49 protein-coding genes and 1 pseudogene (1 of these 50 running past the window's edge) are annotated in these 57,671 nt (G+C 72.1%); 43 read left to right on the top strand and 7 right to left on the bottom strand.

Features of this window, described 5'->3' with window-relative positions:
• From ABZ495_RS20040 to ftsH, 7 genes are all read left to right on the top strand, one after another.
• On the top strand, nt 1–155 hold the end of the coding sequence (locus ABZ495_RS20040) for a hypothetical protein (protein ID WP_359837200.1). 1,300 nt of this gene lie to the left of the window's left edge; only the last 155 of its 1,455 coding nucleotides appear in the window; the start codon falls outside the window, past its left edge; the stop codon is at nt 153–155.
• Between the two features lie 337 nt (nt 156–492).
• On the top strand, nt 493–1,848 hold the full coding sequence (locus ABZ495_RS20035) for an ammonium transporter (protein ID WP_359807860.1): 1,356 nt from the start codon (nt 493–495) through the stop codon (nt 1,846–1,848).
• Nucleotides 1,848–2,186, top strand: coding sequence for a P-II family nitrogen regulator (locus ABZ495_RS20030; RefSeq protein ID WP_329489763.1), 339 nt, complete (start codon nt 1,848–1,850; stop codon nt 2,184–2,186). The genes ABZ495_RS20035 and ABZ495_RS20030 overlap by 1 nt, the downstream gene beginning before the upstream one ends.
• A gap of 196 nt (nt 2,187–2,382) precedes the next feature.
• Nucleotides 2,383–4,899: a [protein-PII] uridylyltransferase gene (locus ABZ495_RS20025; protein WP_359837198.1), complete on the top strand. Its 2,517-nt coding sequence runs from the start codon at nt 2,383–2,385 to the stop codon at nt 4,897–4,899.
• 198 nt (nt 4,900–5,097) lie between these two features.
• Nucleotides 5,098–6,663, top strand: coding sequence for a signal recognition particle protein (ffh, locus tag ABZ495_RS20020; RefSeq protein ID WP_329492257.1), 1,566 nt, complete (start codon nt 5,098–5,100; stop codon nt 6,661–6,663).
• A gap of 118 nt (nt 6,664–6,781) precedes the next feature.
• Nucleotides 6,782–7,324: a GNAT family protein gene (locus tag ABZ495_RS20015; protein ID WP_329489765.1), complete on the top strand. Its 543-nt coding sequence runs from the start codon at nt 6,782–6,784 to the stop codon at nt 7,322–7,324.
• Nucleotides 7,325–7,441: 117 nt separating this feature from the next.
• Nucleotides 7,442–9,385 carry an ATP-dependent zinc metalloprotease FtsH gene (gene ftsH, locus ABZ495_RS20010; protein ID WP_329489766.1) on the top strand — a complete coding sequence of 648 codons (1,944 nt, stop codon included), beginning with the start codon at nt 7,442–7,444 and terminating at the stop codon, nt 9,383–9,385.
• A gap of 218 nt (nt 9,386–9,603) precedes the next feature.
• Here ftsH and ABZ495_RS20005 read toward each other — a convergent pair whose 3' ends face one another.
• Nucleotides 9,604–10,308, bottom strand: coding sequence for a methyltransferase domain-containing protein (locus ABZ495_RS20005; protein WP_359807854.1), 705 nt, complete (start codon nt 10,306–10,308; stop codon nt 9,604–9,606).
• A 396-nt stretch (nt 10,309–10,704) separates the two neighbouring features.
• Between ABZ495_RS20005 and proS the strand changes: the two genes are divergently transcribed.
• The 18 genes and pseudogenes from proS (at nt 10,705) to ABZ495_RS19915 (ending at nt 27,999) form a co-directional block, all read left to right on the top strand.
• Nucleotides 10,705–12,117 (top strand): proline--tRNA ligase, encoded by a 1,413-nt coding sequence (proS, locus tag ABZ495_RS20000; RefSeq protein ID WP_329489768.1) that lies wholly within the window; start codon nt 10,705–10,707, stop codon nt 12,115–12,117.
• 773 nt (nt 12,118–12,890) lie between these two features.
• Complete coding sequence (locus tag ABZ495_RS19995; RefSeq protein ID WP_329489769.1) at nt 12,891–13,469, top strand: hypothetical protein; 579 nt, start codon at nt 12,891–12,893, stop codon at nt 13,467–13,469.
• A gap of 574 nt (nt 13,470–14,043) precedes the next feature.
• On the top strand, nt 14,044–14,472 hold the full coding sequence (rpsP, locus tag ABZ495_RS19990) for a 30S ribosomal protein S16 (protein ID WP_329489770.1): 429 nt from the start codon (nt 14,044–14,046) through the stop codon (nt 14,470–14,472).
• A 2-nt stretch (nt 14,473–14,474) separates the two neighbouring features.
• Nucleotides 14,475–14,714: an RNA-binding protein gene (locus ABZ495_RS19985; protein ID WP_030306741.1), complete on the top strand. Its 240-nt coding sequence runs from the start codon at nt 14,475–14,477 to the stop codon at nt 14,712–14,714.
• Between the two features lie 227 nt (nt 14,715–14,941).
• Nucleotides 14,942–15,574 (top strand): ribosome maturation factor RimM, encoded by a 633-nt coding sequence (gene rimM, locus ABZ495_RS19980; RefSeq protein WP_359807851.1) that lies wholly within the window; start codon nt 14,942–14,944, stop codon nt 15,572–15,574.
• A 56-nt stretch (nt 15,575–15,630) separates the two neighbouring features.
• Nucleotides 15,631–16,449: a tRNA (guanosine(37)-N1)-methyltransferase TrmD gene (gene trmD / locus ABZ495_RS19975; protein ID WP_352291691.1), complete on the top strand. Its 819-nt coding sequence runs from the start codon at nt 15,631–15,633 to the stop codon at nt 16,447–16,449.
• 154 nt (nt 16,450–16,603) lie between these two features.
• Complete coding sequence (gene rplS / locus ABZ495_RS19970; RefSeq protein WP_063347674.1) at nt 16,604–16,954, top strand: 50S ribosomal protein L19; 351 nt, start codon at nt 16,604–16,606, stop codon at nt 16,952–16,954.
• A gap of 206 nt (nt 16,955–17,160) precedes the next feature.
• Complete coding sequence (gene lepB / locus ABZ495_RS19965) at nt 17,161–18,009, top strand: signal peptidase I (protein ID WP_359837194.1); 849 nt, start codon at nt 17,161–17,163, stop codon at nt 18,007–18,009.
• Nucleotides 17,993–18,949 carry a signal peptidase I gene (lepB, locus tag ABZ495_RS19960; RefSeq protein WP_359837192.1) on the top strand — a complete coding sequence of 319 codons (957 nt, stop codon included), beginning with the start codon at nt 17,993–17,995 and terminating at the stop codon, nt 18,947–18,949. The genes lepB (ABZ495_RS19965) and lepB (ABZ495_RS19960) overlap by 17 nt, the downstream gene beginning before the upstream one ends.
• 246 nt (nt 18,950–19,195) lie before the next feature.
• On the top strand, nt 19,196–20,197 hold the full coding sequence (gene lepB / locus ABZ495_RS19955) for a signal peptidase I (protein ID WP_359807849.1): 1,002 nt from the start codon (nt 19,196–19,198) through the stop codon (nt 20,195–20,197).
• 145 nt (nt 20,198–20,342) lie between these two features.
• Nucleotides 20,343–21,098: a signal peptidase I gene (gene lepB, locus ABZ495_RS19950; protein ID WP_359807847.1), complete on the top strand. Its 756-nt coding sequence runs from the start codon at nt 20,343–20,345 to the stop codon at nt 21,096–21,098.
• A 199-nt stretch (nt 21,099–21,297) separates the two neighbouring features.
• The gene (locus ABZ495_RS19945; protein ID WP_359807845.1) at nt 21,298–21,771 is read left to right on the top strand and encodes an NUDIX domain-containing protein; all 474 of its coding nucleotides are present in this window, start codon (nt 21,298–21,300) and stop codon (nt 21,769–21,771) included.
• Between the two features lie 55 nt (nt 21,772–21,826).
• Nucleotides 21,827–22,153 carry a DUF2469 domain-containing protein gene (locus tag ABZ495_RS19940; protein ID WP_030056781.1) on the top strand — a complete coding sequence of 109 codons (327 nt, stop codon included), beginning with the start codon at nt 21,827–21,829 and terminating at the stop codon, nt 22,151–22,153.
• Nucleotides 22,154–22,555: 402 nt separating this feature from the next.
• Nucleotides 22,556–22,990 carry a YraN family protein gene (locus tag ABZ495_RS19935; RefSeq protein WP_359807895.1) on the top strand — a complete coding sequence of 145 codons (435 nt, stop codon included), beginning with the start codon at nt 22,556–22,558 and terminating at the stop codon, nt 22,988–22,990.
• A gap of 1 nt (nt 22,991) precedes the next feature.
• Nucleotides 22,992–24,713: a YifB family Mg chelatase-like AAA ATPase gene (locus tag ABZ495_RS19930; RefSeq protein ID WP_359837191.1), complete on the top strand. Its 1,722-nt coding sequence runs from the start codon at nt 22,992–22,994 to the stop codon at nt 24,711–24,713.
• A 2-nt stretch (nt 24,714–24,715) separates the two neighbouring features.
• A complete protein-coding gene (gene dprA / locus ABZ495_RS19925; RefSeq protein ID WP_359807842.1) occupies nt 24,716–25,885 on the top strand; it encodes a DNA-processing protein DprA in 1,170 nt (389 codons plus the stop codon).
• 619 nt (nt 25,886–26,504) lie between these two features.
• Nucleotides 26,505–27,254 (top strand): annotated as a pseudogene (gene whiG, locus ABZ495_RS19920) (RNA polymerase sigma factor WhiG); the annotation flags it as partial.
• A gap of 172 nt (nt 27,255–27,426) precedes the next feature.
• Nucleotides 27,427–27,999: a helix-turn-helix domain-containing protein gene (locus tag ABZ495_RS19915; protein ID WP_359837216.1), complete on the top strand. Its 573-nt coding sequence runs from the start codon at nt 27,427–27,429 to the stop codon at nt 27,997–27,999.
• A 37-nt stretch (nt 28,000–28,036) separates the two neighbouring features.
• Here ABZ495_RS19915 and ABZ495_RS19910 read toward each other — a convergent pair whose 3' ends face one another.
• On the bottom strand, nt 28,037–28,450 hold the full coding sequence (locus ABZ495_RS19910) for a M23 family metallopeptidase (protein WP_359837189.1): 414 nt from the start codon (nt 28,448–28,450) through the stop codon (nt 28,037–28,039).
• A gap of 1,043 nt (nt 28,451–29,493) precedes the next feature.
• Here ABZ495_RS19910 and rpsB point away from each other — a divergent pair.
• The 6 genes from rpsB (at nt 29,494) to rlmN (ending at nt 35,648) form a co-directional block, all read left to right on the top strand.
• Complete coding sequence (rpsB, locus tag ABZ495_RS19905; protein WP_329489779.1) at nt 29,494–30,417, top strand: 30S ribosomal protein S2; 924 nt, start codon at nt 29,494–29,496, stop codon at nt 30,415–30,417.
• 129 nt (nt 30,418–30,546) lie between these two features.
• Nucleotides 30,547–31,386: a translation elongation factor Ts gene (gene tsf / locus ABZ495_RS19900; RefSeq protein WP_329489780.1), complete on the top strand. Its 840-nt coding sequence runs from the start codon at nt 30,547–30,549 to the stop codon at nt 31,384–31,386.
• A gap of 262 nt (nt 31,387–31,648) precedes the next feature.
• Nucleotides 31,649–32,413 carry a UMP kinase gene (gene pyrH, locus ABZ495_RS19895; protein ID WP_329489781.1) on the top strand — a complete coding sequence of 255 codons (765 nt, stop codon included), beginning with the start codon at nt 31,649–31,651 and terminating at the stop codon, nt 32,411–32,413.
• A 127-nt stretch (nt 32,414–32,540) separates the two neighbouring features.
• Complete coding sequence (gene frr / locus ABZ495_RS19890; RefSeq protein ID WP_329489782.1) at nt 32,541–33,098, top strand: ribosome recycling factor; 558 nt, start codon at nt 32,541–32,543, stop codon at nt 33,096–33,098.
• On the top strand, nt 33,098–34,435 hold the full coding sequence (locus tag ABZ495_RS19885; protein WP_359837187.1) for a phosphatidate cytidylyltransferase: 1,338 nt from the start codon (nt 33,098–33,100) through the stop codon (nt 34,433–34,435). Before frr ends, ABZ495_RS19885 begins: the two co-directional genes overlap by 1 nt.
• A gap of 112 nt (nt 34,436–34,547) precedes the next feature.
• On the top strand, nt 34,548–35,648 hold the full coding sequence (gene rlmN, locus ABZ495_RS19880) for a 23S rRNA (adenine(2503)-C(2))-methyltransferase RlmN (protein WP_329489784.1): 1,101 nt from the start codon (nt 34,548–34,550) through the stop codon (nt 35,646–35,648).
• 49 nt (nt 35,649–35,697) lie between these two features.
• Here the strand turns inward: rlmN and ABZ495_RS19875 are convergent, their stop codons facing one another.
• The 4 genes from ABZ495_RS19875 to ABZ495_RS19860 form a co-directional block, all read right to left on the bottom strand.
• Complete coding sequence (locus ABZ495_RS19875) at nt 35,698–36,849, bottom strand: hypothetical protein (protein WP_352291669.1); 1,152 nt, start codon at nt 36,847–36,849, stop codon at nt 35,698–35,700.
• A 27-nt stretch (nt 36,850–36,876) separates the two neighbouring features.
• On the bottom strand, nt 36,877–37,671 hold the full coding sequence (locus ABZ495_RS19870; protein WP_359807836.1) for an ABC transporter ATP-binding protein: 795 nt from the start codon (nt 37,669–37,671) through the stop codon (nt 36,877–36,879).
• A gap of 212 nt (nt 37,672–37,883) precedes the next feature.
• Nucleotides 37,884–39,278 carry an aspartate aminotransferase family protein gene (locus ABZ495_RS19865; RefSeq protein ID WP_329489787.1) on the bottom strand — a complete coding sequence of 465 codons (1,395 nt, stop codon included), beginning with the start codon at nt 39,276–39,278 and terminating at the stop codon, nt 37,884–37,886.
• Complete coding sequence (locus ABZ495_RS19860) at nt 39,275–39,748, bottom strand: Lrp/AsnC family transcriptional regulator (RefSeq protein WP_030306695.1); 474 nt, start codon at nt 39,746–39,748, stop codon at nt 39,275–39,277. Before ABZ495_RS19860 ends, ABZ495_RS19865 begins: the two co-directional genes overlap by 4 nt.
• Before the next feature lie 268 nt (nt 39,749–40,016).
• On the opposite strand from ABZ495_RS19860, the gene ABZ495_RS19855 reads away from it, so the two are divergent.
• The 3 genes from ABZ495_RS19855 (at nt 40,017) to ABZ495_RS19845 (ending at nt 44,434) form a co-directional block, all read left to right on the top strand.
• Nucleotides 40,017–41,492 (top strand): gamma-aminobutyraldehyde dehydrogenase, encoded by a 1,476-nt coding sequence (locus tag ABZ495_RS19855; protein ID WP_352291673.1) that lies wholly within the window; start codon nt 40,017–40,019, stop codon nt 41,490–41,492.
• A 273-nt stretch (nt 41,493–41,765) separates the two neighbouring features.
• Nucleotides 41,766–43,124, top strand: coding sequence for an aspartate aminotransferase family protein (locus ABZ495_RS19850; RefSeq protein WP_359837186.1), 1,359 nt, complete (start codon nt 41,766–41,768; stop codon nt 43,122–43,124).
• Nucleotides 43,125–43,264: 140 nt separating this feature from the next.
• Complete coding sequence (locus tag ABZ495_RS19845; RefSeq protein ID WP_329489790.1) at nt 43,265–44,434, top strand: spermidine/putrescine ABC transporter substrate-binding protein; 1,170 nt, start codon at nt 43,265–43,267, stop codon at nt 44,432–44,434.
• Between the two features lie 30 nt (nt 44,435–44,464).
• Here the strand turns inward: ABZ495_RS19845 and ABZ495_RS19840 are convergent, their stop codons facing one another.
• Nucleotides 44,465–46,117 (bottom strand): PucR family transcriptional regulator, encoded by a 1,653-nt coding sequence (locus ABZ495_RS19840; RefSeq protein WP_329489791.1) that lies wholly within the window; start codon nt 46,115–46,117, stop codon nt 44,465–44,467.
• A 422-nt stretch (nt 46,118–46,539) separates the two neighbouring features.
• Between ABZ495_RS19840 and ABZ495_RS19835 the strand changes: the two genes are divergently transcribed.
• From ABZ495_RS19835 to ABZ495_RS19795, 9 genes are all read left to right on the top strand, one after another.
• Nucleotides 46,540–48,054: a gamma-aminobutyraldehyde dehydrogenase gene (locus ABZ495_RS19835; protein ID WP_359807832.1), complete on the top strand. Its 1,515-nt coding sequence runs from the start codon at nt 46,540–46,542 to the stop codon at nt 48,052–48,054.
• Nucleotides 48,055–48,116: 62 nt separating this feature from the next.
• Nucleotides 48,117–49,370: a spermidine/putrescine ABC transporter substrate-binding protein gene (locus tag ABZ495_RS19830; RefSeq protein WP_359807831.1), complete on the top strand. Its 1,254-nt coding sequence runs from the start codon at nt 48,117–48,119 to the stop codon at nt 49,368–49,370.
• Nucleotides 49,371–49,405: 35 nt separating this feature from the next.
• Nucleotides 49,406–50,548 carry an ABC transporter ATP-binding protein gene (locus ABZ495_RS19825; RefSeq protein WP_359807830.1) on the top strand — a complete coding sequence of 381 codons (1,143 nt, stop codon included), beginning with the start codon at nt 49,406–49,408 and terminating at the stop codon, nt 50,546–50,548.
• Nucleotides 50,545–51,489: an ABC transporter permease gene (locus ABZ495_RS19820; protein WP_352291681.1), complete on the top strand. Its 945-nt coding sequence runs from the start codon at nt 50,545–50,547 to the stop codon at nt 51,487–51,489. Before ABZ495_RS19825 ends, ABZ495_RS19820 begins: the two co-directional genes overlap by 4 nt.
• Nucleotides 51,489–52,292: an ABC transporter permease gene (locus tag ABZ495_RS19815; RefSeq protein ID WP_329489796.1), complete on the top strand. Its 804-nt coding sequence runs from the start codon at nt 51,489–51,491 to the stop codon at nt 52,290–52,292. The genes ABZ495_RS19820 and ABZ495_RS19815 overlap by 1 nt, the downstream gene beginning before the upstream one ends.
• 80 nt (nt 52,293–52,372) lie before the next feature.
• Entirely contained in the window at nt 52,373–53,767 is a 1,395-nt protein-coding gene (locus tag ABZ495_RS19810; RefSeq protein ID WP_359837184.1) for an FAD-dependent oxidoreductase, read from the top strand.
• 245 nt (nt 53,768–54,012) lie between these two features.
• Complete coding sequence (locus tag ABZ495_RS19805) at nt 54,013–54,444, top strand: hypothetical protein (RefSeq protein ID WP_359807829.1); 432 nt, start codon at nt 54,013–54,015, stop codon at nt 54,442–54,444.
• Between the two features lie 81 nt (nt 54,445–54,525).
• A complete protein-coding gene (locus ABZ495_RS19800; protein ID WP_359837181.1) occupies nt 54,526–55,314 on the top strand; it encodes a hypothetical protein in 789 nt (262 codons plus the stop codon).
• A 362-nt stretch (nt 55,315–55,676) separates the two neighbouring features.
• Nucleotides 55,677–57,200 (top strand): CoA-acylating methylmalonate-semialdehyde dehydrogenase, encoded by a 1,524-nt coding sequence (locus ABZ495_RS19795; protein WP_329489800.1) that lies wholly within the window; start codon nt 55,677–55,679, stop codon nt 57,198–57,200.
• Nucleotides 57,201–57,671: the final 471 nt, after the last annotated feature.

Raw genomic sequence — 57,671 nt, 5'->3', positions numbered from 1 at the left:
TGGAGATCGCCACCAAGGTGCGCTCCGAGCGGCTCAACTCCAGGGTCCGCAAGACCACCGAGGCCGCCGCCGCCCGGTACGGCGGGGTGGACGCGATCAGCCGGCTCAAGGAGCGGGTGGTCCAGGACATCCCGGAGTACGTCTCGGTGGTCTGACCCGCACCGGCGTCCGCCCCCAGCCTTCCCAGCCTTCCCAGCCTTCCCAGCCCCCCGGCCCCCAGCCCCCACCGACCGTGACGGCCGCCGCCGCCACGGTCGGTGGTGTGTCCGGCACCGCGCGTGCCGCGGGGCGGCACGGTAACCCACCGGGCCCGGCGGCAGGGCCGTGGTTCACGTAGGCGTAACCCGCGCGTCGCCGTCGTCACGGTCGCGAAACACCGGGTCGCATCGGTCGAAACCCGACTTCGGCACGCTCCTCCCATCGCCGACACCCCGGGTGGCACGGGACAGGTATCCCGGGTGTGGAGCGGCTTCCATTCATGAGGAGACGCCGATGCCGGACGGCTTCAGCGCGGGCGATACCGCCTTCGTGCTCATTTGCGCGGCCCTGGTCATGGTGATGACCCCCGGGCTGGCCTTCTTCTACGGGGGCATGGTCAGGGCCAAGAGCACACTCAACATGCTGGCGATGAGCTTCCTCTCGCTGGGCATCGTCAGCGTGCTCTGGGTCCTCTACGGGTACTCGCTCAGCTTCGGCCCCGACGCCGGCGCCGGGCTGATCGGCAACCTGGACTTCCTCGGGATGCACGGGGTCGGGCTGAACGACCTGACCGGGACCATCCCGGTCACCGCGTTCTCCGCCTTCCAGCTGATGTTCGCGATCATCACCCCGGCCCTGATCAGCGGGGCCGTCGCGGACCGCGCCAAGTTCACCGCCTGGGGCCTGTTCATCGCCCTCTGGGTGACCATCGTCTACTTCCCGGTCGCGCACTGGGTCTTCTTCTTCGACGGCGGCAACGGCGGCTGGCTCGGTGACCGCAACGGCGTGATCGACTTCGCCGGCGGCACCGCCGTGCACATCAACGCGGGCGTCGCGGGCCTGGCGCTCTGCCTGGTGCTGGGCAAGCGGGTCGGCTTCCGGAAGGACCCGATGCGCCCGCACAGCCTGCCGCTGGTCATGCTCGGCTCCGGGCTGCTCTGGTTCGGCTGGTTCGGCTTCAACGCGGGCTCGGCGCTGGCCGCCAACGGCGTCGCCGCGATGGCCTTCGTCAACACCCAGGTGGCCACGGCGGCCGCGCTGCTCGGCTGGCTGATCTACGAGAAGCTGCGGCACGGCGCGTTCACCACGCTGGGCGCCGCCTCCGGCGCGGTGGCCGGTCTGGTCGCCATCACCCCCGCGTGCGGTTCGGTCAGCCCGCTCGGCGCGGTCGCGATCGGCCTGATCGCCGGCGCCGTCTGCGCCGCGGCGATCAGCCTCAAGTACCGCTTCGGCTTCGACGACTCGCTCGACGTGGTCGGCGTGCACGCGGTCGGCGGTGCCATCGGCTCCCTGCTGGTCGGCCTCTTCGCCACCGGCACCGTCGGCCAGACCGCCAAGGGCCTGTTCTACGGCGGTGGCCTGGAGCAGCTCGGCAAGCAGGCGATGGGCGTGGCCGTGGTCGCCGCCTACTCCTTCGTCGTCTCCTGGCTGCTGGCCAAGGCGATCGACAGCACGGTCGGGTTCCGGGTCGCCGAGGAGGTCGAGGTGGCCGGCATCGACCAGGCCGAGCACGCCGAGTCCGCCTACGACTTCAGCGCGCTGGGGGCCGGTCCGGCCAGGATGGCCGCCGCGGTGGTCGCCGAGTCCACCTCCGGGCCCGCCGCCAGGGCCGCCGGGAAGAACACCGAGAAGACCGGGGTCGACGCCTGATGAAGCTCATCACCGCAGTCATCAAGCCGCACCGCCTGGACGACGTGAAGGCCGCCCTGCAGGCCTTCGGGGTGCACGGGCTGACCGTCACCGAGGCGAGCGGTTACGGCCGCCAGCGAGGTCACACCGAGGTCTACCGGGGCGCGGAGTACACCGTGGACCTGGTACCCAAGGTCAGAATCGAGGTCCTGGTCGAGGACGACGACGCCGACCAGCTGATCGACGTCCTGGTGAAGGCCGCCCGGACCGGCAAGATCGGCGACGGCAAGGTCTGGAGCGTCCCGGTCGAGACCGCCGTGCGGGTCCGGACCGGTGAGCGCGGCCCCGACGCCCTCTGACCAGGACCCCTTCCTCCAGGACAGGGCCTAGCATTCAGCACGATCCCGCCGGCGGGCCCGTGACCACCCCGTGGTCGCGGGTCCGCTGACGGCGTATCAGCGCTCCTCGCGCGAATCGGCGTTCCTCGCGCGACCCGGGCGCCGCCCGCTCGACCAGCGCGCGCTCAGACCGGACGACGACGGACGGGGACCCCCGATGACCACGCAGCCCGACCCGCCCTCCCGGCCCGCCGCCGGGCCCGCGACTCCCCCCGAGCGCCCGTCCGGGGAGTCGGGCCCGCCCGACCACGGCACCGCCCGGGCCCGACTGCTGGACACGCCCGGCCTGGTCAGCACCGCCCGCCGCACCGCGCTGGCCGCGCTCACCGACGAGTGGCTGGCCGGACTGCTGGCGGCGGCCGGTGCCCCGGCCGGCGTCGCCCTGGTCGCGGTCGGCGGCTACGGGCGCGGCGAACTCTCCCCGCGCAGCGACCTCGACGTCCTGCTGCTGCACGACGGTCCGCTCGACCCGGAACTGCCCGAACGCATCTGGTACCCGGTCTGGGACGCCGGCGCCTCGCTCGACCACTCCGTCCGCACCCTCGCCGAGGCCCGGAACGTCGCCGCCGACGACCTCAAGGCCCAGCTCGGCCTGCTCGACGCCCGGCACATCGCCGGCGACCGGGAGCTCACCGCCGGGCTGCGCTCCGCCGTGCTCGCCGACTGGCGCGCCGGCGCCCCGAACCGCCTGCCCGAGCTGCGCGAACTCGGCCGCGAGCGGGCCGAGCGCCACGGCGAGCTCTCCTTCCTGCTGGAGCCGGACCTCAAGGAGGCCCGCGGCGGCCTGCGCGACGTGGTCGCGCTCAACGCGATCGCCGCCACCTGGCTGGCCGACGCCCCGCGCGACGGCCTGGACGCCGCCGCCCTGCGGCTGGCGGACGTGCGGGACGCGCTGCACCTGGTCACCGGCCGGGCCACCGAGCGGCTCAGCCTCCAGGACCAGGACCAGGTCGCCGAACGGCTCGGCGTACTGGACGCCGACACCCTGCTGCGCCAGGTGTACGAGGCCGCGCGGACCATCGCCTACGCGAGTGACGTCACCTGGCGGGCGGTGGACCGGGTGCTGGCCGCCAGGACCACCCGGGGCCGGCGCTCCTCCCGGCTCTCCTTCCCGTTCACCGGCACCGGTCGGGGCGGCGGCGCGGTGGCCCGCGGCGCGGTCCAGCGCCGGCCGCTCGCCGAGGGCGTCGTCGAGCAGGACGGCGAGGCGGTGCTCGCCCAGGGGGCCCGCCCGGCCGCCGACCCGGTGCTGCCGCTGCGCGCGGCGGCCGCGGCGGCCCAGAACGGGCTCACCATCTCCTACGCGACGGTCCGCCGGCTGGCCGCCGAGTGCCGTCCGCTGCCGGTGCCCTGGCCGGACGAGGCGCGCGAGCAACTGGTCACCCTGCTCGGCGCCGGGGAGGCCTGCCTGCCGGTCTGGGAGGCGCTGGAGGCGGAGGGGCTGATCACCCGGCTGCTGCCGGACTGGGAGCGCGTGCGCTGCCGTCCGCAGCGCAACGCGGTGCACCGCTGGACGGTCGACCGGCACCTGGTGGAGACGGCCGTGCGGGCCGCCGCGATGACCCGCCGGGTGGCCCGGCCGGACCTCCTGCTGGTCGCGGCGCTGCTGCACGACATCGGCAAGGGCTGGCCCGGCGACCACAGCGAGGCGGGCGAGGTGATCGTCCGCGACGTGGCCGCCCGGATGGGCTTCGACCACGAGTCCGTGGAGACCCTCGCCGTGCTGGTCCGCCACCACCTGACGCTGGTGGAGACCGCGACGCGGCGGGATCCGGACGACCCCGCCACCGTGGAGGCGATCACCAAGGTGGTCGCCACCCTGCCGCAGCTGGAGCTGCTGCACGCGCTGACCGAGGCCGACGCGACCGCCACCGGCCCGGCCGCCTGGAGCCGCTGGCGGGCCTCGCTGGTGGAGGGCCTGGCGGCCCGGGCCGCCGACCGGCTGGCCGGCGCGTACCCGTCGCCCGACCCGGGCCGGTGGGGCTCCCACGCCGGGGAGGCGGCGCCGACCGCCGAACAGGAGCGGCTCGCCGTCGAGGCGGCCCGTACGGGCGGTCCGGCGCTCTCGCTGCTGGCCCAGGCCGACGGGGACGACCAGCCGGGCGCCGAGCCGATGGGCGTGCGGCTGACCCTCGCCGTGCCCGACCGGCCGGGTCTGCTCGGCACGGTCGCCGGGGTGCTGGCCCTGCACCGGCTGACCGTCCGCTCGGCGGGCCTGCGCGAGCTGGACCCGATCGGCGCCGGCCCGGTCCTGCTGCTGTCCTGGACGGTGGCGGCCGAGTTCGGCGAGCTGCCCGAGGCGGCCCGGCTCCGGGCCGACCTGCGCCGGGCGCTGGACGGCTCGCTGGACGTCTCGCGGCGGCTCGCCGAGCGCGACGCGGCAGCCCCGCGCCGGCGCGGCATCCCCACCCCGCCACCGGTGGTCGCCGTGGCGCCCGAGGTGGCCTCGGCGACGGCGACGGTGCTGGAGGTGCGCGCCCATGACGCCCCCGGCCTGCTGCACCGGATCGGCCGGGCCCTGGACGGCGCCGGTGTCCGGGTCCGGACGGCGCACGTCAGCACGCTCGGGGCGGAGGCCGTGGACTCCTTCTACCTGACCGACCAGGCGGGCCGGCCGCTCTCCGGCCGGCGGGCCGGGGAGGTGGCGCAGGCCGTCCGGGCGGCGCTGGGCTGACCGGGCCCCGACGCCCGCCGGAGCCCCGTCGCCGCCCTCGCGGGGCGGCCGCGGGGCCTGCGGGCGGCCGTCGGAGCCGCCCGCTCCGGGCGCCCCCGGGCCGGTTCGTCCGGGGGTGGAGACCGTTGCCAGGGCGGCCGGATACCCTTGGGGGCGACGACCGTACTGATCCCGATGCCGCAGAGGACCCGCGACGACGTGTTCGACACCCTTTCCGATCGCCTCGCAGCGACGTTCAAGAACCTCCGGGGCAAGGGCCGCCTCAGCGAGGCGGACATCGACGCCACCACCCGCGAGATCCGCATCGCGCTGCTGGAGGCGGACGTCGCGCTGCCGGTCGTGCGGGCCTTCATCAAGCAGGTCAAGGAGCGCGCCCTCGGCGCCGAGGTCTCCGGCGCGCTGAACCCCGCCCAGCAGATCATCAAGATCGTCAACGAGGAGCTCATCGCGATCCTCGGCGGCGAGACCCGCCGGGTGAGGTTCGCCAAGAGCGGCCCCACGGTGATCATGCTCGCCGGCCTCCAGGGCGCCGGTAAGACCACCCTCGCCGGCAAGCTCGGCCACTGGCTGAAGCAGCAGAAGCACACCCCGCTGCTGGTCGCCTGCGACCTCCAGCGCCCCAACGCCGTCAACCAGCTCCAGGTGGTCGCGGAGCGCGCGGGCGTGGCCTTCTACGGCCCGCAGCCGGGCAACGGCGTCGGCGACCCGGTGCAGGTCGCCCGCGACTCGATCGAGTACGCCAAGCAGAAGCAGTACGACGTCGTCGTCGTCGACACCGCCGGCCGTCTGGGCATCGACGCCGAGCTGATGCAGCAGGCCGCCGACATCCGGGCCGCGGTGAACCCGGACGAGGTCCTGTTCGTCGTCGACGCGATGATCGGCCAGGACGCGGTCACCACCGCGCAGGCCTTCCTCGACGGTGTCGACTTCACCGGTGTGGTGCTGTCCAAGCTCGACGGCGACGCCCGCGGTGGCGCCGCCCTGTCGGTCGCGCACGTCACCGGCCGGCAGATCATGTTCGCCTCCAACGGCGAGAAGGTCGACGACTTCGACGCCTTCCACCCGGACCGGATGGCCTCGCGCATCCTCGGCATGGGCGACATGCTCTCGCTGATCGAGAAGGCCGAGCAGACCTTCTCGCAGGCCGAGGCCGAGAAGATCGCCTCCAAGCTGCAGGGCGGCGGCAAGGACTTCACGCTCGACGACTTCCTGGACCAGCTGGAGCAGGTCCGGAAGATGGGCTCGATCTCCAAGCTGCTGGGCATGCTGCCCGGCATGGGCCAGATCCGCGACCAGATCAACAACATCGACGACAAGGACGTCGACCGCGTCGGCGCCATCATCAAGTCGATGACCCCGGCCGAGCGGACCGACCCCAAGCTCATCAACGGCTCGCGCCGGCTGCGCATCGCCAAGGGTTCGGGCGTCCAGGTCGGCGAGGTCAACAACCTGGTCGAGCGGTTCTTCGAGGCCCGCAAGATGATGTCGGCGATGGCCTCCGGCAAGGGCATCCCCGGTATGCCGGGGATCCCGGGCATGGGCGGCGGCTCGAAGAAGTCCGCCAAGAAGGCCCCGGCCGCCAAGGGCAAGCGCAAGAGCGGTAACCCGCTGAAGCGCGCGCAGGAGGAGGCCGCGGCCGCCGAGCGTCGCGCGCTCGGCCCGGGCGCCGGCCAGCCGCCGGCCCAGGGCGGCGCCTTCGGCCTCGGCGCGGGCAAGGGCCCGTCCGACTTCGAGCTGCCCAAGGAGTTCAAGGACCTGCTGTAGGTCCTGCTGCAGGTCCTGCCGCGGTTCCCGCGGCGCCGCCCGCCCCGGCACCGTCCGGGGCCGCCGTCGGCGTTCGAACGGCCCGCCACCCGGGGTATCCGGGTGGCGGGCCGTTCACATGTCCGATGATGGTGGGGTGAGAGTGACGATCAGGGCCCCACGGGCCGACGACGAGGTTCCGTACGCCGAGGCCGTCCGCCGGTCCGCCGAGCACATCGGGCGGTGGAACCCGGTCGAGCCGAACGGGCTCCCCGATCTCCTGGAGCGCCAGGGCGCCGGTCTGCGTACCTTCCTGATCGTCGATCAGGCCACCGGTGGGCTGGTCGGCAAGGTGAACGTCGCCAACATCGTGATGGGCCGGTTCTGCAACGGCGCGCTCGGCTACGACTCGTACGTGCCGTTCGCCGGAACCGGCCGGATGAGCGAGGGCATGCGGCTGGTGCTGGACCGCTGCTTCGCCCCGCAGACGGCCGGCGGTCTCGGCCTGCACCGGTTGGAGATCAACGTGCAGCCGGACAACGCGCGTTCGATCGGGCTGGCCAAGCGGCTCGGCTTCCGGCACGAGGGGTACACGCCCCGGATGCTGTTCCTGAGCGGCGCCTGGCGGGACCACGAGCGGTTCGCGCTGACCGCCGAGGAGTGGCCCGGCGCGGGGGAGTAGCCCGGCGCGGGGCGGGAGAGCGGCGCGGGGGGAGCGGCGCGGCTGGCGGGTGTCCGGGGCGCCCCGGACACCCGTGGTGCGGCCGTGCGGGCGCGGCGTTGCGGCTGTCTCACCCGGATGAATGTCCGTATTGTCCGACAGGTGACCGATCCCGTACCGCCGCGCCGGACCCCCGACCAGCCCTGGCGCTCCGAGGGTGCCCCACCCCCGCAGCCGCCCCGTCGCAAGATGCCCGGCGGCTGGATCGGCCTCGTGCTCACCGCCCTCGTGGTGTTCCTGATCACCGACCTGCTGCTGTCCTTCTTCGGCAACGCCGGCGCGACGACGATCTCCTACACGGAGTTCAACAACCAGCTCAACAACGGCAACGTCACCAAGATCTACTCCAAGGGCGACTCCATCGAGGGCACCCTCAAGAACGCGGCCCCCAAGCCGGACGGCGCCAAGGGCGACTACACCGAGTTCGACACCCAGCGCCCGTCCTTCGCGGGCGACAGCCTCTGGACCACCCTCCAGCAGCAGGGCGTCGAGGTCACCGCCAAGCCGGTGGTCCAGCAGCGCAGCTTCCTCGCCAACCTGCTGATCTCGCTCGCCCCGATGCTCCTGCTGATCCTGATCTGGGTGCTGCTGGCCCGCCGGATGGCCGGCGGCATGGGCGGCGGCCCGCTCGGCCGCAAGGCCCCGCCCAAGCCGGTCACCGCCGAGCAGGGCAAGCGCACCACCTTCGCCGACGTGGCCGGCATCGACGAGGTCGAGGCCGAACTCGCCGAGGTGGTCGACTTCCTGAAGAACCCGCAGCACTACCGGCGGCTCGGCGCCAAGATGCCGCGCGGGGTGCTGCTCGCCGGTCCGCCCGGCACCGGCAAGACCCTGCTCGCCCGGGCCGTCGCCGGCGAGGCCGACGTGCCGTTCTTCTCCGCCTCGGCCTCGGAGTTCATCGAGATGATCGTCGGCGTCGGCGCCGGCCGGGTCCGGGAGCTGTTCGCGGAGGCCCGCAAGGTCGCCCCCGCGATCGTCTTCATCGACGAGATCGACACCATCGGCCGCCAGCGCGGCGGCAGCGGCGGCATGGGCGGCCACGACGAGCGCGAGCAGACGCTCAACCAGATCCTCACCGAGATGGACGGCTTCACCGGCTCCGAGGGCGTCATCGTCATCGCCGCCACCAATCGGGCGGACGTCCTCGACCCGGCCCTGCTGCGCCCCGGCCGCTTCGACCGGCGGATCACCGTCAGCCCGCCGGACCGCGACGGCCGCGCGGCCATCCTGCGGATCCACACCCGGGCCGTCCCGCTGGCCGGGGACACCGATCTCCACCAGCTGGCCAAGGTCACCCCCGGCATGACCGGCGCCGAGCTGGCGAACCTGGTCAACGAGGCCGCCCTGCTGGCCGTCAAGCGCAAGCAGGACGCGGTGGGGGAACGGGACCTCTCGGACGCGCTGGAGAAGGTCCAGCTGGGCGCCGTCCGGCCGCTGGTCATGCCGCAGGCCGAGCGGGAGCGCACGGCGTACCACGAGAGCGGCCACGCCCTGCTCGGCATGCTCCAGCCCGGCGCCGACCCGGTCCGCAAGATCACCATCGTGCCGCGCGGCCGCGCCCTCGGCGTCACCCTGTCCACCCCCGAGACCGACCGCTACTCGTACACCGAGCCCTACCTGCGCGGCCGGATCATCGGCGCGCTCGGTGGGATGGCCGCCGAGCAGGTGGTCTACGGGGTGATCACCACCGGTGCGGAGAGCGACCTGGAGCAGGTCACCAACATCGCCCGGGGGATGGCCGGCCGCTGGGGGATGAGCGAGCGGGTCGGCCGGCTCACCGCCGTCCCCTCCGACCCGCAGGGCGCGTACGGGCTCTCCGCGGCGCCGACCACGCTGGACGCGGTCGACGAGGAGGCCCGGCGGATCGTCGCCGAGTGCTACGAGGAGGCGGTGCGGCTGCTGACCGAGCAGCGGGCCAGGCTGGACGCGCTGGCGGCCGCGCTGCTGGAGGCCGAGACGCTGGACGAGGAGGCGGCGTACCGGGCCGCCGGGGTGCCCCGGAAGGCGCTCGACCAGGCGTGAGCCGGCCGACCGGGGGCGTCCGCGATGGCTGCGGGCGCCCCCGGTCCGGCTCCGGGGGTGGGGCGGTGCGGCGGCTGGGCTGTCCGGTGGTGCGGCTCGGCTGTTCGCTGTTCGCTGTTCGGCTGTTCGGCGGCTCGGCGGCTCGGTGGTGCCGTGGTGCGGTTCTGCCGCGCCGTGGGCCACGCGGTCGCTCGCCGGTCGCTCCGGGGCCGGTCGGGCTACCGCGGCTGGTCGGCGATCAGGTACCGGAACACGTTCTCCATCCGGACCGAGCCGTCCGGCCGCAGGTACGGCTGCAGCGCCTCCTCCAGCTCCTTCGCCACCAGCGACAGCCCGGAGAAGTCCGCCGCCGCGTCGTAGAGGCCGGTGGAGAGCAGTCCGCGCACCGCGCTGTCCAGGTCCGGATAGGCGAACGGGCAGCTCACCCGGCCGCTGCCGGCCGGGCGCAGGCGGGCCGGCCCGAGCAGGTCCTCCAGGGCGCCGGGCGTGCTCAGCCCGAACGGGTCGCGTGCGGTGGTGCGCCCCGCCATCCGCCGGGCCACGTCCAGGACCGCCGCGCTCTCGCAGCGCTCCGGCGGGCCCCAGGCGGCCAGCACCACGTGCCCGCCGCGCAGCGTCAGCCGGGCCGCGTCGGTCACCACGCGCTGCGGATCGGCGGCCCCCGGCAGCTGCTCGAAAACCGTGACCAGCGAATAGGCCGAGCGGGGGACCTCCGCCGGTGGCCGGGCGCCCGCGCCCACCTTCAGCCGACGGTCCCGCGCCAGCTCGCGCAGCTCGTCGTGCGGCTCCAGACCGGCGACCTGGGCGCCCCGCCCGGCGGCCAGCAGCAGCGCCAGGCCGGAGCGGCAGCCCAGGCCGAGCACGCTGCTCGCCGGGCCGACCTCCAGCCGGGCGTAGACCGCCTCGTAGAGCGGTACCAGCATGCGTTCCTGGATCTCCGCCCAGTCGCGCGCCCGCGCGGGCCACGCCCCCGCGGCCCGCCGGTCGTGCGGATGTGCGCCTGTGGGTCGTACGGTCGTGCCGGTCGTTCGAGCTGAAGCCATCGCGGCCTCCCATCCGGTCCTTCGGTGTCCTGCTACGGCTCCCCCAAAGTCCCGCCCCACTCCAGCGAACAGCGGCTCGGGCGCGGCGTCCAGAGGGGTGCAGGGTGGTGCGCGCGTGTCGCGGTCGTGCGCCCCCTGGCGGAACCGGGGCGCCCTTCGGCCGCCGGGCGGCCCGGGCACCGTCCCGGCCCGGGCAGGAAGGGGACGGCTTGCGCGCGAACCGGTTCCGTGGAACGGATTCGAAGTCAGGCCCCTTGTCCCCGTACCATTCGCCCCATGGCAAAGGCACCCGTTCTCACCCCCCAGGCGGACGACTTCCCGCGCTGGTACCAGGACCTCATCAACAAGGCCGAGCTGGCCGACAACGGTCCGGTGCGCGGCACCATGGTCATCCGACCGTACGGCTACGGCCTGTGGGAGCGGATGCAGCAGGAGATGGACGCCCGCATCAAGAAGGCAGGCGCGCAGAACGCCTACTTCCCGATGTTCATCCCGCAGTCCTACCTGACCAAGGAAGCGGAGCACGTCGAGGGCTTCGCCCCCGAGCTCGCCGTGGTCACCCACGGCGGCGGCAAGCAGCTGGACGAGCCGGTCGTCGTCCGGCCGACCTCCGAGACCATCATCAACGAGTACTTCTCGAAGTGGGTGCAGAGCCACCGCGACCTGCCCCTGCTGATCAACCAGTGGGCCAACGTGGTCCGCTGGGAGCTGCGTCCGCGGGTCTTCCTGCGGACCACCGAGTTCCTCTGGCAGGAGGGCCACACCGCCCACGCCACGTACGAGGACGCCCGCGAGTACGCCTCGATGATCCACACCCAGGTCTACGGCGACTTCATGACCAACGTGCTCGGCATCGACGTCGTGCTCGGCCGCAAGACCGCCAAGGAGCGCTTCGCCGGCGCGATCAACACCCTCACCCTCGAAGGCATGATGGGCGACGGCAAGGCGCTGCAGATGGGCACCAGCCACGAGCTGGGCCAGAACTTCGCCAAGGCGTTCAACACCACCTACCAGCTCCAGGGCGCCGAGCGCGAGTACGTCTGGCAGACCTCCTGGGGCGTCTCGACCCGTATGGTCGGCGGCCTGATCATGTCCCACGGCGACGACAACGGCCTGCGGGTGCCCCCGCGCCTGGCCGCCGTCCAGGCCGTCGTCCTCGCCATCAAGGGCGACGACGCGGTCATCGCCAAGGTGCGCGAGATCGGCGCCCGGCTGGAGGCCGTCGGCATCCGCGTGGTCGTCGACGACCGCACCGACACCCCGTTCGGCCGCCGCGCCGTGGACTGGGAGCTCAAGGGCGTGCCGCTGCGCATCGAGGTCGGCCCGCGCGACCTGGAGAACGGCACCGCGATGCTGGCCCGCCGCATCCCCGGCGGCAAGGAGCCGGTCTCGATCGACGCGCTGGCCGAGCTGCTCCCGGGTGTCCTGGAGGAGGACCAGGCGCTGCTGCTGCGCCAGTCCCGCGAGCGCCGCGAGTCCCGCACGGTCGACGTGACCAACCTGGACGAGGCCGTCGAGGCCGCCGCCACCGGCTGGGGCCGGATCTCCTGGGCCGAGCTGGGCCCGGAGGGCGAGGCCAAGCTGGCCGAGCAGGGCGTCTCGGTGCGCTGCATCGTGGCCGCCGACGGCTCGGTGCCGCAGACGGACGACCAGGACGGCAACATCGCGATCGTGGCCCGCGCCTACTGATCGGCTGCTGAGCGGCGACTGACCGGCCGCTGACCGGCCACGTCCACCGAACGGCCCGCGCCGCCCACTGAACGGCGCGCGGATCCGCCGGCGCACCTACAGCGGTGCGCCGGCGGATCCGCGTCTGCGGGTCCGTTCGGGTCCGTTCGGGTCGGTTGGGCTGCTGGGGCTGCTGGGGCTTCTGGTGGTGCTCGGGCCGCTGGGCCGCTCGGACGTGGGCGCACCGGCGGATCTCGGGCCGGTTGACCCGCGGCCCGCGGGACGGGCCTGGTGCGGTCTCGGGACGCCCCGGGCGAGGCGATGGCTGACGTTGGTCGTCGATGTTGGATACCGACAGGTACTGGCGATTTCTGGCAGCTGACGGCAATGATCCGGCAGCTGCCCGACAACCGTGAGACATCCGTCGGACATCCGGTCGACAACCGCCGTCGGGAATTCCGGCGGTAACCGTCCGGTGGCCGTCTCACCAGTCGACATCCCTACTGGCCGGTCAACTGCCGGTATTAACGGAATAGCGGTACGGTGTACGGCCCGTGGCCCTGTCAACTCGACAGGACCGCGGGCCGTACGTCCTGGGTGCGACAGCCCGCCCCCCGGACGGAAATGACGAGGTCCGCCGAGCTACGACGGGCCCAAACCGGCAGGGGGTTGGTCTTGCGTCAGATCCGGAACGCGCATTTCGCGCGCGCTCGTACATTCCTGAGAGTTTCCTGGGAATTCCAGGAGATCGGGAACACGCGGAACATCGGCTCGCACTCCGTCGTTGGTCTAGCGTGAGCACGACACAGCCCCTCGTTCTCGCGGCCGAACTGGCCGCCGCCTGGAGTGACATCCAGGCCTTCCATCAGGACCTCCCCGACCTCGCCTCGCCCGAGGCGTTGATCGGCGAGTCCTCCTCGGCCTGTGGCACGCGGCTCGGTTTCGAGCGGCTCCTCCACGAGGCTGCCCACGGTCTGGCCGCGGCCCGGGACATCCGGGACACCTCGCGGGCCGGCCGCTACCACAACCGGCGCTTCCTGCTCCTGGCTTCCGAGCTGGGCCTGGCGCACCCGGTCGAGCCGCATGCGAGCAGCGGCTTCTCCCAGGTGACCATGCTCAAGGAGACGCAGGAGCGGTACGCCGAGACCATCGAGCGGCTGGACCGGGCCCTCGGCGCCCACCAGGAGGCGGTGGCCGGAGACGGCGTCTCGCGCGCCTTCCGCGGCCCGGCGGCCCGGCACGGCTCCTCCGGGGGCGGCGTCCGGGTCAAGGCGGTCTGCGGGTGCGGGCGCAACGTCCGCGTCGTGCCGTCGGTCCTCGCGCAGGCGTCCATCGTCTGCGGTGCCTGCCAGCAGCCGTTCAAGATCGCGTAGCGTGGGGAGCCGGCCGGCGACTGTGCGGGCAGTGCGTCCGGCCGGAGCGATCGACGGCCCCGGCCGGCAGGGCTGATCGGGACGACCGATCGGCGGCCCTGACCGGCGGCTGTGATGTGTTGGGCTGACCGGGAGCGGGGGCTCCCGGTCGACCTGTTTCGGCGGTCGGCCACGGGTGGACCGCGCCGGTCGGTGGTGTGGCGGTCCGAGTGGTGGGCCGGTGAGGGGCGGTGGTGAGCCGTGGCCGGGTGTCGGCCGGGCGGCTCCGGGGAGTGACTGTGCCGGTCGGGTGCGGGGCGGGTGCCGGTCGGTTGCCGGGCCAGTGCCGGACGAGCGCTTCTCAGCGTGACCGGGCGTTGACCGGGCGGCTTCGGGCCGTGGTCGGTGGCGGTCGAGCCGAGCGGGCGGCGGCGAGGCGGTTCGCGCCGGTATGGCAGAATGGACAGCTGAGTACTCGGCAGCCGAGCAGGACCCCTCTCTCCTACGGCTGGCGTGTCCCTTGAACGGCCAGCCTCGCAACCCCACGCGACGGTGCGGCCGCTCACCCACGTCAACACCAGGAGAATCCACTCCCGTGGCAGTCAAGATCAAGCTCAAGCGTCTCGGCAAGATTCGCTCCCCGCACTACCGCATCGTCGTCGCCGACTCGCGCACCAAGCGTGACGGCCGCGCGATCGAGGAGATCGGCATCTACCAGCCGACCTACAACCCCTCGAAGATCGAGGTCGACGGCGAGCGCGCCCAGTACTGGCTGTCCGTCGGCGCCCAGCCGACCGAGCCGGTTCTCGCCATCCTCAAGCTGACCGGCGACTGGCAGAAGTTCAAGGGCCTGCCGGCCCCGGCTCCGCTGCTGGTTGCCGAGCCCAAGGTCGAGGACTTCTCGCACCTGTTCGCGAAGGCCGTCGCCGGCTTCGAGGACGCCACCACCGGTGTTGCCATCACCCCGAAGGCCAAGAAGTCGGACAAGGCCGAGGCTGACGCCGACGCCGCCGTCGAGGCCTGATCGTGATCGAGGACGCCCTCGACCACTTGGTGAAGGGCATCGTCGAGCACCCCGACGAGGTGCAGGTGCGTTCGCGCAACCTGCGTCGGGGGAACACCATCGAGGTGCGTGTGCACCCCGATGACCTCGGCAAGGTGATCGGCCGGGGCGGCCGCACGGCGCGTGCACTGCGCACCGTTGTCGGCGCCCTCGGCGGTCGCAACGTCCGTGTCGACCTGGTCGACGTGGACAGCATTCGCTGACGCTGCTGCTCGTTCAGCCGTCAGGCTTGAGGCCGGTCGGGACGCATGTCGTCCCGGCCGGCCTTTCTCTGTTCCCGACCGCCTTCTCGCCGTGCCCCCGCCTCCGCGGCCCTGTGCTCCAGGGCCGGGACCCGTCACGGCGACCACATCGTTGGTACCCCGTACCAGCACCCACACCCAGTGCCCAGCGCCGGCACCCAGCACCAGCACCCAGGAGAACGATCACCGTGCAGCTCGTCGTCGGTAAGATCGGCCGCGCCCACGGCATCAAGGGGGATGTCAGCGTCGAGGTCCGCACCGATGAGCCGGAACTCCGGCTCGGTCCCGGTGCCGTCCTCCTCACCGACCCCGCGTCGGCCGGACCGCTGACCGTCGAGTCCGGCAAGGTGCACAGCGGCCGGCTGCTGCTGCGCTTCGCCGGCGTCAAGGACCGCAACGACGCAGAGGCCCTGCGCGGCACCGTCCTGATCGCCGAGGTCGACCCGGAGGAGAGCCCCGAGGACCCGGAGGAGTACTACGACCACCAGCTGATCGGTCTGGACGTCGTCCTGCTCGACGGCACCCCGGTCGGTGAGCTCACCGAGGTCGTCCACCTCCCCTACCAGGACCTGCTCACGGTGGAGAAGCCCGACGGGACGGAGGTGCTGGTGCCCTTCGTCACCCGCATCGTGCCGACCATCGACCTGGAGAACCAGCGCGTCGTCATCGACCCGCCGGGCGGCCTGATCGACCCGGAGCAGGCCGAGGTCGTGCGGGGCGAGGCGGATGACGCGGATGCGTCGGACGGGTCGGACGGGTCGGAGGGGTCAGACAGGTCGGGCAGGTCGGACGAGTCGGTGGATCCGGAGGAGTCGGAGTGACCGCCGAGGAACTGTCGCCGCAGGAGCCGCCCGCGGTGCGGGGCGTCCAGGACGGGATGCGGATCGACGTCGTCACGATCTTCCCCGAGTACCTGGAGCCGCTGAACATCTCCCTGGTCGGCAAGGCCCGCGCCCGCGGTCAGCTGGATGTGCACGTCCACGACCTGCGCGGCTGGACGCACGACATCCACCGCACGGTGGACGACAGCCCGTACGGCGGCGGACCGGGCATGGTGATGAAGCCCGAGCCGTGGGGCGAGGCGCTGGACGGCGTGCTGAGCGCGGGCCCCGACGGGGAGGTGCCCACGCTCGTGGTGCCCACCCCGAGCGGGCGCCCCTTCACCCAGGAGCTGGCCCAGGAGCTCGCCGGACGCCCGTGGCTCACCTTCACTCCGGCCCGGTACGAGGGCATCGACCGGCGGGTGATCGAGGAGGCAGCCACCCGGATGCCGGTGGTCGAGGTGTCGATCGGCGACTACGTCCTGGCCGGCGGCGAGGTCGCCGTGCTGGTGATGGTCGAGGCGATCGCCCGGCTGCTGCCCGGGGTGCTCGGCAACGCCGAGTCCCACCGGGACGACTCCTTCGCGCCCGGCGCCATGGCCGACCTGCTGGAGGGCCCGGTCTACACCAAGCCCGCCGAGTGGCGCGGCCGGACCGTGCCGGACGTCCTGCTCAGCGGCAACCACGGGCGGATCGCCCGCTGGCGGCGCGAGCAGGCCTTCGCCCGGACCCTGGCGAACCGCCCCGATCTGGTCGAGCGCTGGCAGTACGGCGGCTTCGACAAGAAGGACCGTGAGGCGCTGAGCATCCTCGGCCTGGCCTGGGACGAGCAGCTCGGTCGATTTCGGTCTGTGGTCGATGGTGTGGAAGAATAGGTCGCTGCTGTCTGTCGCTGGTCTCCTCACGTAGGAGTCACGTGGTCCGGTGCCCTCGCCACGGGGGGAACATCGCCAACCGATGCGGCCCGCAGCGAACCCCATTGTGACGAACTTCCGTGGGCGGCCCGTGGCGCCTGCGATGGAGAGCAACATGAGCAACAAGCTCGCTGCTGTCGACGCGGCCTCGCTGCGTAGCGACATTCCGGCCTTCCGTGCCGGTGACACCCTGAAGGTCCACGTCCGGGTCATCGAGGGCAACCGCTCTCGTGTCCAGGTCTTCCAGGGCGTCGTCATCCGCCGCCACGGCGCCGGTGTCGGCGAGACCTTCACCGTTCGCAAGGTCAGCTTCAACGTCGGCGTGGAGCGCACCTTCCCGGTGCACACCCCGGTCGTCGAGAAGATCGAGGTCGTGACCCGCGGTGCGGTTCGCCGCGCCAAGCTGTACTACCTGCGTGACCTCCGCGGCAAGGCCGCGAAGATCAAGGAGAAGCGCGACCGCTGATCCACCGTCCCCCGGTACTCCCGGGGGATCGGAGCGCTCTAGGGGGCGCGGCTGCCGCACGGTAAGCTCACCCCCCGATGAGCACGCACGAACCATCCGCGGACCGCGACGGCTGTCCCGCACCCACCGGTGCGGACTCGCCGTCGCGGTCCGCGGCCGTTTCCACGACCGCGCCCGCCACGGCGCCGGTGCCCGCCACGGCGCCGATGGTGGAGCCGGTACTCGAGCCGGGCACCCGGCGCGTCCCCGAGGCCCAGGCGCCCCGGGAGGCGGTCCCGGAATCCGAGCGGACCTCGGCCGACGGCTCGGTGGAGGACTCGGTGGAGGACTCGGCGGGCGCTTCGGCCGACGTTTCGGTGGACGAGCCCGGGGCGGTGCCCCGTTCGCGCTCGCGTGACCTCCTTCTGCTGGTGGGTATCTGCCTGCTGTCCCTGCTCCTGGTGAACGCCTTCGTGGCGCGGCCGTTCGCGGTGCCGTCCGGGTCGATGGAGAACAGCCTGCGCCCGGGCGACCGCCTGATCGCGAACCAACTGGCCTACTCCTTCGGAGGGCATCCGCAGCGCGGTGACGTGGTGGTCTTCGACGGGAGGGGCTCCTTCCTGCGTGGGTCGGCCGAGCCGACCGGGTTCGGGAACGCACTGCGCTCGCTCGTCCGGGATCTCGGACTCGCGCCGGCCGACGACTCGGTCTACGTCAAGCGCGTCATCGGTGTCGGCGGGGACCGGGTGACCAGTACCGGGCCGGGCGCGCGGATCACCGTCAACGGCGTACCGGTCGACGAGTCCTCCTACCTCGCACCGGGGGACGAGCCGTCGAAGGTGGCCTTCGATGTGGTCGTTCCGGCCGGAAAGCTGTGGGTCATGGGGGACCACCGCGATGCCTCCCGTGACTCGCGGGACCACCTGGGTGAGCCCGGTGGCGGGTTCGTGCCCGAGGGCAAGGTGATCGGACGGGCGGAGTGGGTGGTCTACCCGGTCGGCCACTGGACCGGCCTGGGCCGGTCGGCGGCGTTCGCCGCGGTAGGGGGGACCGGTGGCCATGGGGACCAGAGGTAGGGGCCGCCTGGCGGACCGACCGTCCGACGCGGTACCGGGCGATCCGGCGGGAGCACGCGGACCGGGGGCGACCGGCCCGGAGGCAGCGACGCCCATCCGCGGGCGGGCCGACCGTCGGCGTACCGCCCGCCGGGCCGCCCGCCGCCGCAAGCGCTCGCTCCTGCACGAGATCCCGCTGATCGTCCTGGTGGCACTGCTGGTGGCACTGGTGATGAAGACCTTCATGGTGCAGGTGTTCGTCATCCCCTCCGGTTCGATGGAGCAGACCATCCAGATCGGCGACCGGGTGCTGGTGGACAAGCTCACCCCCTGGTTCGGTGCCGAGCCGGGGCGCGGCGACGTCGTGGTGTTCAAGGATCCGGGCGGTTGGCTGGAGGCCGACCACAAGCCGTCCACGGACGGGCCGGTGCTTCGCGGGGCGAAGCAGGTCCTCACTTTCGTCGGGCTGCTGCCGTCCGACAGCGAGCAGGATCTGATCAAGCGGGTGATCGGTGTCGGCGGGGACACCGTGGAGTGCTGCGACGAGCAGGGCCGCCTCAGCGTCAACGGCACGGCGGTGGACGAGCCGTACCTGTCGCCGGGCAACCCGCCGTCCCGCCAGCCGTTCAAGGTGAAGGTGCCGCAGGGGCGGCTCTGGGTGATGGGCGACCATCGGGACGTGTCGGCCGACTCCCGTTTTCACATGGGTAATCCGGGGCAGGGCACCATCCCACTGAGTGGTGTGGTCGGTCAGGCGTTCGTGGTGGCCTGGCCGGTCGGCCGGGTCCATCAACTTGATGCGCCGGGTTCACTCTCCTCGCTGGCCCGGTCCGCGGACGTCCGTGGAACTGGGCCGGAAGCGATGGATGTTGGGCCGCTTCCGAAGGAACCTCCGCTCGTTATGGGTGTGTTGGGCATCCTTCCGCTCATCGGCCGAAGGCCTGGGCGGCCCCGGGAGTAGGCCCGGCTGACCGGTGGAGGGCCGGCCGGCGTGCGTGGGAGCGCGAGCCGGATGCCTGGGAGTGATAGAGAAGTGCTGGTGCGGCCGGTACGCGACAACGGCCGCGTCCGGAGGCTGTGCCGGTGCCAGGTGTCCCCGAAGAGGGCGGCCCTGGGGCCGGGGCACGGTCGATGGTGGAGGTAGTGCCCGCTGTGCGGCACTGTGAGCGCGGACGCGCAGGCGTCCGCACAGCTGGGAGGAGACGTTGTGGGGGATTTGGTGATCGGCGCCCGCTCAGGCGCCGGAGAGCCCGAGGGCTCCGGTCATCGGGCGGAACGGTCGACGGAGTCCGCGGTGTCTTCGAGTTCCGCGGAGGACGCGGCGGTTCAGTCCGCGGACGAGCAGGGCAGTGGTGCGGGCGACGGTTCCGACGCCCGGGACGACGTGAGCTCTGACGGCGGGTCGGAGGAGAAGGCCGGCGGCAAGGAGCACAAGCAGCGCTCGTTCTGGAAGGAACTGCCGATTCTGATCGGCATCGCGCTGGTCCTGGCGCTGGTGATCAAGACTTTCTTCGTCCAGGCGTTCTCCATTCCGTCGGAGTCGATGCAGAACACGCTTCAGGTCGGCGACCGCGTCCTGGTGGACAAGCTGACCCCGTGGTTCGGAGCCGAGCCCGAGCGGGGCGAGGTCGTGGTGTTCCACGACCCGGGCGGCTGGCTGGCGGACGAGCCCACCAAGCAGAGCGACAACTCCTTCGTGCGGGGGGTGCAGGACGTGCTCAGCTTCGTCGGCCTGATGCCCTCCGAGAACGAGAAGGACCTGATCAAGCGGGTCATCGCGGTCGGTGGGGACACCGTCGAGTGCGAGGGCGAGGGGCCGGTCAAGGTCAACGGGATCGCTCTCAACGAGCCGTACGTGTTCCCCGGTAACACCCCCTGCGGGACGAAGCCCTTCGGCCCGGTGAAGGTGCCGGACGGCCGGATCTGGGTGATGGGTGACCACCGCGCGGACTCGCTGGACTCCCGCTTCCACATGGACCAGCCGGGTGGCGGCACCGTTCCGGTGGACGAGGTCATCGGACGGGCTTTCGTGGTGGCCTGGCCGATCAACCACTGGTCGACGCTGCCGGTGCCGGACACCTTCGACCAGAAGGGTCTGGCGGCGGCCGTGCCGTTCGTTCCGCCCGTGGCCGGCGCGGTCGGCGCGGTCGGCCTGCTTCCGCTGGCGCGCCGGCTGAAGGGCCGGTCGGAACGCGCGAAGCGGTCCTGACCACCACCGGGTCGCCCCCGGGTCTTGCGCGGGCCGTGGTACCGACGAGTAATCTGCTCGGACGTGCCACGGCCCGCCGGGTTTTCCGCCTGTGGCCCCGGCGTGCCATGAGCGGTCCCGGGTCAGGCAGGGGTGGATGGTTTCGATGAGCAGTGTCGCGACACCGACGGCGGACCGCCCGCCCGCGCCCGGACGGTCCCGGCCCAAGCCGGCCGCGGTGCTGCAGGGCGTGCTGATCGGGCTCGGTCTGGTCCTGCTGGTCGGCGGCTTCGTGGTCATGGCGCTGGACTACCGGCCGTACGGCATTCCGACCGGCTCGATGACCCCGACGCTCAAGGTCGGGGACACCGTCGTCGCCCGGCAGATCGACGGCAAGGACGTCGGCCGGGGTGACGTCGTGGTCTTCCGCGACCAGGCGTGGGGCGGTGAACTCATGGTCAAGCGCGTGGTCGCGGTCGGCGGGGACACGGTGGCGACCACCGGGGACGACCAACGGCTGACCGTCAACGGCAAGCCGGTGGAAGAGCCGTACCTGGAGGCGCAGGGCCCGCAGGGGAGCGCGTTCAGCGTGGACGTGCCTCCTGGCCGGCTCTTTCTGCTGGGAGACAACCGGCAGGGGTCGCTCGACTCCCGCCTCCACCTGGAGGTCGACGGCGGCACGATCCCCGCCACCGAGGTGGAGGCCCGGGTGGAGGCCACCGTCCTGCCCTTCGGCCGGACGGGTCTGTTCGCCCGCACCACCGCCTTCGACGCGCTCGGTGGGCCGAAGGCCGGCGAGCCGGGACCGTTGGAGCCGGCCTTCTACGCCACCGTTGTAGGCGCGGCGATGATCGTCGTGACCTGTGGGGTGAGCGGGGCGGCCGGTGCGGCCCGCCGGCTGGGACGCCGCCGCGACGCTTGACGGGTGCCACGGCCGCTGCTCCGGCGGGCGCCGCCGCCCCGGTCGGCGGCGCAGCCTCAGTTCGAGTCGGCGCCGACGGCCGCGCGACCGCCGGTGACCGTGGCCCGATCGCTCTGCCGAACATCGCCCCGGCAGGTCCTGCCGGGTGGCAGGATCGAGGGGATCGGCCCGACGAACGAGGGGAGGGGGGAGGGCGGCGATGATGGCGAAGCACCGCAAGGCTTCACGGATCCTGCTGTTGGACGGGCAGGACCGCCTGCTTCTCTTCCGGGGCTCGGATCCGGTGGTGCCGGACGTCACCTGGTGGTTCACCCCCGGAGGAGGCCTGGAACCGGGGGAGAGCATTCGCGAGGCGGCGGTGCGCGAGCTCGCCGAGGAGACGGGGCTGCGGGGCGTGGACCTGGGGCCCGTGGTGGCGTACGACACGGTTTCGTACTCCTTTCGGGAGCAGCGCTACGAACAGGAGCAGTGGTTCCACCTGGCCCGGACCGTGGAGACGGTGCTCGATCATTCGAGGATGGGCAGGGACGAGCACGCCGAACTGCTCGCGGCACGCTGGTGGACGGTCGAGGAGCTGGGGGAGACCGCCGAAACGATCTATCCGATCGGGCTGGCGGACTTCGTGGGGCGACTGCTGGCCGAGGGGCCGCCAGTCACGCCGGTAAGGCTCTGAGGGTGAGTGCGGTGGTCCACAATGGGTGGACGTGACAAGTTGAGGGGACGCCTGGATGAGTGCCGAAGATCTCGAGAAGTACGAGACCGAGATGGAGCTCAAGCTCTACCGGGAGTACCGGGACGTCGTCGGCCTGTTCAAGTACGTGATTGAGACCGAGCGACGCTTCTACCTCACCAACGACTACGAGCTGCAGGTGCACTCGGTCCAGGGCGAGGTCTTCTTCGAGGTGTCGATGGCGGATGCGTGGGTCTGGGACATGTACCGGCCGGCCCGGTTCGTCCGTAAGGTCCGGGTGCTGACCTTCAAGGACGTGAACATCGAGGAGCTCGCGAAGAGCGATTTGGAGCTGCCCTCGGACGAGTCCGGGTTCGGGAACTGACGTTGGACCGCTCGGGCCTGCGGTGTCCAGGGGAATTTCGACTTTCCCGGGATTCCCACTCCTGCGAGTGACAGAAGTTATCCACAGGCCCGGGTTATCCACAGGAAATAGCAACCCTCTGGCCCTGTCCCGGGTCGCACGGAAACCTCCTCGTCGGAGGTGGTCACCGTGCAGGACACCAAGCGCACCACGCGTAAGCAGAGTGAGACGCCCAAGGCCCGACCGAGTGGGCAGGCCCGGCGCAGGGCGGCGAAGGCGCCGGAGGAGCACCAGGCGGAGCTGTCCGGGCTCGGAAACGGGCCAGCTCCGCCGCGCACGGAGCAGGCCGACCCGGAGAAGGCCGGTCCTGAGCGAGCCGTTCCCGAGCAGGCCGGTCCTGAGCGGGGCGGTCCGGGGAAGGCCCTGTCGGGGCGCGGCACGAACAACGGGCTGGGCCGTTATGGGGAGCGGGTCGCTGCCCGGCGGCTCGCCGAGAGCGGCCTCAGGATCCTGGACCGCAACTGGCGCTGCGTCGAGGGCGAGCTGGACATCGTCGCCCTCGACGGCGACACCCTGGCCGTCTGTGAGGTGAAGACCCGCTCCGAGCGGGGATTCCAGCAGCCGAGCGAGGCCATCGACCGAGCCAAGGCCGCCCGACTCCAGCGATTGGCGGAGCGCTGGGTGGCGGAGCGCTGGCCCGGCCACTTCGCCAGGTTGGCCGGCCCCGGGTACAGCCCCGCGCCGGCGGACCCGCAGTGGCCGCCCGTGCCGCCCGGCGGCGTCCGGATCGACCTCGTGGCCGTCATCAACCGGGCCCGGGGTGCCGCCTCGGTAGACCACCTGAGGGGGGTGGTCTGAGATGGCCTTCGCCCGTACCTGTTCCGTCGCGCTGGTCGGCGTCGACGGTGTGATCGTCGAGGTCCAGGCCGATCTGGAGCCCGGAGTCGCCGCCTTCACCCTGGTCGGTCTGCCCGACAAAGCCCTCTCCGAGGCCCGCGACCGGGTGCGCGCGGCCCTGGTGAACAGCGGCGAGGTCTGGCCGCAGCGAAAGCTCACCGTCGGACTCAGCCCCGCCTCGGTACCGAAGAGTGGCAGCGGCTTCGACCTCGCGGTGGCCTGCGCCGTCCTCGCCGCCGCCGAGCGCTTGGATCCGTCCTCCATCGCCGAACTGCTGATCATCGGCGAGCTGGGGCTCGACGGGCGGGTGCGCCCGGTACGCGGCATCCTGCCGTCGGTGCTCGCCGCCGCCGACGCCGGTTACCAGCGGGTCGTGGTGGCCGAACAGACTGCCGCCGAGGCCTCCCTGGTCCCGGGCGTGACCGTCATCGGCGTGCGCAGCCTGCGGCAGCTCGTCGCCGTCCTGACCGGCGCACCCGAGCCGGAGGAGCCGCCCGACCCGATCAGCGGCCGCCCGGATCCCCTGATGGCCGGGCTGATGCTCCCCACCGCAGGGGTGCGCGGACTGCCCGACGACCGGGCCGCCCGGCTGGACCTGGCGGACGTCGCCGGCCAGTACGAGGCCCGACGCGCGCTGGAGATCGCCGCCGCCGGTGGTCACCACCTGTACTTGAAAGGTCCACCGGGCGCGGGCAAGACCATGTTGGCGGAGCGGCTCCCGGCGCTGCTGCCGCCACTCACCCAGAAGGAGGCCCTGGAGGTCACCGCCGTGCACTCGGTGGCCGGACTGCTCCCGGCCGGTCGGCCACTGATCGGCTGCGCGCCGTACTGCGCACCGCACCACTCCACCACCATGCCGGCCATCGTCGGCGGCGGCAGTGGCCTGCCCCGACCGGGTGCGGTCTCGCTGGCTCACCGGGGTGTGCTGTTCCTGGACGAGGCGCCGGAGTTCCCGGTCAGGGTGCTCGACGCGCTGCGCCAGCCGCTCGAATCGGGGGAGGTGGTGATCGCCCGATCGGCCGGATCGCTCAGGCTGCCGGCCAGGTTCCTGCTCTGCCTGGCCGCGAATCCCTGCCCCTGCGGGCGGTACTCGCGGCGGGGCGAGGGGTGCGAGTGCACTCCGGCGATGGTCAGCCGGTACCAGGGGCGGCTGTCCGGACCGCTGCTCGACCGGGTCGACCTCCAGGTCCAGGTCGCTCCGGTGACCAGGGTCGAGCTGATGGAGCGGGACACCACGGCGGAGAGCACCGCGACGGTGGCGGCCCGGGTGCTTGCCGCGCGGGAGCGCGCGGCGGCACGGCTGGCGCACACACCGTGGCGGACCAATGCCGAAGTGCCCGGCCATGAGCTGCGGACCCGTTGGCAGCTCGGCCCCAACGCGCTGAACGATGCCGCCCGACAGCTGGAGCGCGGTCTGCTGACCGCCCGCGGCCTGGACCGGGTGCTCAGGGTCGCCTGGACGGTCGCCGATCTCGCCGGGCGCGACCGGCCGGACCAGCGGGACGTACGGACGGCCCTGGTGCTCCGCACCGGTGTGGAGCAGGGGCTGCCGTTGACCGAGCGCTCCTTCGGCCGGCTCGGCGGCGAGCCGCTGCCGCCGGCCGGGCCGAAGGGCGACCGGCTGCTCCGTGCCGGTCCACCTGCCGCGACACCCGATCAGCGGCCGAGCGACAAGGAGACCTGAGCATGAACCAGACGATGAACCACCCTCAGCACCCCTCCGAAGCGGGGCGGGAGGCCGAGCTCGAGCGTCTCGCCAGGGCAGCGCTGAGCAGGCTCAGCGAACCGGGTGACGCGGTCCTGGGCCGGTGGCTCACCCAGCTCGACGCCGCCGACGTCGTCCGGGCGATCCGGGACGGCACCGTCCCCGACCATCCGGGCCTGGACGCGGAGCGGCTCGCCGCCTACCGGGCCAGGCTGGTCGACGTCGACCCCGTCGCGGACCTGGAGCGAGTGCGTACGGCCGGTGGGCGCTTCATCATTCCGGGCGACACGGAATGGCCGAGCCAACTCGACGACCTGGGAGCCGGCAGACCGCTCGGGCTCTGGGTGTCCGGGACGGGTTCCCTGCGACTGCTCGCCCTGCGCTCGGTCGCGGTCGTCGGCGCGCGGGCCTGCACGGCCTACGGAGCGCACGTCGCGGGGGAGCTGTCGGCGCAACTGGCCGAACGCGGGTGGGTGGTGGCCTCCGGCGCGGCGTACGGGATCGACGCGGCCGCCCACCGGGGTGCGCTGGCCGTCGGGGGGATGAGCATCGGAGTCCTCGCCTGCGGGGTCGATGTGGCCTACCCGAGGGGCAACGCCCAGTTGATCCGACGGATCGCCTCCCAGGGCCTGCTGCTGAGTGAGCTTCCGCCGGGGGAGCACCCGAACCGGTTCCGGTTCGTGCTGCGCAATCGCGTGATCGCGGCCCTCACTCGAGGGACGGTGGTGGTCGAGGCGGCGTTGCGCAGCGGGGCGCTGAGTACGGCCAGACGCGCCCGGGACCTCAACCGGCACACGATGGGTGTCGCCGGCCCGGTGACGTCGGAGCTCTCGGCCGGAGTGCACGCCCTGATTCGCGGCGGCGCCACGCTGGTCACCGACGCGGCGGAGGTCGCCGAGCTGATCGGCGCGATCGGTGACGACCTCGCGCCCCAGCGCGGCGGGCCGGTGCTGCCGAGGGACCTCCTGGAGCCGGTCGTGGCGAGGGTCCTGGAGGCGGTGCCGGCGACGGCGGAGGGTGCGCCGGTGGAGCGCCTGGCCCGGCAGTCGGGTCTCCCGCCGGACGAAGTGCTCCACCGGCTCTATGAGTTGGGGTCCCTCGGATTCGTGGAACGGCACGGTGCCCACTGGCGACTGGTGCGTGGCCGGTGACCGATCGGGCGGATCAGGACGAATCGGGAGGCGGCCGGGTGCGCCGCCGTCGGCGGGAGGTGGGGCGGTGAATCGCCGGTCGAGGCATTCACTCCCGCTGCCGGGCCCCGGCGACACGAACGCCACCGGATCGGGGGACGACCGAGTGGCGGTAGCACATTGCAGTGAGTCGGTCACGCTACGCTCGCCATGCCTTCCCTATCAGCACATGACTCGGCAGAACGGCGCAGACCAACGCATGCCCACACACATTCCCGGACACAGAGTGACCGGTGGCGCCCGGTCCTCGGGAGGGCCGCGGACCGAGCGGCGCCCCGTGACCGAGTTCCCGCCCAAGGCGACGGGTGCGATGGGGGCCCTTGCCCGGCAGGGTGGCCGACCGGCGCACACCGGCGCGTACGCCGGTCGGCCGGACGAGCCCGGTCCGCCGGACGCTTCCGAAGCGGCCGGTACGTCTGAAGTGGCTACCGCCCCCGAGGTGGCCGCCGTCCCCAGCCCGGCCCAGGGCCAGGACGCCGCGCCCGTACCCGCGGAGACGTCCACACCCACGGAGGTGCCCGCTCCCGTCGGGACGCCGGCACCACGGCGGGAGTCGGGCGTCGGCTCCGACCGCACGGCGCTGGAAGCGCTCTGGCGCTCCTACAAGGAGACGGGCGACCAGCGATTGCGGGAGCAGCTGATCCTGCACTACTCACCGCTCGTCAAATACGTGGCGGGCCGGGTCGGGGTCGGGCTGCCCTCCAACGTCGAGCAGGCGGACTTCGTCTCCTCGGGTGTCTTCGGGCTGATCGACGCGATCGAGAAGTTCGACATCGATCGGGCCATCAAGTTCGAGACCTACGCGATCAGCCGGATCCGCGGCGCGATCATCGACGAGCTCCGGGCCCTTGACTGGATCCCGCGTTCGGTGCGGCAGAAGGCGAAGGCGGTCGAGCGGACGTACGCGACCCTGGAGGCCCGGCTGCGCCGCACGCCGCACGAGCCCGAGGTCGCGGCCGAGATGGGCATCGCGATCGAGGACCTGCACGCCATCTTCAGCCAGCTCTCCCTCGCCAACGTGGTGGCGCTGGACGAACTGCTCCACCCGGTGGGCGAAGGCGGGGACCGGCCGAGCCTGGGCGACACCCTGGAGGACCGCGGCGCGGACAACCCCGTGGAGGTGGCCGAGGACCGGGAGCTGCGCAGACTGCTGGCACAGGCGATCAACACCCTGCCCGAGCGGGAGAAGACCGTCGTGACGCTCTACTACTACGAGGGCCTCACCCTCGCGGAGATCGGCCAGGTGCTGGGGGTGACGGAGAGCCGGGTCAGCCAGATCCACACCAAGTCGGTGCTGCAGTTGCGAGCCAAGCTGTCGGACATCCGGTAGCGGCCCCTTCGGCACCCGATCGTCCAGCAGCTCCGACCCCTTGCGGGGCGCCTGCGGGGTGCTTCCGCCCTGCCGCCGGATCCCCTCCACGCACCCCGTCATGCGCGGCGCCGTATCGGCGGGGTGTAGGGCTCCGTACAGTGGGACAGTGCCGAAGATCCGAGCGGCCACTTTGGCCGAGCACCGACAGCTGCAGCGGGCAGCCCTTCTCGATGCTGCCCGCAGCCTGCTCACCGAGGGGGGAATGGATGCCCTGACCTTCCCCGCGCTCGCGGCGCGCACCGGTCTGGCGCGGTCCTCGGTCTACGAGTACTTCCGTTCCCGCGCCGCCGTGGTCGAGTTGCTCTGCGAGGTCGACTTCCCGCTCTGGGCGGCCGAGATCGAGGCCGGGATGGAGAGCTGCGACACCGCGGCGGCCCGGATCGAGGCCTACGTCCGAGGTCAGCTCGCGCTGGCCGGGGACCCTCGGCACCGGGCGGTGGCGGCGATCTCGGCGCTGGAGCTGGACGAAGCGGCGCGCGAGCGGATTCGGGCGGCCCACGGCAAGCTCGTCGGCCTGGTGGTCCAGGCCCTCCAGGACCTCGGTCACGAGCAGCCGCGGCTGGCTGCCGGGCTGCTCCAGGGAATCGTGGAGGCCGCCGTTCGGCAGGCCGAGCAGCGTCCTGCCGGTGGACCGGCCCCGAGTCAGGAAGTGATCGCGGACGCCGCGGTCGCGCTCGCCCTGCACGGCCTGGGCGGGAGCTGACCGAGCCGGTCCCGGCGCTCCCGTCCGTGCACCGGTCTCAGTGCTCCCGTCCGAGCGGGAGCAGTCGGGCCGCACCGGCTCCGAAGAGGGCCAGGGGATCGAGGTACCGGTCGCCGCGCAGCAGCCCCCAGTGCAGGCAGTCGTGGCCGGCGCAGTGGACGGCCCCGGGGGTGAGCTGCCCGATCACTTCGCCGGCCGTGACGGTGGTGCCGGTGGCGAGGCTCCCGGTGACCGGCAGATAGGTGGTCCGCAGCGGCGGAGATCCTGAGGCCGGGTGGGTGACGGTGACCACCGGTCGGCCTGCCACCAGGCCGGAGAAGGAGACCACCCCGGGGGCGGCCGACCGGATGTCCGCACCACCCGTGGCGGCGAGATCGACGCCCCGGTGTCCGGCGGCCCATGGTGTGGCCGGTGCCTCGAAGCGCCTGACCAGCCCACCCGGGCCGCCCACCGGCCACACCCGTCCGCCCCCGGGACTGGCGCCGCCCCCGGAACCGGCACCGCCCCCGAGACTGCCGCTGGCACTGGCACTGGCACCGGCATCCACGGAGTCGCGAGAGCCGTGCCCCGCCGTCTCGGCGGCATGGCCCGCCGGCCCCGGCAGAACGGTCAGCAGCAGGGCCGTCACCGTCACAAGCGCGAGCAGCAGCCGGCGGTTGGGTCCGGGCCCCGGCCCGAGTGGCGGGGGCGACGACAAGCCCCCGACCCCGCCGAGGGTGCCGGACGACGCGGTGGTGGACGACGTGATCCCGGACGGCGCGGCGGGGGAGACGGGCGGAACGAACGGAGCGGTGGCTTCCAGGGCGGTTGTCATGCCGCCGAGGTTCTCCGGGGTGCGCGAGCCCGACCAGCCCCACCCCGATTCCTGTGGACAACCGGGCCCTGTGGACAGCCGCCATCCCTCCCACGGGTGACGCGCCCCGAGTGCACCCCCGGCGCGAGCTCCTCCGAGCACGCCCCCACGCCCCCGCACCCACCCCTGCACGCACCCCCTCGCCCCCCACCCCCCCCGGCGTCCCTACCCCAGCCCGGGCCAGGCCGCCCCACCGCCCCCGCCGTCCTGCGCCCGCCCACCGCCCCACCGGCCGTCCCGGCGCGGTCCCGTCCACCCTCCCTCCCGCTTCCCCGCCCGCCTCCCCACCGACCTCCCGTCCCTGTGGAGTCGCCCGCGGCTCGGCGCTTCCCGTACACTTCACACGCGACCCGGTCCGCCGGGTCGACTTCGCACGCCCCGCCACCGGTGGACGGATGCGGCTCAGCCGCCGCCCCCGCCAGGTGCGAGTGCCGCTCGGTCCGCCGAGCCCGAAGGGTCTCCGGACCACTCGGGCCGAAGCGGCTCGGCACGTTCGGGGCGTCAGGCGTGACTGTCACCTGACTGTCACGGACAAAACCGAGCCTGACCCGGCCGTACGCAGACGCCGAGCGGGGAGCGCCACCGCGCGACCCACCACGTCGACTGCGCGGAGCCGGGCGCAACACCTTAGGAGTACGGCTATGGCCGTCGTCACGATGCGGGAGCTGCTGGAGAGCGGCGTCCACTTCGGTCACCAGACCCGCCGCTGGAACCCGAAGATGAAGCGCTTCATCATCACGGAGCGCAACGGCATCTACATCATCGACCTCCTGCAGTCGCTGAACTACATCGACCGCGCCTTCGAGTTCATCAAGGAGACCGTTGCCCACGGCGGCAGCGTCCTCTTCGTCGGCACGAAGAAGCAGGCCCAGGAGGCCATCGCCGAGCAGGCCACCCGCGTGGGCATGCCCTACGTGAACCAGCGCTGGCTCGGCGGCATGCTGACCAACTTCCAGACCGTCTACAAGCGCCTTCAGCGGATGAAGGAGCTCGGCGAGATCGACTTCACGGACGTGGCCGGCTCCGGCCTCACCAAGAAGGAGCTCCTGGTTCTGGAGCGCGAGCACACCAAGCTCGAGAAGACCCTCGGCGGTATCCGCGACATGCAGCGCGTTCCCAGCGCCGTCTGGATCGTGGACACCAAGAAGGAGCACATCGCTGTCGGCGAGGCCCGGAAGCTCAACATCCCGGTCGTCGCGATCCTCGACACCAACTGTGACCCCGACGAGGTCGACTACAAGATCCCGGGCAACGACGACGCGATCCGCTCCGTCACCCTGCTGACCCGTGTGATCGCCGACGCCGTCGCCGAGGGCCTCAAGTCCCGCGCGGGTGTCGCCAAGGGCGACGCGAAGGCCGAGCCGGGCGCCGACCAGCCGCTGGCCGACTGGGAGAAGGACCTCATCGAGGGCGAGAAGAAGGCTGAGGAGGCTCCGGCCGCCGACGCCGACGCCGCCACCGAGGCCCCCGCCGCCGAGGCTGCTGCCGAGGTCGAGGCCCCCGCCGCCGAGGCCCCCGTCGCCGAGGCTGCGGCCGCCGACGAGGCTCCGGCCGAGCAGGCCTGACGTACCAAGGGTGAGGGGCACTCGCCGGTACGACACCGGTAAGTGCCCCTCTCTCCCGTGCCGGGACCGAACCAGCGGTCCCGGCACAACCCCACGCAGACACGCGAGACGCGAGAAGAGATTCACACCATGGCGAACTTCACCGCCGCGGACGTCAAGAAGCTCCGTGAGCTCACCGGCGCCGGCATGATGGACTGCAAGAAGGCTCTGGACGAGGCCGAGGGCAACGTCGACAAGGCCGTCGAGCTGCTGCGCATCAAGGGCCAGAAGGGCGTCGCCAAGCGCGAGGGCCGTGACGCCTCCAACGGCGCCGTCGCCGCGCTGATCGCCGAGGACAAGAAGTCCGGCGTTCTGGTCGAGATCAACTGCGAGACCGACTTCGTCGCCAAGGGTGACAACTTCGTGCAGGTCGCCGACGCGATCGCCGCCCACGTCGCCGCGTCCGCTCCGGCCGACCTGGACGCCGCGCTGGCTTCCGAGATCGAGCCCGGCAAGACCGTCCAGCAGTTCGTGGACGAGGCCAACGCGACCCTGGGCGAGAAGATCGTCTTCCGACGCTTCGCCCAGTTCGCGGGTGACGGCTTCGTCGCGGTCTACCTCCACAAGACCAGCCCCGACCTCCCGCCGGCCGTCGGCGTCCTGGTCGAGCTGGACAAGGAGAACGCCGAGGTCGCCAAGGACGTCGCGCAGCACATCGCCGCCTTCGCGCCGAAGTACCTCTCCCGCGAGGACATCCCGGCCGAGGACATCGAGAACGAGCGTCGCGTCGCCGAGGCCACCGCGCGCGAGGAGGGCAAGCCCGAGGCTGCCCTGCCGAAGATCGTCGAGGGTCGCGTCACCGGCTTCGTGAAGGAGTTCTCCGTCCTGGAGCAGGCCTTCGCGAAGGACAACAAGAAGACCGTCGCCAAGGTCCTCGAGGAGAACGGCGTCGCCCTCAAGCGCTTCGCCCGCTTCCGCGTCGGCGCCTGAGCCACGTTCCACCGGACTCCCGGCACGTTTAGGCTGGGAACCGCCCCCGCCCGCTGACCAGGGCGGGAGGGACGCGCCGAACGGGCTCACCCAGCGTCATCCGTCTATGGGCGGGCCGCGTCGGCACCATGAACGACGAGGAGGCCATTGCCGTGCAGGACACCGTACCGGTTCCCGCGGCAGTGGCCTCCTCGCGTGTACGCGCAGGTCGGGGATCCGCACACCCGCGCCTGTGAACCAGTAGGTGTAGAAGGAGAAGTCCATGCAGGAGACGCAGGAGACCGCGCAGGACCCCCAGGCCGGCTCGCCCCGCCGGGTGCTGCTGAAGCTGTCCGGTGAGGCTTTCGCCGGTGGCGGCGGGCTCGGCGTCGACCCGGACGTCGTGCACGCGATCGCCCGTGAGATCGCCACGGTCGTCCGCGCCGGTACCGAGGTCGCGGTGGTCATCGGTGGTGGCAACTTCTTCCGCGGCGCCGAACTCCAGGTGCGCGGCATGGACCGGGCCCGCTCCGACTACATGGGCATGCTCGGCACCGTGATGAACTGCCTGGCGCTGCAGGACTTCCTGGTCAAGGAGGGCATCGAGACCCGGGTCCAGACCGCGATCACCATGGGCCAGGTCGCCGAGCCGTACCTGCCGCTGCGCGCCGTCCGGCACCTGGAGAAGGGCCGTGTGGTGATCTTCGGCGCCGGTATGGGCATGCCCTACTTCTCCACCGACACCACGGCCGTCCAGCGTGCGCTGGAGATCCACGCGGACGTGCTGCTGATGGGCAAGAACGGCGTGGACGGCGTCTACGACTCCGACCCCCGGACCAACCCGGACGCGGTCAAGTTCGACGCGCTGGAGTACTCCGAGGTCATCGCGCGCGACCTCAAGGTCGCCGACCTCACCGCGATCACGCTGTGCAAGGACAACAACCTCCCGATGCTCGTCTTCGAGCTGCTGGCGGAGGGCAATATCGCGCGTGCGGTGAAGAGTGAGAAGATCGGCACACTCATCAGCCAGGATTCTGTCCGGGCCTGAGCAGCAATCAGCCGAACGGGACGGCGTCGCTACGCCGGCACCGCGTTCGGCGGCCGCCACACCGCGACCGGCTTCGACACCGACACCGGTCGGGACAACAGCAGATGAACCGGACAGGGAGTACACAGTGATCGAAGAGACCCTCCTCGAGGCCGAGGAGAAGATGGAGAAGGCCGTCGAGGTCGCCAAGAACGACTTCGCCGCCATCCGGACCGGCCGTGCGCACCCGGCGATGTTCGCCAAGATCGTGGCCGAGTACTACGGCGCCGTGACGCCGATCAACCAGCTGGCCTCGTTCTCCGTGCCGGAGCCGCGGATGGCCATCGTCTCGCCGTTCGACAAGACCGCGCTGAAGGCCATCGAGCAGGCGATCCGCGACTCCGACCTCGGCGTCAACCCGTCCAACGACGGGTCCATCATCCGGGTGGTGCTCCCCGAGCTCACCGAGGAGCGTCGCCGCGACTACATCAAGGTCGCCCGCGGCAAGGGCGAGGACGCGAAGGTCTCGATCCGTTCCGTGCGCCGCAAGGCCAAGGACGGCATCGACAAGCTGGTCAAGGACGGCGAGATCGGCGAGGACGACGGCCGTCGCGCCGAGAAGGAGCTCGACGACACCACGGCCAAGTACGTGGCCGCCGTCGACGAGCTGCTGAAGCACAAGGAAGCCGAGCTGCTCGAAGTCTGATGAACGACGCCCCTGACGCCCCTGGCTACTGGGGCCCATCCGATCAGCAGCACCAGCAGTACCAGCCGCACCCCCCGTACCGGCCGGCGCACGCGCCGCAGCCGGCCGCACCGGGCGCTGCGGGTGACCCCGGCCACCGAACGGGTCACTCGCAGCAGCCTCCGGTGTACTGGGGCGGTGACGCGGAGGAGACTCAGGTCATGCCCCCCGTGCCGGCCGACCCAGGGCCCGACCCCGTCGAGGGGCCGACCCGGGAGGCCGGTCGGCTGAGCGGACCGCTGTTCCGGGACGAGCAGCCCCGGACGGCGGTGCCGGGCGCGGCGGAGACGGTCGTGCTGCGCGCGATCACCGACGAGACCGCCCCGGCTCCCGGCCGCGGCGGCCCGCCGTACCCGGGCGTCCCGGCGTACTCCGCGCCGCCGCAGAGCCACCCGGCGGCCGGGCAGCCCCACCCTGTGCCGTTGTCCCACCCAGGGCAGGAGACACCCGTGGCCCAGCCCGCTCCGCAGCCGCAGCCCCGCAAGCAGCGCGGCGGTCGCAACCTCCAGGCCGCGATAGGCGTGGGCGTCGGCCTCGGCGCGGTGATCATCGCCTCGCTGTTCGTGGTGAAGGCGCTGTTCCTGTTCGTGGTGATGGCGGCCGTGTCGGTCGGGATCTGGGAGCTGACCAGCCGGCTGGCCGAGCGCAAGCAGATCAAGGCGCCACTGGTCCCGCTGGTCGCGGGCGGCATCGCGATGATCGCCAGCGGGTACTGGGCCGGCGTCCAGTGGGCGGCGGCCTCGCTGGCGCTGACCGGCCTGGCGGTGATGGTCTGGCGGATGGCCGAACCGCCGGAGAACTACCTGCGGGACATAACGGCGGGCATCTTCACCGCGTTCTACGTGCCGTTCCTGGCCACCTTCGTGGCGATGATGCTGGCGGCGGACGACGGCCCGCAGCGGATCGTGCTGTTCCTGATCGTCACCGTCTGCAGCGACACCGGCGCCTACGCGGTGGGCTACAAGTTCGGCAAGAACAAGCTCGCCCCGACGATCAGCCCGGGCAAGACCCGTGAGGGCCTGGCCGGCGGCATCGGCCTGTCGATGCTGGCGGGCGCGCTGCTGATGGAGCTGATCATCGACGGCGGCAGCTGGTGGCAGGGCCTGATCCTGGGCGGCTGCGCGGCGGTCGTGGCGACCCTGGGGGACCTGGGCGAGTCGATGATCAAGCGTGACCTCGGCATCAAGGACATGGGCACGCTGCTGCCCGGCCACGGCGGCATCATGGACCGGCTGGACTCGCTCCTGCCGACCGCCCCGGTGGTCTGGCTGCTGCTGGCGGCCTTCGTCGGCAGCTGAGCCGGCCGGGCGGATCCGAACGGTGGGAGCCGTCGAGGGGCTCCGGACGCCTGGCGTCCGGAGCCCCTCGGCCGTCTGGCGAGGTCCGAACGTCTGCGACACTGGATGAACCATGCCTAAGCCCGGAGAACTCACCTTTGTCGCGCCGCGTGGCGCCAAGCCCCCGCGACACCTCGCCGACCTGAGCCCCGTCGAGCGCAAGGAGGCCGTCGCCGAGCTGGGCGAGCAGCCGTTCCGCGCCAAGCAGCTCTCGAACCACTACTTCGGCCGGATGTCGAACGACCCGGCGAGCTGGACGGACATCCCCGCCGCCAGCCGGGAGAAGCTCACCGAGAGCCTGCTGCCCGAGCTGATGTCGGTGGTCCGGCACGTGTCGTGCGACGACGACAACACCCGCAAGACGCTCTGGAAGCTGTTCGACGGCACGCTCGTCGAGTCGGTGCTGATGCGCTACCCGGACCGGGTCACCATGTGCATCAGCTCGCAGGCGGGCTGCGGCATGAACTGCCCGTTCTGCGCGACCGGCCAGGCCGGGCTGACGCGCAACCTCTCCACCGCCGAGATCGTCGAGCAGATCGCGGCCGGGATGCGCGCGCTCAAGGAGGGCGAGATCCCGGGCGGTGAGGCCCGCCTCTCCAACGTGGTCTTCATGGGCATGGGCGAGCCGCTGGCGAACTACAACCGCGTGCTGGCCTCGATCCGCCGGCTCACCGACCCTGCGCCGGACGGCTTCGGCCTCTCCCAGCGCGGCATCACCGTCTCCACCGTGGGCCTGGTGCCGGCGATGAACCGCCTCGCGGACGAGGGCCTCTCCTGCCGCCTCGCGCTGTCGCTGCACGCCCCGGACGACGAACTGCGCGACGAGCTGGTGCCGGTCAACACCCGGTGGAAGGTCGCCGAGGTGCTGGACGCGGCGTGGAACTACGCGGAGAAGTCGGGTCGCCGGATCTCCATCGAGTACGCGCTGATCAAGGACATCAACGACCAGGCGTGGCGGGCGGACCTGCTCGGCCGGCTGATCAAGAACCACCGGGTGCACGTCAACCTGATCCCGCTGAACCCGACGCCGGGTTCCAAGTGGACGGCCTCCCGGCCCGAGGACGAGCGCGAGTTCGTCCGGCGGCTGCAGGCGCACGGCGTGCCCACCACCGTCCGTGACACCCGCGGCCAGGAGATCGACGGCGCCTGCGGCCAGCTCGCCGCGGCGGGCTGAGACACCGGGCCGGCCCCGCCGGGCCCGCCGGCCCGGTGCGCGCGCCGGTTCAGCGCAGACCGGCGGCCGCCAGCGCGGCGGTCAGCCCGCCGGTGACCAGCAGCACGGTGCCGACCGCGAGGGTCCGCAGAGCCACCGCACCGAACAGCAACCGGGGCGGGGTGCCGATTCGCAGCAAGGCGTCGGCGACGTCCCGGCGGGCGGTGCGGAGCTCGGCCAGCCGGGACACCACGGCGGCCACCGCGCAGCCCAGCACCAGACAGGCCTCGACGGCGGGCAGGGTGTCGGCGCTGCCGGGCACCCCGATCCAGTAGCGGATGGTGGTGAGCACCACCGCGACCGCCAGGGTGAGCACGGCCAGCGGCGGGCCGAGCCGGCGGGCCTGCGCGGTCAGCCCCCGTCCGGCGAGCAGCCGCAGCGGGGTCGGCCGGCCGACGGCCAGCAGCGTTCCGGTCCAGGACAGCAGCGGGCCGGTGAGCAGGGCGAGCCCGACGGCGCTCGCCGCCCAGCCGCCCAGCGCGGCGGTGCTGGTGGAGCCGAGCCCGGCCGGCAGGTGGATCGGGCGGCCGTCGGCGGCGGCGCCGGGACGCAGCGCGATGAGTTCCAGGGCGAGGCCGATCACGGCCAGTCCGACCGGCAGGGCGATCCGCAGGGGGCCGAAGCCGGTCGGTACGGGCTGCCGCCTGCCGGGCAGGGTCTCGGCGATCGGCACCGCGGCGGCCGCCGCGATCCCCGCGGTGAGCGGGACCAGGGCGATCAGCGTGACGGGCGCGGCGGCCGGTAGCGGAAGGCCCATGCCGACCTCGGGGGCGAGCGAGGGCCCGGCGATGTCGTTGCGCAGGACCAGGAAGAGCAGCAGGGTCAGCGCGGAGCCGAGGGTGCAGGCGAGCGCGATCTCGCCGGCGATCAGGGTCCGGATCCGGGCGGAGCCGGCGCCTGCCGCGGTGAGGCCGGTGATCCGTTCGGGGCGCCGGGCCGGTACCGCGCGGGCGGCCACGGCGGCGAACCAGGCGACCGCGGCGAGTGGGGGCAGGCACCAGAGCAGCCGGGCGACGGCGTCGGCGCCGCCCGCCGGGTCGCTCATCGCCCGGCCGAGGGCGCGCAGCAGGAACGCGGCGACGACCGCGCCGGCCAGCGCGGTGAGCAGCCAGCGGCCGAGGTCGGGCACCCGGTAGCCCCGGGCCAGACGGAGATAGAACACGTCGACTCTTTCAGCGGCGGGGCGGCGTCATCGGCGCGTGGCCGACACGGTGGACGCTCCGGTGGCTCCCGGCGCGGCGGCGGTTCCGGCGGTTCCGGCGATTCCGGCCGGTCCGGGGGTGCCGCGCGGGACGGGGGCGGCGGGGGCGGCCAGCCGTCCGTCGACGAGTGCGACGGCGCGGTCCGCGTACCGGACGAGCTCGGGGTCGTGGGTGGCCAGGACGAGGGTGAGCTGGTGCGAGCGGGCCGCGCTGGTCAGTATCCGCAGGATCTGGTCGGCGGCCTCGCGGTGCAGCGGCGCGGTCGGGTCGTCGGCGAAGACGACCGGGGGCAGCGGGGCGAGCGCGCGGGCGACGGCGATCCGCTGGCGCTGGCTCTGGATCAGCCGGTCGGGCCGCAGCCGGGCGATGTCGCCGATGTCGAGCCGCTCCAGCCACTCGGTGGCGGCGGTGTACGCGGCCTTGTTGCCGGCGCCGGCCAGCAGCAGGGGCAGGGCGACGTTCTCCCGGGCGGTCAGCTCGGGCACCAGGTGCGGTTCGGAGCCGACGAAGCCGAAGCGGTCGCGGCGCAGCCGTTCGCGGCCGGCCCGGCCGAGGGTGTGGACGGGGGCGCTGTTGAACCAGACCTCCCCCTCGTCGACCGGGATGAGGGCGGAGAGACAGCCGAGCAGGGTGCTCTTGCCGGAGCCGCGCGGGCCGGTGACCGCCAGCACCTCGCCGTCCCGGACGCCGAGCGAGATGCCGCGCAGGGCGGGGGTGCCGTGATGGGACTTGACGATCCCCCGGGCCCACAGCACGTCGTTGTCAGGCGGGGCCGCTGACATGAGGTTCCATCCTGGGTGGCCGCAGGGATATGACAGTCGTCAGATTAGAACGACCGGGGCCCGGCGCGGTGGCGGCGCACTGGCCCATCAGGGGCAAATCACCCGGAAACAGGCGTGTTTGGTCCGAGAGATCGTCCGGGAAACGCCGCAGGGCGGTCCCGCGGGGAGCGGGACCGCCCTGCGGCGGAGGGTGGGGAAGGAAGATCAGGTCGTCAGATCTTGGCCCACGCGTCGGTGAGGCTGGTCCGCAGGATCTGCTCGATCTCGTCGAAGGTCGACTGGTCGGAGATCAGCGGCGGGGCCAGCTGGACGACCGGGTCGCCACGGTCGTCGGCGCGGCAGTACAGGCCGTTGTCGAAGAGCGCCTTCGACAGGAAGCCGTAGAGCACGCGCTCGACCTCGTCGTCGTTGAACGACTCCTTGGTGACCTTGTCCTTCACGAGCTCGATGCCGTAGAAGTACCCGTTGCCGCGGACGTCGCCGACGATCGGCAGGTCGCGCAGCTTGTTCAGGGTGCCGAGGAAGTTCGCCTCGTTGTCCAGCACGTGCTGGTTCAGGCCCTCGCGCTCGAAGATGTCGAGGTTGGCGAGCGCCACCGCGGAGGAGACCGGGTGGCCACCGAAGGTGTAGCCGTGCAGGAAGGTGTTGTCACCCTTGTAGAACGGCTCGGCCAGGCGGTCCGAGATGATCGTGGCGCCGATCGGGGAGTAGCCCGAGGTCATGCCCTTGGCGCAGGTGATCATGTCGGGCTGGTAGCCGAACTTGTCGGCGCCGAACATGGTGCCCAGGCGGCCGAAGGCGCAGATGACCTCGTCCGAGACCAGCAGCACGTCGTGGCGGTCGCAGATCTCGCGCAGGCGCTGGAAGTACCCGGGCGGCGGCGGGAAGCAGCCACCGGCGTTCTGCACCGGCTCGACGAAGACGGCGGCGACGGTCTCGGCGCCCTCGTTGAGGATCGCCACCTCGATCTCGTCGGCGCACCAGCGGCCGTAGGCCTCGGGGTCGACGGTGCCGTCCGGGCCTTCGAGGAAGGCCGGGGCACGGTAGATGTTGGTGTTCGGGGCCTTGTGGGTGCCCGGCACCAGCGGCTCGAACGGGGCCTTCAGGCCCGGCAGGCCGGTGATCGACAGGGCGCCCTGCGGGGTGCCGTGGTAGGCGACCGCACGCGAGATGACCTTGTACTTGGTGGGCTTGCCGGTCAGCTTGAAGTACTGCTTGGCCAGCTTCCACGCGGTCTCGACGGCCTCGCCGCCACCGGTGGAGAAGAACACCTTGTTCAGGTCGCCCGGGGCGTAGTTGGCCAGGCGCTCGGCCAGCTCGACGGCCTTCGGGTGGGCGTAGCTCCACACCGGGAAGAAGGCGAGCTCCTTGGCCTGCTTGGCAGCGGCCTCGGCGAGCTCGACGCGGCCGTGGCCGGCCTGCACCACGAACAGGCCGGAGAGGCCGTCGATGTACTTCCGGCCCTTGTCGTCCCAGATGTAGGTGCCCTCGCCCCTGGCGATCGTCGGCACGGGGGAGTTCTCGTACGACGACATGCGGGTGAAGTGCATCCACAGGTGGTCGTAGGCGGTCTTGGAAAGGTCCTTCTGCGCCGGGTCGGCTGTCATCGGGTGCCCCAGGTGTAGGTCTGTTTCCGGAGCTTCAGGTAAACGAAGCTCTCGGTGCTCCGCACGCCGGGAAGCGCGCGGATGCGCTTGTTGATCATTTCGAGCAGGTGCTCGTCGTCCTCGCAGACCAGCTCGGCCAGGAGATCGAACGAGCCTGCGGTGCAGACGACGTAGTCGACCTCGTCGAGGGCGGCCAACGCGTCGGCGACGGGCTCGATGTCGCCCTCGACCCGGATCCCGACCATCGCCTGGCGGGTGAAGCCGACGGTGAGCGGGTCCGTGACGGCGACGATCTGCATCACGCCTTGGTCGAGCAGCTTCTGGACGCGTTGCCGTACGGCTGCCTCGGATAGGCCGACGGCCTTGCCGATGGCGGCGTACGGGCGGCGCCCGTCCTCCTGGAGCTGCTCGATGATCGCCTTGGAGGCGGCGTCGAGGGGAACGCTGGCGTTCCGGTCGCGGTTGGCCACGCCGCCACTGTGCCTGATCGGCCCTCTGTTCGCAAGCGCGGGATCTGCTGATTTCGTCGTGATCTTGGAAATCATGTACGGATTTCATTGCCGTGTCGAAGTTGTCCTGTCGATACCGGCTGTCGTACGGCTACCCTGGTCCGGTACGCGCGCGGCTTCGCAGCGCAGCGCGCGTTCCCCCGACAGTGGACCGCGCCGCGCCCGGCGCGGCCACTCGGCGCCCTTCGCCCGGCGGATCCGCCGACGTACCATGGCGCCGGAATCTGCAATGCCGCAGGCCCAGACCGAGGAGAGACCCGTGAGCGACCTTCGCACGCTGCGCAACTACATCAACGGTGAGTTCGTCGATGCGGCGGACGGCCGCACGCTCGACATCGTGGACCCCACCACCGGCGAGGTCTACGCGACGTCCCCGCTGTCCGGCGCCGCCGATGTCGACGCCGCGATGGCCTCCGCCGACGCCGCTTTCCCGGTCTGGCGCGACGCCACCCCGAGCACCCGCCAGAAGCTGCTCCTCAAGATCGCCGACGCGGTCGAGTCCCGTGCCGACGAGATCGTGGACGCCGAGGTCCGCAACACCGGCAAGCCCCGCGCGCTGACCCTCTCCGAGGAGATCGGCCCGATGGTGGACCAGATCCGCTTCTTCGCCGGCGCCGCCCGCCTGCTGGAGGGCAAGGCCGCGGGCGAGTACATGGACGGGATGACCTCGATCGTCCGCCGCGAGCCGGTCGGCGTCTGCGCCCAGGTCGCGCCGTGGAACTACCCGATGATGATGGCCGTCTGGAAGTTCGCCCCGGCCATCGCCGCGGGCAACACCGTGGTGCTGAAGCCGTCGGACACCACCCCGGCCTCCACCGTGCTGCTGGCCGAGATCATCGGCGGCATCCTCAAGGACATGGAGCTACCGGCCGGCGTCTTCAATGTGATCTGCGGCGACCGCGAGACCGGCCAGGCCATGGTCGAGCACCCCACCCCGGCGATGGCCTCCATCACCGGCTCGGTGCGCGCCGGCATCTCGGTCGCCGAGTCGGCGGCCAAGGACGTCAAGCGCGTCCACCTGGAGCTGGGCGGCAAGGCCCCGGTCGTGGTCTTCGAGGACGCGGACATCGCCGAGGCCGTCGAGGGCATCTCGGTCGCCGGCTTCTTCAACGCCGGCCAGGACTGTACGGCCGCCACCCGCGTGCTGGTGCACGAGTCGATCCACGACGCCTTCGTCGAGGCGCTGGCCAAGGCCGCGGCCGAGACCAAGACCGGTGGCGTGGACGACGAGGACGTGCTGTACGGCCCGCTGAACAACGCCAACCAGCTGAAGCAGGTCACCGGCTTCATCGACCGCCTGCCGACGCACGCCAAGGTCGAGGCCGGCGGCCACCGGGTCGGCGACAAGGGCTACTTCTACGCCCCGACCGTCGTCTCCGGGCTGAACCAGGACGACGAGATCATCCAGAACGAGGTCTTCGGCCCGGTCATCACCGTGCAGAAGTTCTCCGACGAGGACCAGGCGGTCGGCTACGCCAACGGCGTCGAGTACGCGCTGGCCTCCTCGGTCTGGACCAAGGACCACGCCCGCGCCATGCGGATGTCTCGCCGCCTGGACTTCGGCTGCGTCTGGATCAACACCCACATCCCGCTGGTCGCCGAGATGCCGCACGGCGGCTTCAAGAAGTCGGGCTACGGCAAGGACCTCTCCTCCTACGGGTTCGAGGACTACACCCGGGTGAAGCACGTCATGACTGCGATCTAGCAGGTCGTGACCGTTGGGCGGGGTATGACTGCGATCTAGCAGGTCGTGACCGTCGGGCGGAGTATGACCGCGATCTAGCAGGTCGTGACCGTCGGGCGGGGTGTGACTGCGATCTGGTCGGTTCGCTGCGATCCAGTCGCGGTCACGGGTCTGGCGGAGGGCCCGGGTCGGGAACGACCCGGGCCCTTCGCCTTGCCATCCTGTCGGCCGTTCGGGTGACCGCCTGACAGGATGAACCTGCACTTCGGCACCGCGACTCCCTAGCCTTGCCGCATGAGCATCCCCACCGCTGACTCAGCTGCCGGCCAGGCCGTCAAGGCCGCCGACCGCGCGCACGTCTTCCACTCGTGGTCCGCCCAGGCGCTGATCGACCCCCTCGCGGTGGCCGGCGCCGAGGGCTCGTACTTCTGGGACTACGACGGCAACCGCTACCTCGACTTCTCCTCGCAGCTGGTGAACACCAACATCGGGCACCAGCACCCGAAGGTGGTCGCCGCGATCCAGGAGCAGGCCGCGAAGCTCTGCACCATCGCCCCCGGCTTCGCCGTCGAGTCGCGCAGCGAGGCCGCCCGGCTGATCGCCGAGCGCACCCCCGGGGACCTCGACAAGATCTTCTTCACCAACGGCGGCGCCGAGGCCAACGAGAACGCCATCCGGCTGGCCCGGCTGCACACCGGGCGGCAGAAGGTCATGGCGACCTACCGCTCGTACCACGGCGCCACCGCCAACGCGATCGCCCTCACCGGCGACCCGCGCCGCTGGGCCAACGAGACCGGCGTCTCCGGTGTCGTGCACTTCTGGGGCCCGTACGCCTACCGCTCCAACTTCCACGCCGAGAACGAGGCGCAGGAGTGCGAGCGCGCGCTGGAGCACCTGGAGCAGGTGATCGCGTTCGAGGGCCCGGGCACGGTCGCGGCGATCATCCTGGAGACCGTGGTCGGCACCGCCGGCATCCTGATCCCGCCGCCGGGCTACCTGGCCGGGGTGCGCGAGATCTGCGACCGCTACGGCATCGTCCTCATCCTGGACGAGGTGATGGCCGGCTTCGGCCGCACCGGCGCCTGGTTCGCCGCCGACCACTGGGGCGTCACCCCGGACCTGCTGACCTTCGCCAAGGGCGTCAACTCCGGGTACGTCCCGCTCGGCGGGGTGGCGATCAGCGCGGAGATCGCCGCGACCTTCGCCGAGCGGCCGTTCCCCGGCGGGCTCACCTACTCGGGCCACCCGCTGGCCTGCGCCTCGGCCGTCGCCACCATCAACACGATGGCGGAGGAGGGCATCGTCGAGAACGCCGCACGGATCGGCGAGGACGTGATCGGCCCCGGTCTGCGCGAGCTGGCCGAGCGGCACCCCTCGATCGGCGAGGTCCGCGGCCTCGGCGTGTTCTGGGCGCTGGACCTGGTCAAGGACCGCGCCACCCGCGAGCCGCTGGTGCCGTACAACGCGGCCGGCCCCGCCAACGCGCTGATGGCCGAGCTGGCCGCCGCCTGCAAGAAGCGCGGGCTCTGGCCGTTCGTCAACATGAACCGCTTCCACGTCGTCCCGCCGTGCACCGTCACGGAGGAGGAGGCCAAGGCCGGTCTCGCCGTGCTCGACGAGGTGTTGTCGCTGACCGACGAGCACACCGTCTGACCGGCGGACCGTCCGACCAGTAGGCAGTCCGACCAGCACACAGTCCGGCGTGCACGTGGCCCGACGACGTATCAGACCCGACAGGACGGCCCCGGGTGCCCGCGTGCGCCCGGGGCCGTCCCACGCCCCGGAGGCCCACCTTGTCCCGCACCACCCTCACCCGCCGCGGCGTGCTCGGCACCGCCGGGCTGATCGGCGCCGGCGCCCTGACCGGCTGCGGCATCCCGTCCGCCTACGTGGCCGAGGACCACCGCTCCGCGCCCGACCGTTCGGGGAGCGAGAAGCGGCTGGCGTTCTCCAACTGGACGCAGTACATCGACGTCGACGACGACGGCAACCGGCCGACCCTGGACGCCTTCACCGAGCGGACCGGGATCAAGGTCACCTACACCGAGGACATCAACGACAACGACGAGTTCTTCGGGAAGATCGGCCCGGTCCTCACCCAGGGCAGCGACCCCGGCCGGGATCTCATGGTGGTCAGCGACTGGATGGCCGGGCGGTACGTCTCGCTCGGCTGGGTACAGGCGATGGACCGCGCCAACCTGCCCAACGTCACCGCCCAGCTCGATCCGCAGCTGGCGAACCCGGCCTTCGACCCCGGGCGCCGGCGCAGCGTGCCGTGGCAGTCCGGGATCACCGGCATCGCCTACAACCGCAAGGAGCTGGGCCGCGAAATCAGGTCGACCGCCGACCTCTGGGCCCCCGACCTCAAGGGCCGGGTCACCCTGTTCGCCGGGCTGGACGAGGCGCTCGGCCTGCTGATGCTCGGGTACGGCGCCGACATCGGGGCCTTCACCGAGGACGACGCGCACCGGGCGATGGACCTGGTCCAGAAGATGGTCGACGGCCGGCACATCCGCCGCTTCACCGGCAACGACTACACCAGCGACCTGGCCTCGGGGGCGGCGCTGGCCTGCCAGGCCTACTCCGGTGACGCCGTCCAGCTCACCGCCGAGAACCCGGACATCGCCTTCGTGGTGCCCGAGGAGGGCGGCGAGCTCTGGGCGGAGAGCCTGCTGATACCCAACCGGGCCGACCACAAGACCAACGCCGAGCTGCTCATCGACCACTACTACCGACCCGAGGTGGCCGCCGAGCTGGCCGCCGCCGTGCAGTACATCTGCCCGGTGCCGGCCGCCCGCGAGGTGCTGGCGGACAGCGGGGACAAGGAGAAGGCCGAGCTGGCGGAGCACCCGCTGCTGTTCCCGACCGACGAGATGCGGGCACGGCTGCACACCATGCGCGACGTCACCTCGGCCGAGCGTCCAGGCCTGCACAAGGTCTGGGGCCGCATCACCGGGGTCTAGCCGCAGGGGGCCGGCCGAGGGGGCCGCGGCTCAGCGGCGCACCGCGTCCAGCCCGAGCAGCGCGACGTGCAGCGAGAGGCAGGACTCCACCTGGTCGAGGTCGACGCCGAGGATCCGTTCGACCTTGTGCAGCCGGTCGTAGAAGGACGGCCGGGACAGGTGCGCGGCGTCGGCCGCCGCCGACTTGTTCCGGCCCTGCTCCAGGTAGATCCGCAGCATCTGCACCAACTGGGCGTTGTGCTCGGCGTCGTAGGCGAGCAGCGGGCCCAGCTCGCGCTCGACGTAGGTCTGCAGCCGGGCGTCGTCGCGCAGCAGGTGCAGCAGGCCGCGGAGCCGGACGTCGGGCAGCCGGTAGTACGCGGCCGCCCGGCCGCCGGGGGCGTCGTGCAGTGCGGCGTCGGCGACCTGGGTGGCCTCCAGCAGGGTGCGCCGGGCGTCGCGCACCGAGCCGACCGAGGAGCCGGCGGCGACCACCGGCGCCGGCGCGGGGGCGGCCTCCCGGTCGGCCTCCGCCGTCAGCCGGCGCAGCGCCGCGGCGAAGGCGTCCAGCGCGGCGTGCTCGTCCTGCTGGGCGGCGAGGGCGATCAGCACGCCGACGCCCTCGTCGTCCAGCGCGCCGACGAGCGCGGAGAGCCGGCAGCTCCGGATCGCGGTGGCCGCCAGCTCGGTGAAGTCCCGCAGCCTGGCCTGGGCCTCCAGGGCGGCCGGGATCGGTCCGCGCCGCTGCCGCAGGACCACCCCGACCAGCCGGCGGCCCTCCAGCGGCACGCCGAGGGCCTGGGCGCGCAGCGCCACCTCGGAGACGGTCAGGGCATGGGTGAGGATGCCGGAGAGCAGCGTGCGGTGGGTCTGCCGCTCCAGGCTCTCGCGGTCGCGCACCACCAACCGGTTGAGGGCGAGCGCGGAGGCGCCGCGCTCCAGCAGCATGGTGTGCGGGTGCGCGGTGCCCTCGGGCAGCGGCCCCGGGTCGGCGACCAGGACGAGCCGGCCCCAGTCCTGGCCGCGGGCGCCGACCGTGGTGACCAGCCAGCCGCTGCGCGGGTCGTGACCGGTACGGCCGGGCGGGCGGACCCCGCGCGAGCGGCGTTCCCAGTCCTCCAGCAGCTCGGTCTCGGGCCGGCCGGCGGTGTCGTGCGCCAGCACCTGGTGGGCGAGGTTCTCCAGCACCACCGGCCCGCCCGCCATCCGGGCCACCTGACGGACCACCTCGGCCGGCTCGGCGCCCTCCACCACCAGCTCGTTGAAGACCTGGTGGACCGCCTCCGAGGTGCGCAGCTGCTCCAGCTGGGCGTTCACCACCAGGGCGTGCACGGCCTCGGTGACGGCGACGAAGCGCAGCTCGCGGCGGAGCGCGATCAGCGGGAGACCGCGCTGCTCGGCGGCGTGCACCAGGGCGCGGGGCAGCGAGTCGAAGTAGCGCCGGCCGAACTCGATGACCAGGCCGGCCACGCCGACCTCGTCCAGCTCGCGCACGTACCGGGCCAGTCCCTCGCGGTCCTCGGGCAGCGCGATGCCGGTGGTCAGCACCAGCTCGCCGCCCTGGAGCACCCCGGCGACGTCGGGCAGTTCGCTGACGTGGACCCAGCGGACCGGGCGCTCCAGGTGGTCGGTGCCGGCGACGACCTGGGGGAGGCCGCGCCGCATCACCTCCAGGTCGAGCACACGGGCGACGGTGGGGAGCATCGCGGGCCTCCAGGGTTCAGAGTGTCAGGTAAATCATCGCGCGCGGCGACGAACTGTCGCCCTGACGGAACCCTTGCACCCTGTAAGGCCCTGCGCGGCTAGCTTTCCGGGGTGACCCTTGTCACGCCCCTGCGGCACCGGGCATGGTCAGCGGGTCGGCTGTGGCGAAAGACGACACAACCGCGGGAATCCGTCGCGTGACCGGAAAGCAACACCGGAATCCCTTGCCGGGGTCACGCCCGGCTGTCAGGATCGCGCATCCCGGTGACCGACCGGACCGGTTTCCCCCGCACCGAGGACGCGGCGACTCGACCAGTCGTACGACGCCGGTGCGGTCCCCCGCCCGCCGGCACCTGCACCATGGCGGATCAGGCGGTCTTTCGCCTTGCGGGCAGTCGAACCACCGGCACTTGGAGGAACAGATGGACCTGACCGACTTCGGCGCGGGCGCGCAGTACATCGCCGGCCGGCAGAGCCGGGGGAGCGGCGAGCCCTTCCAGGTCGTCAACCCGGCGGACGGCAGCGTGGTCGAGCAGATCTCCCTCGCCTCCGCCGAGCAGGTCGACGCCGCCGTGGCCGCCGCCCGCGCCGCGCTGCCCGAGTGGGCCGGCGCCACCCCGGGCGCCCGCTCGGAGGCGCTGACCAGGCTCGCCGCCGTGCTCACCGAGGCCGGCGCCGACCTCGCCCGGGTGGAGTCCGCGCAGACCGGCAAGCCGGTCAAGCTCTCCACCGAGTTCGACGTCCCCGGCACGATCGACAACGCCGCCTTCTTCGCGGGCGCCGCCCGCAACCTGGAGGGCAAGGCGGCCGGCGAGTACTCGGGGGACCACACCTCGTACGTGCGGCGCGAGCCGATCGGCGTGGTCGGCTCGATCTCGCCGTGGAACTACCCGCTCCAGATGGCCGCCTGGAAGATCCTCCCGGCGATCGCGGCGGGCAACACCATCGTCCTCAAGCCGGCCGAGCTGACCCCGCTGACCTCGGTGATGTTCGCCCGGGCCTGCACCGCGGCCGGCATCCCGGACGGCGTGGTCAACGTGGTCACCGGCGCCGGGCGCACCGCCGGCGAGCGCCTGGTCGCGCACCCGGACGTCGCGATGGTCTCCTTCACCGGCTCCACCCCGGTCGGCCGACGGGTCGCCGAACTCGCCACCGCGACCGTCAAGCGCACCCACCTGGAGCTGGGCGGCAAGGCCCCGTTCGTGGTCTTCGACGACGCCGACCTGGACGCCGCCGTGCACGGAGCGGTCGCCGCCTCGCTGATCAACAGCGGCCAGGACTGCACCGCCGCCACCCGCGCGTACGTGCAGCGGCCGCTCTACGACGCCTTCGTGGCGGGCGTCGCCGACCTCTACCGCACGATCCGGCTCGGCGACCCGCTGGACCAGCGGACCGACCTCGGCCCGCTGGTCTCCCACACCCACCGCGACCGGGTGGCCGGCTTCGTCGAGCGGGCCCGCGGCTACGGCGCCACCGTCGTCACCGGCGGACACGCCCCCGAGAAGGGCCACGACGGCACCGACCTCACCCGCGGCGCCTACTACCTGCCGACCCTCGTCACCGACGCGGCGCAGGACAGCGAGATCGTCCAGGGCGAGATCTTCGGCCCGGTCCTGGTCGTGCTGCCCTTCGACGGCGACGACGAGGGGCTGCGGCTGGCCAACGACACCCCGTACGGCCTGGCCGCCTCGGCGTGGACGAGCAACGTGCACCGTTCGCTGCGCGCCACCCGGGAGATCGCGGCGGGCTGCGTCTGGGTCAACGACCACATCCCGATCATCAGCGAGATGCCGCACGGCGGCTACAAGTCCTCCGGTTACGGCAAGGACATGTCGCAGTACTCGCTGGACGAGTACACGCAGGTCAAGCACGTCATGTTCGACACCACGGCGGTGGCCCGCAAGGACTGGCACCGCACCGTCTTCGGAGACAGATAACCCCTCCCAGGGGCGTTCCCCCACCGCCCCGACCCGACCTCTCCCCCCAGGAGGCCCGTTCCATGGTGTTCAACGAGCTCACCGACGGTCTGCCCGAACCGGTCCGCAGGGCCTGGGAACGCAGTCTGACCAGTGGCCGGGCCGCCGTCGGCAGGCGGACCCTGCTGCGCGCCGCCGCCCTCACCGCCGGTGCGGGCACGCTGGCCGCCTGCGGCATCCCGGCGGCGGGCACCGCCGGCACCGGGGACTCCACCGCGAACGCCGCCCCCGACCTGTCGGAGGGCGAGCGGGAGGTGAGCTTCTCCAACTGGCCGCTCTACATCGACACCGACGAGAACGACCAGGAGAAGCACGGCTCGCTGGAGGCCTTCACCGCGGCCACCGGGATCAGGGTCAAGTACGCCGAGGACATCAACGACAACGTCGAGTTCTTCGGCAAGGTCAAGCCACAGCTCGCGGCCGGCCAGGACACCGGCCGCGACCTGATGGTGCTCACCGACTGGATGGCCGCCCGGCTGATCCGGCTCGGCTGGGCGCAGAAGCTCACCCCGGCCAACGTCACCACCGCGATCACCAACGTGGACTCCCGCTTCCGCGCCCCCGACTGGGACCCGGGCCGGCTCTACTCCTACCCGTGGGCCGGCATCCAGGTCGTGATCGCGTACAACCGGAAGGCGACCAGGGGCAAGGAGGTCACCAGCGTCGCCCAGCTGCTGGAGGACCAGGACCTCAAGGGCCGGGTCACCTTCCTCTCCGAGATGCGCGACAGCGTCGGGATGACCCTGCTGGACATGGGCAAGGACCCGGCGAAGTTCACCGCCGACGACTACGACGCGGCGATCGCCCGGCTGCAGAAGGCGGTGGACGGCAAGCAGATCCGCCGCTTCACCGGCAACGACTACGGCCAGGAGCTCTCCTCCGGGGACATCGCGGCCTGCGTCGCCTGGGGCGGTGACCTGATCCAACTCCGCGCCGACAACCCGGACATCGAGTTCGTCGTCCCGGAGCAGGGCTTCGTCTACGGGACCGACAACATGCTCGTCCCGGCCAAGGCCCGGCACAAGGCCAACGCCGAGAAGTTGATCGACTTCTACTATCAGCCCAAGATCGCGGCGCAGCTGGCCGCGGGCATCGGCTACGTCTCCGCCGTCACCGGGATGGAGAAGGAGCTCGCGGCCATCGCCCCGGACACCGCGGCCAACCCGCTGGTCGTCCCCACCCCCGAGATGGCGGCGAAGGCGCACGTGTTCCGCAGCCTGACCGAGGCCGAGGAGAGCTCCTTCGAGGAGAAGTTCTCCAAGCTCATCGGCGCCTGACCCCCTGACGGCAGAGAACCAGAGAGACACCACCCATGACAGAGCAGCTGCGCTCCGCGGCCACCGGTGGCGACGTCCGCCTCACCGGCATCGGCAAGACCTACGGCGCCTTCACCGCCGTCCACCCGCTCGACCTGACCGTCCCGCAGGGCTCCTTCTTCGCCCTGCTCGGCGCCTCCGGCTGCGGCAAGACCACCACCCTGCGCATGATCGCCGGGCTGGAGGAGCCCACCAGCGGCACCGTCCTGATCGGCGGCCAGGACGTCACCGCCCTGCCCCCGTACAAGCGCCCGGTGAACACCGTCTTCCAGAGCTACGCTCTCTTCCCGCACCTCGACATCTTCGAGAACGTCGCCTTCGGCCTGCGCCGGCGCGGCAAGAAGGACGTCAAGAAGCAGGTCGACGACATGCTGGAGCTGGTGGAGCTCGGCCAGTACGCCCGCCGCAAGCCGCACCAGCTCTCCGGCGGCCAGCAGCAGCGCGTCGCCGTCGCCCGCGCCCTGATCAACCACCCCCAGGTGCTCCTCCTCGACGAACCGCTCGGCGCCCTCGACCTCAAGCTCCGCCGCCAGATGCAGCTGGAGCTCAAGCGGATCCAGACCGAGGTCGGCATCACCTTCGTCCACGTCACCCACGACCAGGAGGAGGCCATGACGATGGCCGACACCATCGCGGTGATGAACGGCGGCCGGGTCGAGCAGCTCGGCGCCCCCGCCGAGCTCTACGAGAACCCCGCCACCACCTTCGTGGCCAACTTCCTCGGCCAGTCCAACCTGCTGCCCGCCGACGTGACCGGGCAGCAGGGCGGCGACCTCCTGCTCAGCGCCGCCGGCGCCCGGCTCTCCGTGCCGAAGGCCCGGTGCGCCGCCGACGCGAGGAAGGTCCACCTCGGCGTCCGGCCGGAGAAGATCACCATCGAGCACTCCTCCGCCGAGGTCGCCGCCGGCCGCAACCGGCTGGGCGGCACCGTGGTCGACTCCAGTTTCATCGGCGTCTCCACCCAGTACCTGGTGCGCACCGACGGCGGCCAGGAGGTGACCGTCTTCGAGCAGAACATGGAGCGCGACACCCGGATCGTCCCCGGTGCTCCGGTCGTCCTGCACTGGAACCCGGCGCACTCCTTCGCCCTGGACGCCGCCCAGGCGATCGACGCGGGCACCGGGGAGGAGGCGGCATGACCACCACCACCGCCGTGGCGCCGCCGCAGGCCGTACCCCCCGACGGCGGCCCGCTGCCCGGACCGGCCGCGCGGCCCAGGCGAAAGCTCACCCCGTACTGGCTGCTGCTGCCGGGCATAGCCTGGCTGGTCGTCTTCTTCGCGGTGCCGATGGTCTACCAGGCCTCCACCTCGCTGCAGACCGGCTCGCTGGAGAGCGGCTTCAAGGTCACCTGGCACGTCGCCACCTACTGGGACGCCCTGGTCGAGTACCGCTGGCACTTCGTCCGCTCGTTCGGCTACGCGGCCACCGCCACGCTGTTCTGCCTGGCCATCGGCTACCCGCTCGCCTACACGATCGCCTTCAAGGCGAGCAAGCGCTGGCGCAACGTCATCCTGATCCTGGTGATCGCGCCGTTCTTCACCAGCTTCCTGATCCGCACGCTGGCCTGGAAGACGATCCTCTCGGACGGCGGCCCGGTGGTCGGCGCGCTCAACGCGCTGCACGTCCTGGACCTGACCAGCGCCGTCGGCCTCACCTCCGGTGACCGGGTGCTGGCCACGCCGCTCGCGGTGGTGTGCGGCCTGACCTACAACTTCCTCCCGTTCATGATCCTGCCGCTCTACACCTCGCTGGAGCGGATCGACCCGCGCCTGCACGAGGCGGCCGGAGACCTGTACGCCCGCCCGTTCACGACCTTCCGCAAGGTGACCTTCCCGATCTCGCTGCCCGGCGTGGTCGCGGGCACGCTGCTCACCTTCATCCCGGCCTCCGGCGACTACATCAACGCCCAGCTGCTGGGCTCGCCGAGCGAGCAGATGGTCGGCAACGGCATCCAGAAGCAGTTCCTCAACGTGCTCGACTACCCCACCGCGGCAGCGCTGAGCTTCATCCTGATGGCCCTGATCCTGGGGATGGTGACGGTCTACATGCGCAAGGCCGGGACGGAGGAACTGGTCTGATGTCCCGAGTGATCAAGTGGATCCGGGCCCACCTGGTGGTACTGGCCGGCCTGCTGGCCCTGGCCTACCTGGTGCTGCCCAACCTGGTGGTCCTGGCCTTCTCGTTCAACAAGCCGGTCGGCAAGTTCAACTACGAGTGGTCCGAGTTCTCCACCGACGCCTGGACCGATCCCTGCGGTGTGGCCGACATGTGCCAGTCGCTGTCGCTGAGCCTGGAGGTCGCGGTGCTCGCGACCGTCGGCGCCACCGTGCTCGGCACCATGGTCGCCTTCGCGCTGGCCCGCTACCGCTTCCGCGGCCGCTCCGCCACCACCGCGATGATCTTCCTGCCGATGGCCATGCCGGAGGTGGTGATGGCCGCCTCGCTCGGCACGCTCTTCCTCAACATGCGGATCCCGTTCGGCTTCACCACGATCCTGATCGCGCACATCATGTTCTGCCTGAGCTTCGTGGTGACGGCGGTCAAGGCGCGGGTGATGAGCATGGACCCGAGGCTCGAACAGGCCGCCCAGGACCTCTACGCGACCCCGACCCAGACCTTCCTGCGGGTCACCCTGCCGCTGGTCGCCCCCGGCATCGCCGCCGGCGCGCTGCTCAGCTTCGCGCTCTCCTTCGACGACTTCATCATCACCCAGTTCAACTCGGGCCCGACCACGGTCACCTTCCCGATGTTCGTCTGGGGCGCCTCGCAGCGCGGCATCCCGGTGCAGGTGAACGTCATCGGCACCGCGATGTTCATCGCCGCGGTGGTGCTGACCGTCGCCGGTCAGTGGCTCGGGAACCGCCGGAAGGCCACCGCCTGACCGGCACCGCCGGCGCCCCCGACGTAGCGTCGGGAGCGGCCGACAACCATCATCGATGTGCAGAAAGTGGCTGATAATGCATGGACTCCGCCCGCGCGCTCAGTGACGCCAGGCCCACCCCCTTCTGGCTGGAGGACCCGGGCCGGCCGGCGGCGCTGCCCGCCCTCGTCGGCGACACCACCTGCGACCTGCTGGTCGTCGGCGGCGGATACTCCGGCCTCTGGACCGCCCTCGTCGCCAAGGAGCGCGACCCCTCCCTGGACGTCGTCCTGGTCGAGGGCAACGAGGTGGGGTGGGCCGCGTCCGGGCGCAACGGCGGATTCTGCGCGGCCAGCCTGACCCACGGTTTCGGCAACGGGCTGCAGCGCTGGCCCGCCGAACTCGCCCAGCTCGAACGCCTCGGCGCGGCCAACCTGGACGGCATCGAGGCGACCATCGCGCGCTACGGGATCGACGCCGAGTGGGAGCGCACCGGCGAGATCGACGTCGCCACCCAGCCCCACCAGCTCGCCGAGCTGCAGGAGGTCGCCGAGGCGGTCGCCGAGTACGGACTCGACATCACCGTGCTCGACCGCGACGAGCTGCGGGCCGAGGTCGACTCGCCGACCTTCCTCGGCGGGCTCTGGGACAAGGAGGGCGTGGCGATGGTCCACCCCGCCAAACTCGCCTGGGGCCTCAAGGACGCCTGCCTCTCCCAGGGCGTGCGGATCTTCGAGCACACCCGGGCGACGGACCTCAGGGAGCACGGCGGCGGCATGGCCGTCCGCACCCCGTACGGACGGGTCTTCGCCCGCCGGGTCGCGCTCGGCACCAACGTCTTCCCGTCGCTGGTCAAGCGGGTCCGCCCGTTCGTCGTCCCGGTGTACGACTACGCGCTGATGACCGAGCCGCTCAGCGCCGAGCAGCTCGCCGCGATCGGCTGGAAGGCGCGACAGGGGCTCGGCGACAGCGCCAACAAGTTCCACTACTTCCGGCTCTCCGCCGACAACCGCATCCTCTGGGGCGGCTACGACGCCGTCTACCACTACGGCGGACACGTCCGGCACGAGTACGACCAGCGGCCGGAGACCTTCCGAACCCTGGCGCACAACTTCTTCCGCTGCTTCCCGCAGCTGGAGGGGCTGCGCTTCACCCACGCCTGGGGCGGCGCGATCGACACCTGCAGCCGGTTCTCGGCGTTCTTCGACACCGCCCACCGCGGCCGGGTCGCCTACGCCGCCGGGTACACCGGCCTGGGGGTGGGCGCCACCCGGTTCGGCGCCGAGGTGATGCTCGACCTGCTGGCCGGGGAGCGCACCGAGCGCACCTCGCTGGAGATGGTCCGCTCCAAGCCGCTGCCGTTCCCGCCCGAGCCGGTGCGCTGGGCCGGCATCGAGCTCACCACCCGCTCGCTGGAGCGCGCCGACCGGACCGGTGGGCACCGCAACCTCTGGCTGCGCACCCTCGACCGGATGGGGCTGGGCTTCGACAGCTGAGCGGCCGCCCCGACGGCCTTTCGCGCCGATCACCGGCTGATCCGGTGATCGGCGCGGAGGATCCGGCGAGCCGAGCCGAGCCGAGCTGATCCGAGCCGAGCTGATCCGAGCCGATCCATCCGTTCGGCGAGGTGATCGCGCTATCCGTGTAAGAGAGACCCGCCGTCCGCCTCTCGTTGGTGACGGCGGGTCTCGGTTTCCCGCCGCGCCACGATCAGCAGCGCGCTGAGAAACGGGGACAGGACATGGAGAGCACCGGACTGCACTGGCTCGCCCAGGCGGCGCCGGACCCGGACGCCTTCCGGGAACAGTGGGAACGCAGCGGCCTGGGCCTGATGCTGCTGCCGGCCGGCCGGCGCTGGGACGTCCTCTCGGTACCCGGCCGGCTCGGCCGTCCCGTCATCGACATCCTCGACTCCCGATCCTGCGGGCCGGTCCTCGGCGACTCCGCCGGCGAGAGCGTCGGCTTCCTCGTCCCCGTCGGCACGGCCGCGCGCTGGGTCGGGACGGGCGTCCGGTGCGCCGGCGAAGGCACCTGGATCGTCGTACCGCACCCCGAACGGCGCAACCGCGGCGTGCGCTGGCTCGTCCCGCCGGACGGCTCCGGGCGGCTCAACGACCCGGTCGTGCTGGAACTCGCCCTGCACGAGGCCGCCGCCCGGCTCAGCGACTGGTGACGCCGCCGCGGCGCCGGAGCCGGGGCGGCCGACCGGACGCGGCCCGGCGCACGGCCCGGGCGGCCGCGCCAGACTGGGAGGATGACCACCGCCCCGGACGCCGTCGACCCCTTCCTCCGCCCCGGCCGGTCGCAGTTGCGGCTCGCCGAGCCGGCCCGGCCCGTCTGCGACCGGCTCGGGCTCGCGCTCGCCGGTGGGCACGCGCTGCGCGCCCACGGGGTGCCGGCCTGCGCCCAGGACGGGCTGACCCTGGTGGCCGACGGCGGCACCGATCTGCCGCAGGCCGCCGCCGAGCTGGCCGCCGCCTACCGGGCGGCGGGCGGCGGGGTGGCCGAGCGCCCGGGCACCCCACGCCTGGAACAGCTGTCCGTCCGGCTGACGCTCGGCGGGCGGTCGCACACGGTGGAGCTGCGCAAGGAGCCACTGGGCCACCGCCCGGTCCGCCTCGACCTCGGCGCGCCGGCGGCCGGCGAGCCCCCGCTGACGATGACCGTCGTCGCCCTGGAGGACGCGGCCGGACTCGCCACCGCGCTGCTCGCCGACCGGGGCCTGCCCCGGGACCTGCTCGACGTGCACGCCCTGACCGCCTGGTACCGGGAGGGGGAGCTGCTCGCGCTGGCCACCGCGCTGGACGCGGACTTCCAGCCCGCCGTCCTCGCCGACCGGCTGGAGACGCTGGCCGACGCCGCCGACGGACGGTTCCGGGCCCGGGGAGCGGCGGGCGGTGCGGTGGCCGGGCTGAAGCGGTGGGCGCTGGCGTGGTCGCAGGACCTCCGCCTCGACCTGCTGGAGACCCAGGAGGCCGCGGACGGATTGCACGATCCGTACCTGGAGGCCGTCGAGGCCCAGGAGGACCCGGAGGTCGAGTAGGACGTCGAGGCCCTGGGGGACCGGGGAAACCGGGAGGACCGGGGGCTCAGGAAGGACACCGGCGAGGCGGCACCGGTCGAGGACGCGGCGGGAGCGCGGTCGGCCGGTGCCCGGGAGGAGGCGGACGGGGCGACGGGGTCCGGTGGGGCCTGAGCTTCGCCCGTCCGGCCGATACGGCCGACGACCTGTAAGGCTGAATCCCGGATCCCCGTCAGCCTGTTCGTTGAGGCGGGCGGTGACGGCCAGCAGACTGGTGATGAGCGCGGTAGCCCCGTGATCCCGTCGCCCGGCCCTCTCGCGGGCGGCGCCACACAAGGGACCGGCGGCAGGACGCCGCCCGGGACTTCGGAGGCAGACGGACCATGAGCAAGCACATCATTCACTGGATCGGTGGCCGGCCGGTCGCCACCGCCGGCGCCGCACCCCGCCGCGGTGACCTCTTCGACCCGGCCACCGGCCAGGTCTCGGGTCACGTCGACTTCGCCGGGATCGACGAGGTCGACCAGGCGGTGGCCGCCGCCGCCTCGGCCTTCGTCGAGTGGCGCAACGCCTCGATCGCCAAGCGCACCACGGTGCTCTTCAACTTCCGCGAGCTGCTCAACGCCCGCCGGGACGAGCTGGCCGCGATCATCGTCGCCGAGCACGGCAAGGTGCACTCCGACGCGCTCGGCGAGATCGCCCGTGGCCTGGAGGTCGTCGAGTACGCCTGCGGCATCCCGCAGCTCGTCAAGGGCGGCTTCACCGAGCAGGCGTCCACCGGCATCGACGTCTACTCGATCCGCCAGCCGCTCGGCCCGGTGGCCGTCATCTCGCCGTTCAACTTCCCGGCGATGGTGCCGATGTGGTTCTTCCCGATCGCGATCGCGGCCGGCAACACCGTCGTCCTGAAGCCGTCCGAGAAGGACCCGTCCGCCGCCAACTTCCTGGCCGAGCTGTGGAAGGAGGCCGGGCTGCCGGACGGCGTGTTCAACGTCGTGCACGGTGACAAGGTCTCCGTCGACCGCCTGCTGGAGCACCCCGACATCAAGTCGGTCAGCTTCGTCGGCTCCACCCCGATCGCCCGCTACGTCTACGAGACCGGCACCCGCTATGGCAAGCGCGTGCAGGCGCTCGGCGGCGCCAAGAACCACATGCTCGTCCTGCCGGACGCCGACCTGGACCTCAGCGCCGACGCGGCCATCAACGCCGGCTTCGGCGCGGCCGGCGAGCGCTGCATGGCCATCTCGGTGCTGGTCGCCGTCGACCCGATCGGCGACGAGCTGGTCGACAAGATCAAGCAGCGGATCGCCAACCTGAAGGTCGGCCCGGGCTGCAACGGCGACTCCGAGATGGGCCCGCTGGTCACCGGCCAGCACCGGGACAAGGTCACCTCCTACGTCGAGTCCGGTGTCGCCGACGGCGCCGAGCTCGCGGTCGACGGCCGCAAGCACCCGATCACCGCCGAGGACCGCAACGGCGCGCCGACCTCGGACGGCTTCTGGCTCGGCCCCACCCTGTTCGACCACGTCAAGCCCGGCATGTCCGTCTACAACGACGAGATCTTCGGCCCGGTGCTGTCGGTCGTGCGGGTCTCCTCCTACGAGGAGGGCGTGGCGCTCATCAACGCCAACCCCTACGGCAACGGCACCGCCATCTTCACCAACGACGGCGGTGCGGCCCGGCGCTTCCAGTACGAGGTGGAGGTCGGCATGGTCGGCATCAACGTGCCGATCCCGGTGCCGGTCGCCTACTACTCCTTCGGCGGCTGGAAGTCCTCGCTCTTCGGCGACGCCCACGCGTACGGTCCGGACGGCGTGCAGTTCTTCACCCGCGGCAAGGCCGTCACCCAGCGCTGGCTGGACCCCTCGCACGGCGGCATCAACCTCGGGTTCCCGACCAACAGCTGAGCCCCCGCCGCACTGCCGCCGCCGGCCGGACCCCTCTCCCCGGGGTCCGGCCGGCGGCTGTTTGCATCGCCCGGCCCGGCGGCGTAGTGTTCTCTAGTCGCTCGGCTGGGAGCACCGGACACGTGTCTACGCGGACGGTCCCGGAGCGGCCAATCCCTTGAAACATCACTTCCCGGTTCGGGCTGGGTTGTGCTTTGTCATTTCGACGGCAGGCACGGCTCATGCCTTATTCGGTGTGCCTGTTTATATGGATTGCGGCCGGATTCGCCTTTCGGGGCGGGGATCGGCTAGAGTTTGAAACGTCGGACAGGGCGTCAAGCCCGAGAAGACGCCAGCGAGTTGGATGAACGAAGCGCCGGAAACGGAGCGGAAAACATCTGGTAAGCTGGAAACACGAAAGAACGAAGCGCCCGGAGGGCCCGCTGGAAGGCGGTCCGAAGGAAGTGTCCGTTCCTTGAGAACTCAACAGCG

Origin of the sequence: Kitasatospora sp. NPDC005748 (genome assembly GCF_040630735.1) — a bacterium.
GTDB lineage: Bacteria > Actinomycetota > Actinomycetes > Streptomycetales > Streptomycetaceae > Kitasatospora.
The sequence above is the reverse complement of the archived record's forward strand: the minus strand, read 5'-3'. Positions and strand labels throughout refer to the sequence as shown.

Coding starts and splice junctions, on each gene's coding strand:
- ABZ495_RS20035 (WP_359807860.1), top strand. CDS start 493: ATGCCGGACGGCTTCAGCGCGGGCGATACCGCCTTCGTGCTCATTTGC.
- ABZ495_RS20030 (WP_329489763.1), top strand. CDS start 1,848: ATGAAGCTCATCACCGCAGTCATCAAGCCGCACCGCCTGGACGACGTG.
- ABZ495_RS20025 (WP_359837198.1), top strand. CDS start 2,383: ATGACCACGCAGCCCGACCCGCCCTCCCGGCCCGCCGCCGGGCCCGCG.
- ABZ495_RS20015 (WP_329489765.1), top strand. CDS start 6,782: ATGTCCGATGATGGTGGGGTGAGAGTGACGATCAGGGCCCCACGGGCC.
- ftsH (WP_329489766.1), top strand. CDS start 7,442: ATGAATGTCCGTATTGTCCGACAGGTGACCGATCCCGTACCGCCGCGC.
- ABZ495_RS20005 (WP_359807854.1), bottom strand. CDS start 10,308: ATGCTGGTACCGCTCTACGAGGCGGTCTACGCCCGGCTGGAGGTCGGC.
- proS (WP_329489768.1), top strand. CDS start 10,705: ATGGCAAAGGCACCCGTTCTCACCCCCCAGGCGGACGACTTCCCGCGC.
- trmD (WP_352291691.1), top strand. CDS start 15,631: ATGCGGATCGACGTCGTCACGATCTTCCCCGAGTACCTGGAGCCGCTG.
- rplS (WP_063347674.1), top strand. CDS start 16,604: ATGAGCAACAAGCTCGCTGCTGTCGACGCGGCCTCGCTGCGTAGCGAC.
- lepB (WP_359837194.1), top strand. CDS start 17,161: ATGGTGGAGCCGGTACTCGAGCCGGGCACCCGGCGCGTCCCCGAGGCC.
- lepB (WP_359837192.1), top strand. CDS start 17,993: ATGGGGACCAGAGGTAGGGGCCGCCTGGCGGACCGACCGTCCGACGCG.
- lepB (WP_359807847.1), top strand. CDS start 20,343: ATGAGCAGTGTCGCGACACCGACGGCGGACCGCCCGCCCGCGCCCGGA.
- ABZ495_RS19945 (WP_359807845.1), top strand. CDS start 21,298: ATGATGGCGAAGCACCGCAAGGCTTCACGGATCCTGCTGTTGGACGGG.
- ABZ495_RS19940 (WP_030056781.1), top strand. CDS start 21,827: ATGAGTGCCGAAGATCTCGAGAAGTACGAGACCGAGATGGAGCTCAAG.
- ABZ495_RS19930 (WP_359837191.1), top strand. CDS start 22,992: ATGGCCTTCGCCCGTACCTGTTCCGTCGCGCTGGTCGGCGTCGACGGT.
- dprA (WP_359807842.1), top strand. CDS start 24,716: ATGAACCAGACGATGAACCACCCTCAGCACCCCTCCGAAGCGGGGCGG.
- rpsB (WP_329489779.1), top strand. CDS start 29,494: ATGGCCGTCGTCACGATGCGGGAGCTGCTGGAGAGCGGCGTCCACTTC.
- tsf (WP_329489780.1), top strand. CDS start 30,547: ATGGCGAACTTCACCGCCGCGGACGTCAAGAAGCTCCGTGAGCTCACC.
- pyrH (WP_329489781.1), top strand. CDS start 31,649: ATGCAGGAGACGCAGGAGACCGCGCAGGACCCCCAGGCCGGCTCGCCC.
- ABZ495_RS19885 (WP_359837187.1), top strand. CDS start 33,098: ATGAACGACGCCCCTGACGCCCCTGGCTACTGGGGCCCATCCGATCAG.
- rlmN (WP_329489784.1), top strand. CDS start 34,548: ATGCCTAAGCCCGGAGAACTCACCTTTGTCGCGCCGCGTGGCGCCAAG.
- ABZ495_RS19870 (WP_359807836.1), bottom strand. CDS start 37,671: ATGTCAGCGGCCCCGCCTGACAACGACGTGCTGTGGGCCCGGGGGATC.
- ABZ495_RS19865 (WP_329489787.1), bottom strand. CDS start 39,278: ATGACAGCCGACCCGGCGCAGAAGGACCTTTCCAAGACCGCCTACGAC.
- ABZ495_RS19855 (WP_352291673.1), top strand. CDS start 40,017: ATGCCGCAGGCCCAGACCGAGGAGAGACCCGTGAGCGACCTTCGCACG.
- ABZ495_RS19850 (WP_359837186.1), top strand. CDS start 41,766: ATGAGCATCCCCACCGCTGACTCAGCTGCCGGCCAGGCCGTCAAGGCC.
- ABZ495_RS19840 (WP_329489791.1), bottom strand. CDS start 46,117: ATGCTCCCCACCGTCGCCCGTGTGCTCGACCTGGAGGTGATGCGGCGC.
- ABZ495_RS19835 (WP_359807832.1), top strand. CDS start 46,540: ATGGACCTGACCGACTTCGGCGCGGGCGCGCAGTACATCGCCGGCCGG.
- ABZ495_RS19830 (WP_359807831.1), top strand. CDS start 48,117: ATGGTGTTCAACGAGCTCACCGACGGTCTGCCCGAACCGGTCCGCAGG.
- ABZ495_RS19825 (WP_359807830.1), top strand. CDS start 49,406: ATGACAGAGCAGCTGCGCTCCGCGGCCACCGGTGGCGACGTCCGCCTC.
- ABZ495_RS19820 (WP_352291681.1), top strand. CDS start 50,545: ATGACCACCACCACCGCCGTGGCGCCGCCGCAGGCCGTACCCCCCGAC.
- ABZ495_RS19815 (WP_329489796.1), top strand. CDS start 51,489: ATGTCCCGAGTGATCAAGTGGATCCGGGCCCACCTGGTGGTACTGGCC.
- ABZ495_RS19810 (WP_359837184.1), top strand. CDS start 52,373: ATGGACTCCGCCCGCGCGCTCAGTGACGCCAGGCCCACCCCCTTCTGG.
- ABZ495_RS19805 (WP_359807829.1), top strand. CDS start 54,013: ATGGAGAGCACCGGACTGCACTGGCTCGCCCAGGCGGCGCCGGACCCG.
- ABZ495_RS19800 (WP_359837181.1), top strand. CDS start 54,526: ATGACCACCGCCCCGGACGCCGTCGACCCCTTCCTCCGCCCCGGCCGG.
- ABZ495_RS19795 (WP_329489800.1), top strand. CDS start 55,677: ATGAGCAAGCACATCATTCACTGGATCGGTGGCCGGCCGGTCGCCACC.